Genomic DNA, 57,671 nt, shown 5'->3' with positions numbered 1-57,671 from the left:
GGACGCCATCGCTACCGCGATCCAGGTCAAAGAACTGGCGCTGGCCGGTTCCGAGCTGGTGCGGATCACGGTGAATACGCCCGAGGCGGCTCGTGAAGTGGTCGCCATCCGCGAACAGCTCGACCGCATGGGTGTGAACGTGCCGCTGGTGGGCGACTTCCACTACAACGGCCACAAGCTGCTGACGCAGTTTCCCGAATGCGCGCAGGCGCTGTCCAAGTACCGGATCAACCCCGGCAACATGGGCGGCGGCAAGCGTCGCGATGACAACTTCGCGCAGATGATCGAAGTGGCTTGCCGCTACGACAAGCCCGTGCGCATCGGCGTGAACTGGGGCAGCCTGGACCACGAGCTGATGGCGCGCAAGATGGACGAAAACAGCCGCCGCGCGCAGCCTTGGGAAGCCCAGGCCGTGATGCGCGATGCGCTGGTGGTATCGGCCATCACCAATGCGCAGCGGGCCGAAGAACTCGGCTTGCGGCGCGACGCCATCATCCTGTCGTGCAAAGTCAGCCACGTGCAGGACCTGATCGCCGTCTACCTCGACTTGTCCGCCCGTTGCGACTACCCGCTGCATCTGGGCCTGACCGAAGCCGGCATGGGCAGCAAAGGCATCGTGGCGTCCACCGCTGCGCTGGCCGTGTTGTTGCAGCAGGGCATCGGCGACACCATTCGTATTTCGTTGACGCCGGAACCCGGTGGCGACCGCAGCCGCGAAGCGGTCGTGGCGCAAGAAATCCTGCAGACCATGGGCCTGCGCGCATTCACCCCCATGGTGGTTGCGTGCCCCGGCTGTGGCCGCACCAGCAGCACATTCTTCCAGGAACTGGCGGATAGCATCCAGTCCTTCCTGCGTCGTCAGATGCCGGTCTGGAAGTCGCAGTATCCGGGCGTCGAAAGCATGAACGTCGCGGTCATGGGCTGTGTGGTCAATGGGCCGGGCGAAAGCCGCCATGCCGATATCGGAATCAGTCTGCCGGGAACGGGCGAAGTGCCCGCGGCGCCGGTATTCGTGGATGGCGAACGCACGGTGACGCTCAAAGGCGACCATATCGCCGAAGAGTTCCAGGCCATCGTCGAAGACTACGTGGCGCGCCGTTACGGCGTGCTCGCCTCTCATTAAAAGAAAGGGTGTAGCCGTGAAGCGCGCCGGCAGGCGCGTGATGCGGCATGATCAAGATGACTCAAGCTTTCCAGAAAGTCGCCGCCATACGCGGCATGAATGACGTGTTGCCCGGGCCGAGCGCCCGCTGGGAACAATTCGAGGAAATCGTGCGCGGCTGGCTGCGCGGCTACGGCTATCGCAATGTGCGTACGCCTGTGCTTGAGCATACGCGCCTGTTCACGCGCGGCATCGGTGAAGTCACCGACATCGTCGAAAAAGAGATGTACACGTTCACCGATGCGCTGAATGGCGAGTCGCTGACGATGCGTCCTGAAATGACGGCCGGCATCGTGCGTGCGTCTATCGAGCACAACATGCTCTATGACCGCCCGCAGCGCGTGTATTCGATCGGCCCCGTGTTCCGCCACGAGCGCCCGCAGCGCGGCCGCTATCGCCAGTTCCATCAGATCGACGTGGAAGCCCTGGGCTTCACCGGCCCCGATGTGGACGCTGAGCTGATCGTCATGCTGGCCCGCCTGTGGAAGCTGCTGGGCCTGAAGGACGTGCGTCTGGAATTGAATTCGCTGGGTCAGCCCGCCGAACGCGCCGCGCACCGCGCCGCGTTGATCGAGCACCTGGAAAAGCATCGCGACATCCTCGACGAAGATGGCCAGCGCCGCCTGTACACCAATCCGCTGCGTGTGCTGGACACGAAGAATCCCGCCATGCAGGAAATGGCCAACAGCGCGCCGCGCCTGTTCGATTTCCTGGGCGAGGAATCTCGTGCTCACTTTGATGGCGTGTGCCAGCGCCTGACCGAAGCCGGCATCGAATACAGCTTGAACCCGCGCCTGGTGCGCGGTCTGGACTATTACAACCTGACCGTATTCGAGTGGGTGACCGATCGCCTCGGTTCCCAAGGCACCGTGTGCGGCGGCGGCCGCTATGACGGCCTGATCGAACTGCTGGGCGGCAAGCCCGCGCCGGCCGTCGGGTTCGCAATCGGCATGGAACGCCTGCTGGACCTTTGGGAACAAAGTGTTGAGCTTGCGGCGCCCGCCGAGTGCGACGTTTACGTCGTGCACCAGGGTGAAGACGCACAGCGCCTGGCCGCCCGCGTTGGCGAAGACCTGCGCGATGCCGGCTTGTCGGTCATCGTGCATGCCGGTTCGGCGGGCTTCAAGTCCCAATTCAAGCGTGCCGACGCCAGCGGCGCTCGGGTTGCGGTTATTCTTGGCGCCGATGAAGTCGCGTCACAAACCGCCAGCGTCAAATATTTGCGTGCGGACGCCCAGGGCGACGCCGCGCAGCAGCAGGTTTCGTTGTCGGGCCTGGCTGCGGTACTGAACAACAAGGGTTAAGGCATGGCATACGATCTCGAAGAACAGGAAAAACTCGACGCTATCAAGGCGTGGTGGGCCCGTTACGGCACGCTTGTTGTGACGCTGTTTGCCGTGGTGGCGCTGGCCTGGGGCGGCTGGTGGGGCTGGAAGGCCTACGAATCGCACCGTGCCAATCAGGCCATGGGCTATTTTGAAGCGCTGGAAGATGCGGCCCGTCTGGGCGGCGCCGATTCGTCGGTGCGCATCAAGACCGCCGCCGCCACGCTGCGTGATCAATATCCGGCAACCGGCTACGCCGCCCGTGGCGCGCTGGTGGCAGCGCAAGCTCTGGCTGCCCAGAAGGACGAAGCCGGCGCCCGCGAACAGCTGGAATGGCTGGCCGGCCAAGGCAAGAACCCCGCCATGCAAGCCGTGGCGCGCCTGCGTCTGGCCGGCATGCTGCTGGATCAAAAGCAATATGATCCGGCGCTTGCACAACTGAACAACCCGCCGGCCGCTTTCGCCGCCTTGTTCGCTGACCGCCGCGGCGATATTCTCGCTGCGCAAGGCAAGCGCGACGAAGCGCGTGCGGCATGGCAAAGCGCCATTGATGGCCTGGGTACGGCAAACCCGCTGACCCAGGTTGTGCAATTGAAATTGGATGCCCTGAGCGGAGCGTGACTGTAATGCGTAAATTTGCACCTGGTCGTACGTGGCGTGGCGCCGTTTGCCTGGCAAGCTTGCTTGCCTTGGGCGGATGCGGCCTGTTTTCCCATGATGACGGCCGTTACGATCCCGCTCCCCTGACCGAGTACAAGGCTGGCATGTCCGTGCGCCAGGTCTGGTCCGCATCGGTTGGCAGCGGTTCCGGCCTGGGTTTTGCACCCACCGTGCTGGGCAGCGCCGTCTATGCCGCGACGCCGGATGGCTCGGTCGGCAAGTTTGATCTGCAAAGCGGCCGTCCCCTGTGGAAGGCCAAGACCGACGGCAAGCTGTCCGCCGGCGCCGGCAGCGACGGCACCACGACCGCCGTGGCTTCGCCCGACGGCGACGTGATCGCCTTTGACGACAACGGCAAGGTGAAGTGGAAGGTTCGCGCTACCAGCGACGTCACGATCCCGCCGGTGGTGGGCTACGGCATCGTCGTGGTCCGCAGCGGCGACTACCGCATCCAGGCGTTTGACGCCAACAGCGGCGAGCGTGTCTGGAACGTGCAGCGTCCCGGCCCCTCGCTCGCCCTGCGCAGCGTGTCGCAGATGGTGCTGGCCGAAGGGCTGGTCATCACCGGCCTGCCGGGCGGCAAGCTGATGGCGATTGCGTCCGACAGCGGCAACGTGCAATGGGAAGGCACCGTGGCGACCCCGCGCGGCGCCAGCGATCTCGAACGTCTGACGGACGTTGTCGGCGTGCCGCGCATTGCGGGTAACCTCCTTTGCGGGGTGGCCTACCAAGGGCGTATCGTCTGCTTTGACGTCACCGCTGGCGGCCGTCCCCTGTGGGCGAAAGACTTCTCCAGCGTCAGCGGTTTGACGCTGGACGATCGTTTCGCCTACTCGGCCGACCAGAACAGCGTCGTCAACGCGTTTGCACTGGATAATGGCGGCAATGTCTGGAAGCAGGCGGCGCTGAAGAACCGCCAGGTCACCGCACCGGCTATGCTCGGTGGTGCGCTTGCAGTCGGCGACCTGGAAGGCTATTTGCACTTCCTGTCGCGTAGTGATGGCAGCCTGATGGCGCGGCTGTCCGTGGGTGGAGGCGCCGTCGTTTCGCCGCCGCAAACCACCCCCCAAGGTGTGCTGGTCCAGACGGGCAATGGCAATCTCGTCATGATCGGCGCCAACTAAAACCTATAGAACAAAGCCTTACACCGTGTCTTTCAAGCCTGTCGTTGCCCTGGTCGGTCGCCCCAATGTGGGGAAGTCGACCCTTTTCAACCGCCTGACGCGATCGCGCGCCGCGTTGGTGGCCGATTTTTCCGGCCTGACCCGCGATCGCCATTACGGTGAGGGCAGGGTAGGCGATATCCCGTTCATCGCAATCGATACCGGCGGTTTCGAGCCGGTCGCGAAAGACGGCATCCTGCTCGAAATGGCCCGCCAAACGCGGCAGGCCATCGCCGAAGCCGATGTCGTGGTGTTCCTGGTGGACGCCCGCGCCGGCCTGAACGCGCATGACCACGAGATCGCCCAGTTGCTGCGCAAGTCTGGCCAGCAACGCGTGCTGCTGGCGGTGAACAAGGCAGAAGGCATGGGTCTTGGCCCCGCCATCTCCGAGTTCCACGAACTTGGTTTGGGTCAGCCCTATCCGATTTCGGCCGCGCACGGCGACGGTATTGTCGACCTGATCGAACTGGCCTTGAAAGATCTGGCCGAGCCGCCCGCCGAAGAAGAGCCGTTTGACGAAGATCACGCTGAAGGCGAACACGATCACCGCATCAAGCTGGCGATTGTGGGCCGCCCGAACGTCGGCAAGTCGACGCTCATCAACACGTTGATGGGCGAAGAGCGCGTGATTGCGTTCGACTTGCCCGGCACGACGCGCGACGCCATCGAAATCGATTTCGACCGCGATGGCCGCCGCTACACGCTGATCGACACCGCCGGCCTGCGCAAGCGCGGCAAGGTGTTTGAAGCCGTCGAGAAATTCTCCGTCATCAAGACCTTGCAGGCCATCGAGGCCAGTAACGTTGTGCTGCTGATGCTGGACGCGCACACCGAAATTTCCGAACAAGACGCCCACATCGCGGGCTTCGTGCTGGAAACGGGCCGTGCCGTGGTGGTCGCCATCAACAAATGGGACGGCCTGGACGGCGAAGCAAAGGAACGCATCGAACGCGAATTCCAGCGCAAGCTGCGCTTCCTGTCGTTCGCACGCATGCACACCATTTCGGCGCTGCGCGGGCAGGGCATCAAGCCGCTGTTGAAGTCGATCAATTCGGCGCACGCCGCGGCATTCGCCAAGCTGTCCACGCCGAAACTGACGCGCGAACTGCAAGCAGCCATCGAGCAGCAGCAGCCGCCGCGCAAGGGCATTTTCCGTCCCAAGATGCGCTATGCGCACCAAGGCGGGCAAAATCCGCCGCTGGTCGTCATTCACGGCAACGCGCTGGACGCCATCCCCGATTCGTATCGCCGTTATCTGGAAACGCGTTTCCGCAATGCGTTCGATCTGGCCGGCACGCCGTTGCGCATCGAATTCAAGTCTTCGCACAACCCCTACGCGCAGGAAAGCTGATCCATGAGCCGTTTCTGGAGTCCCGTGGTCGGGACGCTCAGTCCGTATGTGCCGGGCGAGCAGCCCAAGCTTCAGAACCTGGTCAAGCTGAACACCAACGAGCATCCTTACGGGCCGTCGCCCAAGGTGCTCGATGCGATCCGTGCAGCTTGCGACGATACGCTCAAGCTGTATCCCGATCCGTCGTCAGACCGTCTGCGCCAAGCGATTGCGTCGACGGTTGGCGTTGAGCCGGGCCAGGTGTTTGTGGGCAACGGTTCGGACGAGGTGCTGGCGCACGTCTTCCTGGCGTTGTTGAAGCACGATCGTGCGCTGCGATTCCCGGACATCACATACAGCTTCTATCCGGTCTACTGCGGCCTGTATGGCGTGCAGTACGAAACGCTGCCGCTGACCGCAGATTTCCGCATCAACGTTGATGATTACCTGCCGGGCGCAAACGGTGCCGCGGGCGCCATCATCTTCCCGAATCCCAATGCGCCCACCGGCCGCGCGCTGAGCTTGGCGGAAGTTGAGCGCATCGTCGCCGGCAACCCCGACGCAGTGGTCGTCGTGGACGAGGCCTATGTGGACTTCGGCGGCGAATCGGCGGTGGGCCTGGTCGCCCGTTACGACAATCTGCTGGTTGTGCAGACCTTGTCGAAGTCGCGCTCGCTGGCCGGGCTGCGCGTGGGTTTCGCGGTAGGCAGCGCTGAGCTCATTGATGGGCTCGAGCGGGTAAAGAACAGTTTCAACTCCTACCCCATTGATCGCCTGGCATCGGCCGGCGCAGTGGCGGCGCTGGAAGATACAGAGTACTTTGAGAAGACTCGCCAAGCCGTGATCGAAACCCGGTCGCGGATGACGGCAGGCTTGGAGTCGTTGGGGTTTGAGGTGTTGCCGTCGGCTGCGAATTTCGTGTTCGCGCGGCACCCCTCCGAAGACGCTGCAGGTTTGGCCGCCGCCTTGCGCGAGCGCAGCATCATCGTGCGCCATTTCCGTCATGCGCGCATCGATCAGTTTCTCCGCATTACCGTGGGCACGGATGAGCAGGTTGACCTGCTGTTGAAGGGGCTCGCGGAGGTCCTGCAAGGGTAAGCTTCAGGGGCTTTTCAGCTTGAAATCTCTGGTGTCACTTTTGCTTCCGGGTCAAGTAGCACGGCCCGGGAAAACCCTGTAGAGTACGTGTTTCGGTGTGCTCCACCAGTACAAAAAAGCACACCACCACTCAATAACAAACAAATGGAGCCTGGCCAATGAGCAATAAAGGGCAAACTCTGCAAGATCCGTTCCTGAACACGCTGCGCAAGGATCATGTGCCCGTGTCGATTTACTTGGTGAACGGTATCAAGCTTCAAGGGCAAATCGAATCTTTTGATCAGTACGTCGTGCTGTTGCGCAACACGGTCACGCAAATGGTTTACAAGCACGCCATTTCCACCGTCGTTCCCGCCCGCGCCGTTAACTTTCAGGTGGAAGTCCCTGCTGAGTAATCTCGCTCCAGATGTACCTTTTATTGCCCGCCAGACGGTAAACGTCGGCGGGCATTTTCGCTTTGGCTCCAATATGGTGCATGTATGCGCGCTCTGATTATCAGCGTTGATCTGGGTGATCCAGACTTCGCGGCCCATGCCGAAGAATTCGCCATGCTGGCCAAGGGCGCTGGCGCGGAAGTCGTCGGCACCCTGACTGCCCGTCGAGACCGTCCCGACGCCAAGTTCTTCATCGGCTCCGGCAAGGCAGACGAGGGCGTGGCAATGGCGCAAGCCTTGCTGGCCGACATCGTTCTGTTCGATCAACCCTTGTCGCCGGCCCAGCAACGCAACCTTGAACGCGTCTTCAATCTGCGTGTGGTGGATCGTGTCGCGCTCATTCTGGATATCTTCGCGCTGCGTGCAAAAAGCCATGAAGGCAAGTTGCAGGTCGAGCTGGCGCAATTGCAGCATCTGGCCACGCGTCTGACGCGCATGTGGAGTCACTTGGAGCGTCAGCGCGGCGGTATCGGCATGCGCGGCCCGGGTGAATCTCAGCTTGAAATGGACCGCCGCATGATCGGCGCCAAGGTCAAGACGCTGCGCGAGCGGCTGGATCGCGTCGAGCGCCAGCGCACGACCCAGCGCCGCGCGCGAGCGCGTGGTGGTGCGCTGTCGGTATCGCTGGTGGGTTACACCAACGCCGGCAAGTCAACGCTGTTCAATGCGCTGACCCGCGCGGACAGTTACGCCGCCGACCAGCTTTTCGCGACGCTGGACACGACCACTCGCCGCATCTGGATCGAAGGAGCCGGGTCCGTCGTGGTGTCGGATACGGTAGGATTCATCCGCGATCTGCCTCACGGCCTGATCGCCGCATTCCGGGCGACGCTGGAAGAAACCGTGCATGCGGATTTGCTGCTGCATGTGGTCGACGCGGCCAGCCCCCAACGCGACGAGCAGATTTTCGAAGTCAACAAGGTCCTCGCTGAAATCGGCGCCTCCGCGATTCCAACCATCCTGGTCTACAACAAGATTGACCGGGCTGGATTGGAACCCCGAGTGGAGCGCGATGCACATGGTACGATTGCGCGAGTATTTGTAAGCGCCACCGAGCGCGCCGGTTTGGACGCGTTGCGCGGGGCAATTGCGGAGACCGGACAGATTGTGGGAAACAATGCCGCGAATTATCAAACTCTTCAATCTGAATGACCCCGGCTGGGGTCGTGGGAATAACAATGGCTCCGAGCCGCCGCCGAAGCGGCCTCAAGGCAATGGTGACGGCCCACCTGACCTGGACGAAGTCTGGCGCGATTTCAATAATCGCATCGGATCGCTGTTCGGTCGCAAGGGCGGTGGCGGTGGCAATAACCGCCCCAACAACCGTGGCGGCATGACGCCGCCTTCGCCGCGTGGCGCGCGCATCGGTCTGGGCGTCATCGCTCTGGTCGCGGCGGGTGTCTGGCTGGCAAGCGGCTTCTATATCGTGCAAGAAGGCCAGGTCGCGGTTGTGACCCAATTCGGCAAATACAAGAGCACGTCGCAAGCCGGTTTCCAGTGGCGCTTGCCGTACCCCATTCAAAGCCAGGAAATCGTCAACGTGTCGCAACTGCGCACGTTTGAAGTCGGTTTCCGTGGCGGTTCGCGCAACAAGGTGCTGCCCGAGTCGCTGATGCTCACGACGGACGAGAACATCGTCGATATGCAGTTCGTCGTTCAGTATCGTCTGCGTGCCGATGGCGCGCCGGACTACCTATTCATGACGCGCGACCCGGACGAATCCGTCCGCCAGGCCTCTGAAACGGCAATGCGCGAAGTCGTGGGCAAGCAGTCGATGGACTTCGTGCTGTACGAAGGCCGTACGACGGTGGCCACCCAAGTGCAGGCGCTGATGCAGCAGATTCTGGACCGCTACCAAAGTGGCGTGCAGGTCAGCACCGTCGCCATCCAGAACGTGCAGCCGCCCGAACAGGTGCAAGCCGCGTTCGATGACGCCGTCAAGGCCGGTCAAGACCGCGAGCGCCAGATCAACGAAGGCCAGGCTTACGCCAACCAGGTTGTGCCGCTGGCCAGTGGTCAGGCTTCCCGCATGACCGAACAAGCTGAAGGTTACAAGGCCAAGGTTGTGGGTGACGCGCAAGGTAATACGTCGCGCTTCACCAGCATCCTGGGCGAATACGAAAAGGCGCCGCAAGTCATGCGCCAGCGTATGTACCTGGAAAGCATGCAGGACATCTTCACGCGCGCCAGCAAGGTCATGGTTGACACCAAGAGCAACAACAACATGTTGTACCTGCCCTTGGATAAGATCATGCATCTGGCCGCCCAAGACGCCAGCAAGTCCAATGTCGGCAACCCGGGTTCGCCTGCGTTGATCAGTCCGCCGGTTCAGCCGCCGTTGCGTGGCAATGCCGTTCCGGCGCCTCAGTCTTCCGGCAGCAGCAATAGCAACACGCTGCCTCGCGACCGTACGTCGCGCTAACCCGGAGGAGTCCTGATCATGCAACGTTTTATGCCCATCCTGGTCGGCCTGCTCATTGTGCTGGCTGCCCTGTCTTCCTGCGTCTTCGTCGTGCGCGAGCGCGACTACGCCCTGGTGTTCTCGCTGGGTGAAGTGCGCAAGACCATTAGTGAACCCGGCCTGTATTTCAAGGCCCCGCCGCCGTTCCAGAATGTCGTGACGCTCGACAAGCGCATTCTGACCATCGAAACCAACGAAGCCGAACGCATCCAGACTTCTGAAAAGAAGAACCTGCTGATCGATTCCTACGTGAAATGGCGTATTGCGGACCCCCGCCAATACTACGTTTCGACGGGCGGCAACGAGCGCGTGGCGCAAGAGCGCCTGCAAGCGCTGATCCGCGACGCGCTGAACGCCTCGGTCAACGTGCGTACCGTGCGTGACGTGGTCTCGACCGAACGCGACAAGATCATGGCCGAGATTCTCACCAACGTAGCCAAGCGCGCCGAGCCTCTGGGCGTGCAGATCGTTGATGTGCGTCTGCGCCGTATCGAGTTCGCGCCCGAGATTTCGGAATCGGTGTATCGCCGTATGGAAGCGGAGCGTACGCGCGTCGCTAACGAGCTGCGTTCCATCGGTGCCGCCGAAGGCGAAAAGATCCGCGCTGAAGCCGACCGCCAACGCGAAGTGATCGTGGCCCAGGCCTATGCCAAGGCCCAGGGCATCATGGGTGAGGGCGATGCCGCTGCGGCAGCAATCTACGCTCAGGCCTATGGCAAGAACCCGCAGTTCTACACGTACTACAAGAGCCTGGAAGCCTACCGTGCATCGTTCTCGAAGCCGGGTGACGTGCTGGTGGTCGACCCCAGCTCCAGCTTCTTCCAGTTCATGAAGGACCCGGCTGGCGATGCGCTGGCACCCGTTACCGTGCCGGCCAAGTAATTGCCGCGCGTGTAGCAGGACAAAAAGCCCCTTGGATATCCAAGGGGCTTTTTACTGGTGCGGCGACGGATGCGGTGCCCCTGTCAGGGCAACCAGGGACAGTTCTCCGCCACCATAATCCCGGCTGGCGCTGGCCGCTGACTCATGTACAATACCGCGTAAGCTAGAAAACATTCCGCAGCGGCTGAGCGGGCTTACGCCCCCTCAGCCGCTTTTTCGTTTGGGCGACGCCCACGCATCACTTGGCGTTATTCAGGTAAACATTCATGGGTAACTGGTTGCTGCCCGAGAGCCTTGCCGACGTACTTCCGGCAGAGGCCCGGCGCATCGAGGAATTGCGCCGCGAACTTCTCGATTTGTACCGTACTTACGGCTTCGAGCTGGTCGCGCCGCCCCTGGTCGAATACATCGATTCATTGCTGTCCGGCACCGGTAGCGATCTGGATCTGCGCACGTGCAAGCTGGTCGACCAGCTGACCGGCCGCACGCTTGGCGTGCGGGCGGACATGACTCCTCAGGTCACGCGCATTGATGCGCACTTGTTGAACCGCGCTGGCGTGACCCGCCTGTGCTATTGCGGCAACGTGCTGCACGCCCGCCCGGCGGACTTGCTGTCCAGCCGTGAGCTGTTGCAGATCGGTGCCGAGATTTACGGTCATGCCGGTTTTGAAGCCGATCTGGAAATCATCCAGCTCGTGCTGGAAACGGTGGCGATCGCTGGTGTTCGTAACCCCCGTCTGGACTTGTGCCATCCGGGTGTGGTTCGCGCCATCGTCGAATCCGACCCGGCGGCTGTAGCTCTGGCTGAAGACGTCATCCGCCTGTTGCGCGAGAAAGACGTGCCGGGGCTGGGTGAATTGGCCGCGCGTGCACCTGGCATGCGCGCAGAAACGCTGAAGGCGCTGCAGTTGCTGCCGAATTTGTATGGCGGCCCTGAAGTGCTGAAGAATGCTCGGCGCGACCTGCCGTTGCTGCCGGGTGTGGCGGCGGCGCTCGACGCCTTGCAGGTGGTGGTGGATGCGATGCCGAATGTCGCGTTCGGTGTCGATCTGGCCGACGTGGGTGGCTATGGCTACCATTCTGGCGTGAAGTTCGCGCTGTACGCGGAAGGCTGGCACGACGCCCTGGTCAGTGGCGGCCGCTATGACGACGTCAGCCGTGCATTCGGCCGGGCGCGTCCCGCCACCGGCTTCAGTCTGGATTTACGCAAACTGGCGGCAGGTTTGCCGCCAGCGGAACGGGCGCGTGCAGTTCGTGCGCCCTGGGGGCAGGCCCCCGCCTTGACCGAGGCGGTTCGCCGTCTGCGCCGGTCAGGGGAAATTGTCGTTCAGGTATTGCCCGGTCACGAGCAGGATCAGGACGAATTCGTTTGCGATCGCGAGCTGGCGCTGCAAGATGGCGCCTGGACGGTCAGAACGCTGTGACTAACTCCCTCTTGGAAACGAGAGGGCCGCGGGGAGATTTCCGGATTTCCCGAGAAACTCGATATTGATTCGTAACATGAGCAAGAACGTAGTCGTAATCGGCACCCAATGGGGTGACGAGGGCAAAGGCAAGATCGTCGACTGGCTGGCGGAATCCGTCCAGGGCGTGGTGCGCTTCCAAGGCGGTCACAATGCCGGCCATACGCTGTGGATCAATGGCAAGAAGACGATTCTTCGCCTGATCCCGTCGGGCATCATGCATCCCGGTGTCACCTGCTTTATCGGCAACGGCGTTGTGCTGTCCCCGGAAGCCCTGCTCAAGGAAATCGAAGAGCTGGAAGCTGCCGGTCTGGACGTGCGCTCGCGCCTGCAGATTTCTGAAATCTGCCCGCTGATCCTGCCTTACCACGTCGCCATCGACAARGCGCGCGAAGCTCGCAAGGGCGMCGRCAAGATCGGCACSACCGGYCGTGGYATCGGYCCGGCMTAYGAGGACAAGGTYGCYCGCCGCGCGCTGCGCGTGCAAGATCTGTTCAATCCCGAGCTGTTCGACGAGAAGCTCGCCGAAGTGCTGGATTACCACAACTTCGTGCTGACCCAGTATCTGGGCGCCGAAGCGGTTTCGGCCAACGAAGTGCGCGACCAGGCCATGGCCTTGGCTCCGGCTATCGCGCCGATGGTCAAGGACGTGTCGAGCAATCTGTACGCCATGCAGCAGGAAGGCAAACGCATCCTGTTCGAAGGTGCGCAGGGCGCTTTGCTGGACGTCGATCACGGCACGTACCCCTTCGTCACCAGCAGCAATTGCGTGGCTGGCGCGGCGTCGGCCGGTGCTGGCGTGGGTCCGCAGCAACTGGACTACGTCCTGGGTATCACCAAGGCCTACACGACTCGCGTCGGTTCGGGCCCGTTCCCGACCGAACTGGTCGACGAAATCGGTACCCGTCTGGCCACCATCGGCAAGGAATTCGGTTCGGTCACGGGCCGTCCGCGTCGTTGCGGCTGGTTTGATGGCGCTGCCCTGAAGCGTTCGGTTCGCCTGAACGGCATTTCCGGTCTGTGCATCACCAAGCTGGACGTGCTGGACGGTCTGGAAACCATCCAGTTGGGCGTTGGCTACCGTGTGAACGGTGAGTTCCGCGACGTGCTGCCTTACGGCGCCCACGCTGTGGCTCAGGCTCAGCCGGTGCTGGAAGAGCTGCCGGGCTGGTCGGAATCGACCGTTGGCATCACCGAGTACGACAAGCTGCCCGAAGCGGCTCGCCGTTACCTGGAGCGCGTGGCCGAAGTTTGCGGCGTGCCGATCGACTTGGTGTCGACTGGCCCTGACCGTAACGAAACCATTGTCCTGCGTCATCCCCTGAAGGGCTGATCGGGTTATTATTCCAAAGGCCGCCGCCGGTCTCATACCGGCGGCGGCCTTTTCGTATCTTTAAGCAGGAGATGCTTGCGTATGAGCACGCCGACCAATGATGACAGCCATCTGTGGGTGACGTGGGACGATTACAACCGCTTGATCGAACGCCTGACGTTGCAGGTGCATCAGTCGGGMTGGAAGTTCGACAAGATTCTGTGYCTGGCGCGCGGCGGTMTGCGCGTCGGCGATGTGATGTCCCGTATTTTTGATGTGCCGCTGGGTATCTTGGCCACGAGCAGCTATCGCGAAGCAGCCGGCACCAAGCAGGGCGACATGGATATCGCCCAGTTCATCACTATCACGCGCGGCACGTTGTCCGGGCGGGTGTTGCTGGTGGACGACATGGTCGACACCGGTAAAACCTTCAGCAAGGTCTATGACCACCTGAAGCGCCAGTTTGCCGACATCACGGAGCTGCGCAGCGCCGTGTTGTGGTGGAAGGGGCATTCCCAGGCAACGCCCGACTACTACGTCGAGAAGCTGCCCACGAATCCCTGGATTCACCAGCCGTTTGAAGACTACGACAGCCTGCGTCCGCATCAGCTGGAAGCCTGGATTCGCAAGGGCTCGCAGAGCTGAGTCCAGCGGATTAAGGGAGGGGCGTTTGGCCGCCTAGGCGCCAAGTGTCCCTCCCAGTAGTCAAACTATGCATGACCATGCTAGAATCGCTGGTTATCGCTAAACCGAACTTGGCTTGTTACTCTTTGGGTAGTCTTTGGGTAACGGAAACAGCCAGCGCAATTCGTTGCGCCGCCCAAGGTCCCCGTTCCGCGATCATCGCGGACCTGGGTCTAACCTAGCGCGGCGTTGCTGGTAAGCAAGCCAGGTTTGTCATCAACTTTTGTTACCCTACAAGCAGGCCAATCACTTTATGCCTATCGTTCGACTGAAGGAAAACGAACCGTTTGAAGCCGCTCTGCGTCGCTTCAAGCGCACCATCGAAAAGACCGGTTTGCTCACCGAGCTGCGTTCGCGCGAGTTCTATGAGAAGCCCACGGCTGAGCGCAAGCGCAAGCATGCTGCCGCTGTGAAGCGCCACTACAAGCGCATCCGTAGCCAACAACTGCCCCCGCGCCTGTATTGATTTTTGATTCCCGAATCTATTGATTCCAGAATCATTCATCCAGGATCTACTCGCCCGAGTCGACGTCGTCGACGTAGTCGGGCGATATGTGCAGTTGCGAAAGGGTGGGGCCAACTTGCTTGGCCTATGCCCCTTTCATAACGAAAAAAGTCCGTCATTTACTGTCAGCCCCACCAAGCAGTTCTATCACTGCTTCGGCTGTGGAGCACACGGCAGTGCCATCACTTTTCTGATGGAACATACGGGTACCAGTTTCCCCGAAGCCGTGCGTACGCTCGCGGCTTCGGCGGGAATGACGGTTCCCGAAGAAAATCGTAGTCCACGCCAGCAACAGGAATCCGCGCGCCGCAAGGCCGAGGAGTCTCGTCATACGCAGGTGTTGGATGCCGCTCAGGCGCATTACCTGAAGCAGTTGCGTGCGTCGCCCGCGGCGATCCGCTATCTGAAACAGCGTGGCCTGACTGGCGAAATTGCGGCGCATTTCGGCCTGGGTTGGTCGGGCACCGACCGCCACGGCTTGTCGCAAGTTTTCCCAAATTACGAAGACCCCACTTTGGTGGAGTCCGGCCTTGTCATTGAGTCCGAAGACGGGCGTCGTTACGACCGTTTCCGTGAGCGTGTCATGTTTCCGATCCGCAATGCGCGAGGAAGCCTGATCGGGTTCGGCGGACGCATCATCGGCAAGGGCGAGCCCAAGTACCTGAATTCCCCCGAAACGCCTCTGTTCTCCAAGGGCCACGAACTCTATGGTTTGTGGGAGGCCCGCCAGTCCATCCGGCAGGAAGGGCAGGTGATCGTGGTCGAAGGCTATATGGACGTCGTCGGGCTGGCGCAGCAAGGCATTGCTAATGCTGTCGCCACGCTGGGCACCGCCACCACCCCTGACCACGTGAAGAAGCTGCTTCGCACAAGCGACAAGGTGATCTTCAGTTTCGATGGGGACGGAGCCGGGCGGCGAGCGGCCTGGCGTGCCTTGCAGGCTTGCCTTCCCGTGTTGCGCGATGACATCGCGATCCGCTTCCTGTTTTTGCCTTCGGAACATGACCCGGATTCTTATGTTCGGGAGTTGGGCGCCGAAGCGTTCCGGGCCTGTCTGGGCGATGCGGTCGCGCTGTCGCGCTTCTTGCTGGATGAATTGGCGTCGCGGCACAACATGAACGAGGCCGAAGGGCGGGCAAGCTGTCTGCACGAAGCCAAACCCCTGTTGGCTGCCATTCCCGAGTGCGCGTTGCGCGTGCAGATCGAGCGGGAGATGGCCAAGCTGGTCCAACTGACGCCCGAAGAAATGTCGCAGATTTTGGCCCAACAACCGGCCAAGCCCTTTGCGCCGGCGCCTGCGGCCAAGCCTGCGCAGGGTGATGCGGCGCCCGCCACGGGTTCGGCAGGGTCGGATCATGACGGCGGTTACGCAGACATGGGCTACGACTTTGCCGGGCATGACTTCAGCGACATCCCTGCCGACGAGCCAGATTACGCCGACTATGGCCATTTCCCGTCTCAAGGCGGGCCATCTGCAGGCGCAGGCGGCGGTCAGCGCGCGGGTGGCAAGCCGGAATGGAAAGGCAAGAGCGATTGGAAGGGGAAAAGCGACTGGAAGGGCAGCAAGGGCAACTGGAAAGGACGCCGCGATAACGACGTTGGCGGTTTCGAAGGGCGCCGTACGATGCCGTCGTTGGCAAAGCGCTTGCTGGGATTGTTGCTGGCGCACCCGGAATTAGTGGATTCCATGGGGGATCAGCAGCTTGAAGTTATCGACCATGGCCCTCATCTAGGATTAGTAAGAGACTTGATCATGCTGGCGCAGTCCAGCGGTGCGCGCCATGTGGGCGCGTTGCTCGAGGCCGCGGAACCTGATTCGGACTTGGCCACGGTGCTGAAGGGCTTGCGGGCCGATATCCTGTCGCAGGAAGACTTGCCCGACCCCCAGACCGAGTGGGATGACGCCTTGCGGCGGATTGAGTTCGACTCAGCCAAGCTCGAAGTGGCGAAGCTGGCGGCAGAGGGATTGGCGACTGACGAGGCGCGCAAGCGCTACCTGGAACTTTCCAGCCGATTGGCCGTGCTGAAGGGTGCCGGGATACGTTAAATGCGCTAAAATCAAAGGTTGTCCGCTTGCCGGAAGCTGTAGGTTCTTGGCCCCCATTTGATTTTTTGACCGTCATTCGATTCATTTGCAGTTGATTTCAGCTTAATTTTTCCTGAATTTGCTGGTGATCCTGAATGATGGCAGCCCTGGTCTGGATGGACTGGGCCGGAACTTGCGGCTATTTCAGTAAAAGTGTGCGGGAAGCTGGAATCAATTCTGGCTGTTGGAATCTAAGAAAGACGGATTGAAGAAAGCGGATTGAAGAACGCCATTCGAAGGGCGGCGGGGGAAACCTATAGAAGGGAACCCCATAGGAACCCGTCGAAGTCAGCCTTTTGAAGTAAGACTTTTGAAGCAAGCCTTTCGAACGATCAGTGAAGACAAAATTTTAGGTTTAAGCGTTGGGATTTAAGTTGATGTTTAAGTTAAACACCAACGCTTAAACGTTACTTCGTTAATTATTATGCTGACAGCGTATGGCTGAAGGCTGAGCGGTGAATCAGGCAGTTCAGCGGCGAGCATTTTTGCGTAGCGTTAGTGGTCTGGGTGCTGTGTCTACATAAGCTGCTAGGGGCAACGACCCCATAAGCAAGCAAAGCCTATTTATAGGCAGACAGCCCCCCCGACGCCCGGAATCCGCCGCGGAATGAGGTCATGCACGTCAAGCGCCCAACAGGTATTGCACCTGAATGGCGCCAAGCGAGCTCGAAAGAGTTGGCGCTGCGAACAACGCAGCCGCGTGGCCTTGGCCGATTCACCAGTTTTACCCGTATTTGCGCCGCGCTGGGCCACCGTCCAGGGCGGCTTTATGCGGTGCAACATGCCCAAACGGGTTGCGACGACCACGGAAGCGACTATGACCAAATCCACCGGCAAATCCTCCTCTGCAATTGATGCGGCTGAACTCAAGGCCCCTGCGGCCAAGCGCGCCGTAAGCATGGCGGCGGAAAAAGCGCCCGCCAAGACGGCGGTGAAGGTCGCCAAGCCCGCTGCCAAGACGGCTGCCAAGAAGGCAACCAAGACGGCTGCGGCTGACAAGCCCGAAAAAGTGACGAAGGCACGCGCCAAGAAGGCTGAGGACAAGCTCGCCGACTTGGTGGGTGGCAGCGCACCGCGTTCGGGCCAGGTTCCGAGCGGCCGCCGCCCGGGCCGACCCGCCAAGAACGCCAATAACGATTCCGACGGTTTCGACGACACGATGGACGGCGAAGGCGAAGTCCTGCCCGATCTGAAGCCGCCCAAGCGCGGCGGCAAGCGTGGCAAGGCTGATCCCAAGGATCTGATCGCCCGCGGCCCCGTGACGCCGGAAGAATACGAAGCTCGCCGCAACCGCCTGAAGCAGCTGATCAAGCTGGGCAAGGACCGCGGCTACTTGACCTACGGCGAAATCAACGACCATCTGCCTGACGATCTGGTCGACGCCGAAGCCATCGACGGCATCATCAGCACGTTTAGCGACATGGGGATCGCGGTCTACGACCAAGCCCCCGACGCTGAAACGCTGCTGATGAGCGAAAACGCCCCGGTTGCGTCCAACGACGACGACGTTGAAGACGAAGCCGAAGCTGCATTGACCACGGTGGATTCCGACTTCGGCCGCACCACCGACCCCGTGCGTATGTACATGCGCGAAATGGGCTCGGTTGAGCTGCTGACGCGCGAAGGCGAAATCGAAATCGCCAAGCGCATCGAAGACGGCCTGAAGCACATGGTCATGGCCATCTCGGCCTGCCCGACCACGATCAACGAAATCCTGGCCCACATCCTGCGCGTGCGGGAAGGCCAGGCGCAGATCGACGAAGTGGTCGACGGCCTGGTTGATCCGGAAGACGGCGAAGAATACGCCGGCGCCGGTGTCACTGCCGACGAAGACGAAAGCGATGACGGCCCCGCGGGCGGCATGTCGAGCAAGCAGCTGGAAGACCTGCGCGTGAAGGCGCTGGCCAAGTTCGACGAAGTCAACAAGCAGTTCGACAAGATGCGCCTGTCGTACGAGAAGGACGGCTACAAGTCGGACATCTACGTGCGCGCCCAGGAATCCATCCAGAACGAGCTGATGGGCATCCGCTTCACAGCCAAGATGGTCGAGAAGCTGGCTGACACGTTGCGCAACCAGGTTGAAGAAGTGCGCCAGCTTGAGCGCGCCGTTCTGCACACGTGTGTGGACCGTGCCGGCATGTCGCGCACGCACTTCATCAAGGTCTTCCCGGGCAACGAAACCAACCTGCAGTGGGTGGTGGACGAAGTCGCGGCTGGTCATCCGTACGCTGAGACGCTCGAGCGCCAGATTCCCGCCGTGCAAGAACTCCAGCAAAAGCTGATCGACCTGCAAACGCGCGTCGTGCTGCCGCTGAAAGACTTGAAGGACGTCAACAAGCGCATGGCCACCGGCGAAGCCAAGGCTCGCAAGGCCAAGCGCGAAATGACCGAGGCCAACCTGCGTCTGGTGATCTCGATCGCCAAGAAGTACACGAACCGTGGCCTGCAATTCCTGGATCTGATTCAGGAAGGCAACATCGGCTTGATGAAGGCCGTGGACAAGTTCGAATACCGTCGCGGCTACAAGTTCTCGACGTACGCCACGTGGTGGATTCGTCAGGCCATCACGCGTTCGATCGCCGACCAGGCACGCACCATCCGTATCCCCGTTCACATGATCGAAACGATCAACAAGATGAACCGGATCAGCCGTCAGATTCTGCAGGAAACCGGCGCTGAGCCCGATCCCGCGACCCTGGCGCAGAAGATGGACATGCCCGAGGACAAGATCCGCAAGATCCTGAAGATCGCGAAAGAGCCGATCTCCATGGAAACGCCGATCGGTGACGACGATGATTCGCACTTGGGCGATTTCATCGAAGACACGTCGACCCTGGCGCCTTCGGATGCGGCTTTGCACGGTTCCATGCGTGATGTGGTCAAGGAAGTGCTAGACTCTCTCACCCCGCGTGAAGCCAAGGTTCTGCGTATGCGTTTCGGTATCGAAATGAGCACCGACCAGACCCTGGAAGAAGTGGGCAAGCAATTCGACGTGACTCGCGAGCGCATCCGCCAAATAGAGGCTAAAGCGCTGCGCAAGCTGCGTCACCCCAGCCGGGCCGATAAGCTGAAGAGCTTCCTGGAAGGGCAGTAATTTTTTCCTGGGCCTCTAGCTCATGCCTGGTTAGAGCAGCGGACTCATAATCCGTTGGTGCCGAGTTCGACTCTCGGGGGGCCTACCAAAGAAAGACGCGGGTCTCGGAGCAATCCGAGGCCCGTTTTCTTTTGCGTGGGGGATTTTTTGCCGATCTCTCACAATGCCAATTTGATCGACTCGGTTGCCAAGTGCGCATAGCGTCGGGTACTGGCGGCCGACTTGTGGCCAAGCACGGTGCCGACCGTCTAGAGGTTGTCCGATCCGATGCGTCAGTCGAACACATTCAACAGCACGTCTGCCACCACTGCGGTCGCTACGGCGACAAGAATAAGGTCGGTGCCTGCCACTTGCCACTCGTAGCCGGGGTAGACCGGCAGCCTCGCCAGCATGGGGGCGGGGACCATCTTCTTGGCTATCCCAGGGGGGAGAGGCTTTCCTCGGGCGAGGTTTTTCCGGATGCCGGGCGGAAGCGAGCTATAGCCAGATAACCCGTACTCGCGAGCGTAGCCTTGGGCGGTTGAGATGGTTATGCCGGCGTGCCGAAGCGTGACGCTCCCGCTGTCGCCATGACTATCTCCGCCTTTGCTCTTGGACGATTGGCCCTTGTCGCTCTTGCCCTTATTGTTGCCATTGCCATTGCCATTGCCATTGCCGTTGTTGCCTTGGCTCTGTCCCGCGTTGTCGGGCTTTCCTTTGCCTTCAGGCGGGGCTGCGGAAGTCGCGCTGGCCCAAGCCATACAGCATGTGGCGGCGATCACAAGGAGCTTGCGCGTTGGGCGATACATGAGAAGACCTCCAGAAGTGGCGCGAATGCGTTGTCGTGATTCTAAAACTGCCGATTCGGCGTATCGGGACTTCGTCTGAAAAAGATGTAAAGGTTGGGTACGCCTGGCACGTGAATTACCCGTCTTCGCTAGTCAAAGCTCGAATTGTTCAGACTCGGAAAACATACTTTGTCACGACGACATTAATGATGCTAATTGGTTGAGGCTCAAAGTTTCAGAATGACACTTTGGGTCCCGTCCGCGACCTCGCCACCACGCGTAACATCGTCCATGTTCACTAGTCTGAAAGGGTCTAGGGCTTGGAAGCAGCCCGTGCGACGATGGCCCATCACCGCGCTAAGTTCGTGCGGCCGAATGCGAGGTTTTCAATGAACGATACGCAGCAGGAAAATCCCAGCAAGAAGCCTGATCCCTCACAGAAAACGGACCCGCCTACCGATCCTGTCGACACGCCGAAAGAGAAGAGCGATGCGCCACGACGCATGCGCTGGCCCGCCGATTTTCCGGCCAAGCACTGATCGGTTTAGCGCGGTGGCGTCTCCTTGCTTCGCCACTTTCGGCGTATCCGTGATGCCAGGTTAATAGAACGCCAAGCGCAAAAGAGGGTGCAACCCGGCGCAACCCGGCGCAACCCGGCGCAATTGACGCATATTGATCGACTCAATTCGTACGCCCACGTTGACTCCTACTATTGCTGCCCAGTATTCGCGCAGCTTGCGTGATGTTTCACACCATCGCCGCATTTTTGAAGAAGTGATTTTTTGTGGTTTGAAAATATCACTATTGTGGTCGACTTCAACACCATCTGGATGGTATGGTGCGGACTCTCATTCACTTCTGAGGCCATTGCGGACACTGGACGCCTGGTGCTGGATTGACCCTGCATGAGTCAGGCAAGTGGGCGCAGTTGGCATACTTTCTTCGCATGGGGAGGTATGAACGATGTCTTATCTGGGTATCGACGTGTCCGAACTGAAACTGCGCTGCACCCTGCTGCTCGGACCGAAGAACGACAAGTGCAAGCGCAAGGTGGTGGCCAATAATCGGCAAGGCGTGTACGAGCTGATTCGATGGTGTGCCAAACACGGGCTGTCGTCGGATCAGGTGCATGGCGTGATGGACGGCACAGGGCTTTACCACGAGCAGTCGGCCACGACGCTGCACGACACAGGCGCGACGGTTTCGCTCGTCAACCCGGAAAATGTTCATGACTTTGGCCAAACGCGGGACATGCGATCTCGGACCGATGGGCTCGATAGTCTGACGCTCGCTCGCTACGGTGTCGCGGCGCAACCGCCGACTTGGCAGCCGTCTCCTGCCCACGTCCGTGCACTTCGTGACTTGGTGGCGCAATGGGAGGCGTTGTCCGAAGACCGGACGCGATCGCTGAATCGGCTAAAAAAAGCGGACGCGAGCGCAGCGCTGGCGTTGGTGGAAAGCTCGATCAGCAATTCGCTGTGTTTCTATGATGGCGAAATGGCACGGTTGGAAAGGGCGATTGATGATCACATTGACCACCATTCGGACCTGCAAGAAGACGCTGCCTTACTTGCAATGATTCCCGGGACGTGTCTGAACCGATCCCCGTCTCGTGAGAATTGTTGAACATTATCTCCGGTTTCATTTTGTAGTATCTCCACTGAAAGCAATTAGAAAGGTGGAGAAATGCCGGCTTGTAATGATTGCGAGGGCATTGTTCAGAATAAACGTGGCGCGCCCGGTCACGATCGGTTGATATGCCTGGAAGTCGTCAGAAGTTTGGCGTCGGTCACGCGCGGCGCCAGGCACGAAGCATTCATTTGCTCGGTCTGCAATACCGAGTGGGATCACCTGCACGACAAGAAAGACGCGAACGCTGGCTGGAGCCGGTGTTAGGCCGCCAGCCCAGCGCGCGGTTGACGCTAGTGACGCCGTTGTCACCGCGGCGCCATTCCCTTTCGTAGCCGGTTCGGCGCTTCCATCAGCGACGTCGTCATGTCGTCGCGTTCCTGCACACAGGGTTCATCGCGCAAGGCTTTCATGAAGTCGTCGTAGAGCTCGCCGGTCAGACCGGCGGGACGCTTGAAGTCACCCGACAGCTGATAGGCGCGCAGCAGGACGGACCTTAGCCGTTTGACCTCCCAGAGCAGGGAGATCACGTCGGGGTTCCAGGGCTGACGCTCGCGGATGGTGCGCAGGTCGGCGTGGGTAAGGGGGGATTTGAACGGCATAGCGGAAAATACTGTTTATATATCCAGTATAGTCCGCGATAAACGGGGTCATTTCATCGGCGTGGCAATCAATTTTTCGGCGGGGTAGGGAACGAGGAAGTCGCGGGTCCGGTCGCTGGACGACGTCAGCCAGTCACCGTAGGCGCCCTCCGGCAGGATGACGACCATGCGCTTTTCTTCGCCGGGCCGATGGTAGCGCTGGAACAGCGGGTCGTGGTCGGCGTTGATGGTCAGCATGGTGTAGCTCTCATTGAGCTGGCCGCTGGCATCGCGCCATCGGTCCCATAGGCCGGCGATCCCCAGCGGAGCCCCATCGGCTCGCGCAAAGCGCGTGGAAATGGCCGAACCCGATCGCCAATCCGGTTCGAATATCGCGTCCGCAGGAATGATGCAACGTTGCGCCCGGCGCCAGGCATTGCTGAACGTGAACGACTTGGCGGCGGTCTCGCTGCGTGCATTGAACGTAGAGAGTTTGCCCGCCTTGTCTTGCCCGTCGGCACGAGTTAACGCAGAGATCAAACCCCAGCGGCCGGTGACGGCTTCGCGCTCGGGAACGGCGTCGTCTCCGGCGTCGTGTTCCACCGGCCTGCGCACGAATACTCCCTGATATCGAGGCCACATGTCATAGGGGCCGGCAGCGGGTTTCGTGCGCACGCCGAACTTCTGTAGCAGCAGTTCGGCATCCTTCAGCGTCTGATAGTGCGAACACATGCATGCCTCGTCATTGGGAAGCGGCGAAATCAGTATACGGGTGTCTGTCAGCCTTCCGTTGGCATCCTGAGAGTACGATTTATTCCATGGAAAAACCTTCATCACAGCAGGCCCTGCTCTGGGTAGTCGCGGCCTGCTTTTTCATGCAGACGCTGGACACCACGATCGTCAACACCGCCTTGCCGTCGATTGCACGCAGCTTGGGCGAGGACGTGCTGGCGTTAAAGCCGGTGGTGGTCGCGTACACGCTGACCATGGCAATGTTCACGCCGGCATCCGGCTGGCTGGCGGATCGCTACGGCACGCGTCGCGTGTACTTGGCGGCCATTTTGATATTTGCCGTGGGCTCGGTGTTTTGCGCCGTGGCTCAGACGCTGACGCAGTTGACGATTGCGCGGGTGGTGCAGGGCGTGGGCGGCTCCATGCTGTTGCCGATCGGGCGCTTGGCGGTCCTGCGCACGGTGCCGGGTGACCAGTACATTTCGGCGTTGGCCTTCGTGTCGATCGCGGGTCAGATCGGTCCTATTTTTGGTCCGACCCTGGGCGGGTTGCTGGTGCAGGTGGCAAGCTGGCACTGGATTTTCATGATCAATGTCCCGATCGGAATCGCAGGCCTGTTTGCCGTGCGCCGCTACTTGCCTGAAGACGCATTGCCGGACGTGGCGCCGTTCGATGTGCTGGGTTGCGCCTTGTTGTCGTTGTGCATGGTGTCGTTTTCGCTTGGCCTGGACTTGCCGGCGGGTGCCGGCCGTATGGCGTGGTCGGCGGGCTTGTTCGCGCTTAGCGCCCTGACGGTGTTGTTATATGTGGTGCATGCGCGCCGGCGTCAGAATCCGCTTTTCCAATTGCGCTTGTTTAACGAGCCTAATTTCAGCGTCGGCTTGGTGGGCAATCTGGTTTGCCGGATCGGCAGTAGCGCGGTGCCGTTCCTGTTGCCGCTGTTGCTGCAATTGCAGTTGGGCTATAGCCCGCTGCAATCGGGGCTGATGATGCTGCCGGCTGCCATCGCGGGGACGATATCCAAACCGTGGATCGCCCCGCTCGTCCGGCGTTTCGGCTACGACACGTTCCTGTTGGTCAATACGCTGTTGGTCGGTGCGTCGATCGTGTCGTTTGCCGCGATTTCACCCGGGTGGCCACTCGCGTTGCAGGTGCTTCAGCTTGCCCTGTTCGGTGCGACCAACTCCATGCAATTTGCGGCGATGAACAGTGTGACGTTGAAAGGACTGAGCAAACAGGACGCCGCCAGCGGGAATAGTCTGTTTTCAATGATCCAGATGCTCGCCATCGGCCTGGGCGTGACCATCGGGGGCGGGTTGGTCGGCATGTTCTCGGGCGAGGCGAATGCCGCTTTGGGCCGCGCATTTACATTGAGCTTCGTGTGCGTGGGCGTCATTACCTTGTTATCTGCCTGGGTGTTCCGGCGGCTGGATATGACGCAATTGGGGCGTCCGGCGGGCAACCGGCCGGCCGCTGGTTAACTATTTCTGAGAGCCGGAAATGGAAGAGCGCCCCAGCTCTAGATGAGTCTGAGGCGCTCCTGCCCGGCTTCGCACGCGATGGGTGTCAGACAGCCCGGCAACTCAAATCTACTGCTCGGCAATCACGTCGACAATAGGGAAAACCCTGAAAAATTAGCGGCTTACATGATTTCGTAGCGACAGGGACATCGAGCCTGAATCACCCCTCGCCGCCGTTGGCGCGAGGGGTTTTTCTTTGTGCATCGCAATGGATTTTCGTTGAAAAAAGGGGCGTGATCAATTTGCCCACCTCGGTATCTGCGAATTGTGGCCCCTGCGCGTCAAGCCGACACTGCAGCCTACTTTCAAGGAACCGGAGAGCAGAGATGCAGGCAATACGTTTACGTCAGTTGGGCCAAGGTATGACCGAGTACATCGTGGTCGTGGCCTTGGTGGCCGTTGCGGCGATCGCCGTGTATCAGTACTTCGGGCAAGTGGTGCGCTCGCAGACGGCGGCCATGGCGCGCGAACTTGCAGGGGAAGACGGCGGCACGCAAACGCGCGCAGCGCAGCAGGCGGCGCAGAAGGCGGCGGCGCAAACCAAGGCGCGTTCGCTCAAGTCCTTTACCGGCAACGCCACGGATGCGAAGTGATCATCCATTGCCAACTGCCACCGCATCGACAGCACGGCCAAGCCTTGGTGCTGGGCATGTTGATCGTGTCCGTGGCTGCGGCTTCTCTGGTCTTGCTCTACAACCTGGGCCAGACGGTAGCAGGCCGCATTCGCCTGACGCACGCGGCGGATGCGGCCGCCTACAGCGGCGCGCTTGAGCAGGCACGCGTGCTTAACGCCATCGCGTATATCAATCGAACACAGATCGCGCATCAGGTAGCGATGGCGCATTTGGTCACGCTTGCCGCGTCGGCGCAGTATGGCCGCGCATTGCACGCGCAGCGCACTCGGGGGAATCCTCCGTCCAGCCTGATTGCCATGTTGTTCGGGCCAGAGATGGGGCTGGCGTACCGCGCCGGGCAAGCGTCGCCGATTGTTGACGCGCAGTTGGCAAGCGCATTCGCGCAGCATGACCGTGTCGTGCATCAAGTGTTGGAAACTGCCGCCAATTCGGCAATGACGGAGTTGACCAAAACGCGTGATCGCATCATGCAAAAAGTGCTTGCCGCCAATCTGGATGACCTGCCTTCAGCAGGGGATCAGCGTGCGGGGACTATTAGCGTGCGTCTGTTGTCGGACGCATGGCCGGGCTTTGTGGAACGCCATCGCGCCAACCGAAAAACGGGCTTGTGGCCAGCAGTCGATCTAGCGGCAGGCCGTTACGGCTTTCTGAAACCGCGGAATGCCACGCGGCGCAATCCTTGGCCGGTCAGCCATCGCTGCCCGTTGAAGCGTCATGAGCTGCGCCGCCGCGGTTCGACATGGCTTGGGCCGGACGGACGGTGGGGCGCATTGGATACGCAGTCGTTCCATGCTCTGCGATCGAACCGCTGGGTGGGCTGTTATTTTCGTGAATACGCCATGGGTTGGGGGACCACGCAAGGTCAGAAAAGCAAAGGGCCCGACGGTCTTGATTATGTGGATGAACCGCCTGCTGACTTCTCTCACGAGGATTTTTGGCGCTGGGTAGAGCAGTCGACATCGTGGGACATATTCAACGGTGTGACGAATCCCATGGCCAACTCCTACGCGATGGCATCCGCGCAGCGGTGGCCAGGCCGAGGCCTGCCGGCCTACCGGGAAGTCGCGTCGTCGCGCATCCACTTGCCCTTGCGCTTCGCAGTCAGCGTGCGCATGGCAGGCGCCTTGTTGAAGACGACGGATGCGGGTAGCGCAGTGGCCTTACCGATGGGCATTTTCCGCTATGCCGCTTTGGGGCGGTCAGGGGGAATAAGCGTGACCAGCGCCGCAGAAACGTACTTCCTGCGCCCGGAGTCGCGTGCTGACGGCCGTGACGAACTGGCCACGCTGTTTCGCCCTTACTGGCAGGCCCGTCTCTCTGCCGTTGCTTCTCAGGAACGGCAGCATGCCAGGGGAACACCATGATGAAGATCGCAAAGAGACCCGAGCCGTTCGGTCGACAAAGGGGGCAGGCTGTCGTCGAGGCAATGCTGATGATGCCTTTGATGGGCGTGCTGATCTGGTCGGTGTCGTGGGTGGGCGGGCTGCAGTTTTCCGCGCAGCAGATGTCTCAGGCCAGCCGCAAGGCTGCCATGGCAGGGGCAATGGGGCAACCGCTCAGCTCGCGTGATGCGATGAAGGCGATAGGCCTGAACCGGCGCGTCGAGGCCTTGACGGGAGTGGCTGCGCAGCGGGTGGCTTTGTTGCAGGACGAATGGTTTGGCGGAGGGCTACAGCTGTTGTCCGTGCACGCCCACGCAAACCCAAACCCAAACCCAAACCCAAACCCAAACCCAAACCCAAACCCAAACCCACGCGCACCCCATCTTGTCTCTGCGTTTGCGGCGCCGATCACTCGCTACACCCGGGTCGCGGTGGGGGCGGGCTATGCGCACGGGGATAAGGACGCTAGGCATCGCATCGCCAACGCGCCGACGGCATGGCGGCAGGCAGAACGCCTCTCGGTGGCGCAAGCGCGGCGATTTGAGTCGCTTGTCGCGCGCATGGACGGCCCTTGGGGCAGGCCATCGATACAGACGGATTGGCTTTCCGCATGGGCGGATGTGGTGCCGGGGGATCGGCTGAACCAGAAAAGAGGGCAAGCTAAATGAGCAGGTATTCGCAGGCTAAGTCTCGTCGAGACCAACGAGCCGTCGTTCGCCATGTCTGTTTGCCGATGCTGATGAGCGGGCTGGCCGGAATCGCCATGCCCGCTTTCGCAGGGCCCGCCGATCTTGCTGCACATGCGCTGCCGAATGGGGACCCGGGAAAAGCGATGTTGAGCCGACTGCGTTTCCCTCCAGGCTCCAGCCGCGTTCTGCTGGCCGATCAACTCTGGCTCCACGGCTATCCCGCGCAGGTGGTGGTGTTTGATACGCCAGCCACTGCTCCTGATTTGATCCGCATGCTCTCTGCGCAACAGCCGGCGCTGGCTGATTTGAATGTGCTGCCGGGGCAGTTGATTTTGTCCGGGCGTATCGGTGACGAGCAGTGGGTGGCGCAGATGCAGCGCACGCACGACGGGCGCACTGTCGGCAGCATCTCATCAATGCGTCTGGCGCCTGCCTCCAATCTGCCTGCGTCCTTGCCTACGCCATCATGGCTGCCGGCTGGGGCGCGGCTGCACCTTGATGTCGTGGTCATGGACGCAGGTGTCAGGGTGTCTGAACGTATTTGGCGGCATGCGTTGCCGCCTGCGCGATTGGCGCCGCTTGTCCAGGCGGGCTTGCTGCGCGACGGTTGGCGCCGGCAATCCGAAGAAGGCGCCGTTCAGTCGTGGGCAAGGCGAAATGATCGTATGCAGATATCGGTGATGCCGCTTGAAGCCGGCAGCGGTCTTCGCGTGATGGGATGGGCGTCATGAAGAAGTTGCTAATCCAAAGTGCAAAGCGATTGCGTCGAGTCGGCATATATGGACTTGCCTTGCTTGCCGGCTTGGTATCGGCGTGGGCCGTGCGCGAACACGTCCAGAAGCGGGTCGAGGCGCTAGAGGCCGAGGCGCGCACTCCCGTGGTCGAGCGCCTGGTCGCCGCTTATCCGCTTGCTGCCGGAACGATGTTGGAAGACGTTCATTTGGCCGTGCGCGAAATTCCAGAGCAGTGGGCGCCCAGCGCCAGCGTGGACCCGTTAGCAATGAGCAGCTTGCTGGGGGGCATGCTGGTTGCCGATGTGGGGCCCGGCGAACCGTTGCTGAAAACGCAACTGAGCTTCAATGCCCCCAAGCCCGCCCTGGCATCACGGTTGCAGACGGGGCAGCGGGCGTTGACGGTATCGGCGGCAGACTTGGGCGGTCTGGCTAGCCAGTTGCGGGCTGGCGATTTGATCGACATCTACGTGACGTTCCCTCATCGTCAGCGGGAGCTCACCGTGCCGTTATTGCAGAGCATGCGGGTATTGACCGTCGACGACGAGGCCGAAGGCGACAAAGGCGGGATGGGCGTGGGAACCATCACCCTGGCCGCCGACCCTGCTCAAGCCATGAAATTCGTTGCGGCCCGGCAGGCCGGCACGTTGACGGCAATGGCGCGGCATCGCGACGACGTGGCGGCGGTGGCGGCATCCAAGCAAACGGATCTTGCCTCGCTGATCGGGCTGGACCCCGACCCGTTGCCCGCCCCGGGCGTCTCCATTCTGTACGGGGACCGCGTGGACGCGCATTCCGTCATGCCGTCATCGAATGCGGCGTCGCGGTTTCGCCTGGAATCGGAGCAACCATGAAGCGACTCGCATGCGTTGTTGGCGTCATCGTCTTGAGTTTGCCGCTGCAGGCGGCTGCGTCTGCGTCGGTAGAACTCGAGTTGCAAGTGGGCGAGACGCGCGTTCTACTGCACCCCGGTGTGAAACGAGTGGCAATCGGCAACGGACAGGTGCTTAGCGCCGTTACCGCTGAGGGGCGCGATGTCGTGGTCTTCGCACGCGCCGAGGGCGTGTCCTCCGTGCATGTCTGGACGGCGGCGGGGCGCAGCAATGCGTATGAGTTTCGAGTGGTGCCTGCCGGCGCGCCTCGGTTGCGGGCCGAGGTTGAAGCGCTGCTTGCCCGCATCCCTGGCGCACGCAGCGCAAACGTGGGCGGGCGCATCCTGATTGAAGGCGACGATTTGTCAGATGACGATCGCGCACGTATCGCCGCGTTGGCTGAGCGCTATCCCGCCATTCTGGACTTCACGGGGCAGGTCGGCTGGGACCGCATGGTCTTGTTGGATGTGCAGGTTGTTGAGATCCCGACTTCCCGATTGCGTGAGTTCGGCGTGCGTTGGGACGGCATGACGCAAGGCGGGATGAATGCCGGTTTGGCGTGGGATGCGGGATCGCGGGGGCGCATGACCCGGCCAGGGGAATCGGTGATCGAAACCGCTGGGCCGGCCTCCGCCGCAGCGGGCTACTTCGGCATCAATGCGCTGTTGTCCGCGCGGATCGCCGCTCTGGCGCAAAGCGGCGAAGCCGTCATGCTGGCTCAGCCGCAATTGCTGGCGCGTAGCGGGTCAAGCGCGACGTTCCTGGCGGGCGGGGAAGTGCCTTATACGTCGACAGATTCGCGAGGCAATCCCACCACCTTGTTCAAGCCCTATGGCGTGTCGCTGAACATCACGCCGCGCATTGACCGCAACGGCGTCATTCGTTCTTTGATCGAAGTCGAGGCCAGCTCGGTGGACACGACGCTCAGCGTCGCAGGAGGCCCAGCCCTGCGAACACGGCGGGCATCGACCGAATTCAACGTGCGTTCGGGCAACACGCTGGTCATCGGTGGCTTTTTGTCGCGGGAGCAGGGGCAAGAGGTCAACGGCCTGCCATGGCTGCAGAACATCCCCATTTTGGGCGCGCTATTTTCGTCGCGCCGATATCAGCAGCGGGAAACGGAGCTGGCGATTTTCGTCACGCCGAAGATCGTGACGCAAAGCGAGCCTGCGATGTTGGATCGGGTGCGGCGCGGGCGCGACCTGCTGGACGCCTCGTTTCCCGAGCCGCCTCGGCTAGGCACGGCGACGCCCGCCGTCATCGACGGATGGAATCCGTATTCGGGCGAGGGTTCCCAATGGATTGGGCAAGGCAGGACTGCGCAGGACAGGATTGCACAAGACAGGACTGCACAAGACAGGACTGCGCAGGACAGCGCAACGCAAAAGCGATAACGGGGGAATTGACATGCTGGATATCGAGATGACGTTTGAAGACTCGGGCGTTCGCCGCCAGACTGCCCACGTGCCGGTGTTGATTGGCAGGGGCGCGCAATGCGACTTGCGTATCGTGAACTGGCGGGTGGGGCGTCAGCACGCCAGGTTGTCGCGCGAAGATACCGATATTGTGCTGGAGGATCTGGGCACGCTTGCCGGCACCCAGGTGAACGGCGTCAGGGTGGCGCGGCATGCGCCGGTGCTGCCTGACGATGACATCCTGATCGGCCCATGCCGCCTGAGGGTGCGATGGGCTGCGAACGGCGACGCCAATCAATTGAGCGCGCCGCCGCAAGGGCCATCCGATGCCGCCGACCCCCTTCCCGACGCGGCGCTGCCAACGGGCACGGTGGCAGCCATTACGCCAATGGCGCCGCAGCGGCTGCACGAACGGCGGCGTTTGCATGCGGCGTTGCTGGAAGCGCTGGATTTGCGCAGGCGCGATGTGGCTGGCATGAGCGATGACACGTTGCGTGCTGAAGCCGAGCGGCTGCTTACGCATATCGTCGCGACCGATATTGACGTGCCGGCGGAGGCGGACCGGGCGGCGTTGTGCCAAGAGGTGCTGGACGAGGCCGTCGGTTTGGGTCCCCTCGAACCTTTGCTGGCCGCGTCAGAAATTACCGAAATCATGGTCAACCGCTATGACGAGATCTATGTCGAGCGCGGCGGACGGCTGTGGCGGCATCCGGCGGCATTCACCAGCGAGCAATCAGTGCGCTGGGTGATCGAACGCATTGTCACGCCGTTGGGCCGCCGTATCGACGAAAGCTCGCCAATGGTGGATGCGCGCCTGCCAGATGGGTCGCGAGTGCACGCCATCATTCCGCCCGTGGCGATGAAAGGCGCCAGCCTGACGATACGAAAGTTCCCGCAGCGGCGTCCCAAAATGCCCGATCTGATTGCGGCGGCATCGCTGAGCAACGCGATGGCGCAGTTTCTCTCGTTGTGCGTGAAGATGCGCAAGAACCTCGTCGTGTCGGGCGGGACAGGCTCGGGCAAGACGACCTTGCTGAACATCTTGTCCAATGAAATCCCAGATGGCGAGCGCATTGTCACCATCGAAGATGCCGCCGAGTTGCGGTTGAATCACGATCATCTGGTGGCGCTGGAGGCGCGGCCGGCCAACCAAGAGGGCAGGGGGCATATCGATATCCGCGAACTGGTGCGCAACGCCTTGCGCATGCGGCCGGATCGGATTGTCGTCGGCGAATGCCGGGGAGCGGAAGCGTTCGATATGTTGACGGCGATGAACACTGGCCACGAAGGGTCATTGACGACCTTGCATGCGAATTCGCCGCGTGACGCGCTCGGCCGCCTGGAGTCGATGATCCTGATGGCGGGCCTGGATTTACCGCTGGGCGCAGTGCGTGAACACATTGCCGCCAGCGTGGATCTGGTCGTGCAGCAGGCCCGGCTGGCGGACGGGCGGCGCGTTGTGACGTCTATCGCGGAAGTCGCGGGCATGGAAAGCGGCCGCATTCAACTGCAGGATCTGTTTCGGTTTGACCGCCAGTCTGGCTTTATAGGTTGTGGTGCGTTGCCAGGCTTTGCGCAGACGTGGGCGGATGAGGGGGCCACGCTAGACCCCGGCTGGTTTACGGAAGTGGGTGGTCCGGTCAGTCCGATTGCCACGACTTTTTCACAAGGTTCGCCGTGATCTGGCTCGCGGCGTCGGCCGCGATGTGCTGTGTCGCGCTATTGGCTTGGCATGCCCAGGTGTGGTTCGCGCCTGCGTTGCGCAAGTATCGTGAACTCTACACGCAAGACGCTGGCGTCCGCTTAAGTGAAGTGTTTCTCTTTATTGACCCGGCCCAGCTATGGGTGGCGGCCGTTGCCTGCGCGGGCGTGACGGCCGCGCTGGTGTTTTCAGTGACGGCAAGCGCAGTGGCGGCGGCGCTGTCGGCCGGGGTAGCGTCAAGGGCGCCACGCATGATGGTCGATGTGCTGCGCCGCAGGCGGGCATGCCGTTTCGAACAGCAGTTGCCAATGGCGTTGCTGATGTTGGCGTCGGCATTGCGGGCGGGCGTCGCGTTGCCTACGGGTTTGCGTCATGTGGTGGAACAGAGCGGCGCGCCGCTGGCGCAGGAATTCGGGCTGATGCTGCGCGAGCAACGGCTGGGCGTGACCTGGGATGCCGCGCTGGAAAATCTGCAGCAGCGTATGCCGGCGGATTCAACCGCCTTGGTGGTTGCCGCCATGCGTATCGCCGCGCAAACGGGCGGCAATCTTGCCGAGGCGCTGGAGAGCATCGCGCAGACCTTGCGCGCCCGGCTGCAGTTGCAGGCGAAATTGCAGGCGCTGACGTCTCAAGGGCGATTACAGGCCTGGATCGTGGGGGCGTTGCCCTTGGTGTTATTGGCGGTGCTTGATCAACTTGAGCCCGAAGTCATGGGTTTGTTGTGGCACACCCCGATGGGGTGGGGCGTGCTGGCGATCATAGTGGTGCTTGAAACCGCTGGCGTACTGCTGATCCGGCGAATCATCCGGATTGATATCTGACGGGGGCAATGATGTGGCTGACTCTGGGAATGTTGACGGCAGCGGCAGGCGCCGGGGGGCTGACGTGGTTGGCGTTGCGGCCATTGCTGTGGAGTAAGCAGGGGGTATCTGCCGACTTGCCGTGGTGGTGGCGGGCTGCCTGGCCTTGGGTGTCGGCGGTGGCGCCGTTGGTGGGGCCGCTGTGTTCCTGGCGATTGCGCGTTCGCCTGACCCGGCTGATTGAGCAGGCGGCGTTGCCCGCCAGCGTAGGCTATGCGCATATCGCCGCGTTGTCCGCCAGTGTTGCGCTTGTCGCGGGCATGGCCGCGGCGGGGCTCTTGTTGCTCAACGATTATCCGGTGGGGTTGGCGTTGCCATGGACGACGATTCCGGTTTTGGCCGCGGGCATCGCACCAGGGTTATGGTTGCGTAGCCTGGCGGAAAAGCGCCGCCGCAGTATCGAACGCGATCTGCCTTTCGTGTTCGACATGATGACCCTGTGCGTGGAGGCCGGTTTAAGTGTGCAAGGCGCATTACAAACCGCCGCGCAGAGCGGACCGCCCGGCGCCTTGCGAGACGCCTTGGCCGATGCCCTGGCCGAGATGCGCGCAGGGGTGGCGCGCACCGCCGCGATCAAGGCGTTGGCGGAACGCAGCAACAGCCCGCTTGCCCGGACATGGGCTGCGGCGCTGGCACAGGCGGAAGCATTGGGCATCAGTCTGGGGCCGGTGCTGCGTGCCCAGGCTGCACAATGCCGCAGTGACCGGCACCTGCGCGCCGAGCAACTGGCCATGCAGGCGCCTGTGAAAATGCTGTTGCCGCTGATCGGATGCATCTTTCCATGCACTTTCATCGTGCTGGCGTTTCCGATTGCCATCCAACTGCTTCAAAGCGTGCAATGAGCCGTCATCCTCCTCTGGCCAGGGATCGGCTGCGGTTGCTGCGAGTAAACAGCTGGATGGGGCGGATGCGGGGGCTGCTGGGAAGAAGGCCGCCCGGTGGGCGGTCCGGCATCTTGTTGATGCCGTGCGCGGCAGTGCATACCTTTGGTATGCGTTACCCCATCGACGTGGCGTTTGTATCGCGCGAGTTAAGCGTGATGCGGGTATGCAGGGCGCTGCCGCCCTGCCGCATCGCCTTATGCCTGGGCGCTATTGCTGTTGTCGAGCTGCGAGCTGGCGTTATTGATGCCGAACACCGAGGTATAGGCCGGATAGAAGCTGCAATACAACACGCCACCCGCCGCGATGTTGAACGGGATCTGCAACGTGCCGGCGAATTGGGGCGACAGCCCCATCGACACCAGCAAACCCGCGCACAAATCGATGAACAGGAATATCAAGGCCCAGGTGGCGCCATAGACCAGGAACGGCCACTTGTTGCGCCAGCAGGCGATGCCAGAAAAGAACAGGGCCTGTACCAAGCGCAGGCCATGCCAGGCAACCAAGACCGGGGCATGCCAGAACAGCGCCGCAATGATCACATAGAGGATCGCGAAGATGGTCAGCGGCACGCGCATGGCCAGCAGGACGGGTTCCAATGTGCGCTCAACCGAGGCGATGCGGAACGCTTCGGCCATTGAGTCCATGAACGGCAGGAACGTCAGCAGGCCAGTCACCATGCTCAGCCCCGCGTACAACAACCCCATCAGAAAGAGTTTGCGGAATACGCCGGGCTGCTTGAGGGGCTTGCCCCACATCGATGGAAGCATGACGCGGTCGGCGTCCACGTGCTTGCACGCCGATAGCGTCATGAGGGTGATGATGGGCATGAGCGCCACGACCAGAATCGGTCCCACCGGCGGCGTCGCGCTGGCGAAGACCACCAAAAGGCTGATGAACATGGCCCAGGTGAACATGGCCAGAGGTTGTTTGCGGAACAGACGGAAGCCGTCTCGAACCCATTGCCAGCCGGATGTCGCGGGTAGGAATGCTGCTTGCATGGCTCTCTAAAGGGTGTGATCTCTCAAAAATTGGACGTGCTAGCCCCATTATGGGGGGCGTAACGGTTACGGCAATATTGGCAAGCCGGGGCGGTGGCGTGCTTGCAACACTCTTTCGAAGTGACGCGGGTCGTGTGGCTTCAGGGTTTGCGCCGGCCGGGGCAGGAAAAAGTCGTACAGGCGGGACACCCAGAAGCGCAGGGCGGCAGCGCGCAGCATCAACGGCCAGACTTCGCGTTCCGCATCGGTAAACGGGCGGACGCTGGCGTAGGCGGCGAGCCAGGATTGCACCAGTTCCGGAATGAACTCCCCCGTATCGCGGTCAATGCACCAGTCGTTGACGCTGACTGCCACGTCGAACAGCCAGGTGTCGCAGCCCGCGAAATAGAAGTCGATGATGCCGCCCATGAGCGGGTCTTCGAAGGTGCCGGCGAACAGCACGTTGTCACGGAAAAGGTCGCAGTGCGCCGGCCCGGTCTGCAGCGCTTGCCAGGCGGGCGTTGCGACGGCGGCCTGCTGAGCAGCCAGCTCGGCGCTCAGCAACTGGGCTTGCGCGGGTTCCAGGAACGGCATGACCTTGGGCGCCGTTTCCACCCACCAGGACAGGCCACGCAGATTGGGCTGGTGAATCGGGAAGTCCTGGGCGGCCAGATGGGCGCGGGCCAGGGTGGCGCCAGCCAGGGCGCAGTGCGCGGCCCCGGGGGCGGGTTCATAGCCGCCGGGCAGGCGCGAAACAATGGCGGTGGGCTTGCCATGCAGCGTGGTCAGCCGCGTGCCGTCGCGCAGGGTCTGGGGCTGCGGCACCGGGATGCCGCGCTCTGCCAGGTGATACATCAGTTCGATGTAGAAGGGCAGTTGGGCGTGCGTCAACACTTCGAACAGCGTCAGGACGTATTCGCCCCGCGTGGTGTAGAGGAAGTAGTTGGTGTTCTCGATACCCGCCGTAATCCCTCGAAGCGAGACAAACTCGCCCAGGTCGAATTGCGCCAGAAGGGCGCGCGCGTCGTCGTCGGATACGGGAGTGAATACGGCCATTGATATGCAAAGGTGATGGGTTAACGGACGCTCGGACATGCCTGTGCGGCGGCGGCGCAATTTTAGACCACATAGCGGGTGGGGTTGCGCAGAGCCCGAAGGCCCGGCCGCGCACGCACGCCGGACATAATGCCGCTAAGCCCGTAAAATACCGCATCCCCTTGTTTTGTAGAGTGATTCTTGGACTCCCCCGACTGGCGGCTGTGTGTCGCCCCGATGATTGACGTGACCGACCGCCATTGCCGCTATTTCCACCGGCTGCTGGCGCCCCGCGCACGCTTGTATACGGAAATGATCACGACGGGCGCGCTGCTGCACGGCAATGTCCCGCGTCATCTGGATTTCGACGAAGCCGAGCATCCGGTGGCGTTGCAGCTGGGCGGCAGCGAGCCTGACGCCTTGGCGCAAGCGGCCAAGCTGGGCCGCCAATGGGGCTATGACGAAATCAACCTGAATTGCGGCTGCCCGTCGGAGCGCGTGCAAAAGGGCGCATTCGGCGCCTGCCTGATGGCGGAGCCGGCGTTGGTGGCGGATTGCATGAAAGCCATGCAGGACGCCGTCGATATCCCCGTCACCGTCAAGCATCGCCTGGGCTTGGATTACGAAGAATCCTACGCATTCGTCCGAGACTTCGTTGGCAAAATCTACGACACGGGATGCCGGATTTTCATTGCCCACGCCCGGAACGCGGTGCTCAAGGGTCTGTCACCCAAGGACAACCGCGAAATTCCGCCGTTGCGCTATGACGTGGTCAAGCAACTGAAGCAAGACTTCCCCGACTGCACGTTCGTGCTGAATGGCGGGCTGGCTGATGCGGAGCAATCCGTCCAGGCTGCGGACGAGTTTGATGGCGTGATGCTGGGTCGCGCGGCCTGGCATACCCCGCGCGTGCTGTCGGAAGTGTCGTTGCGGCTGTGGCCGTCGGTGCGCCTGCCCAGCGATGCGCAGGTCGTGGACGCCATGACCGAATACGCCGCCCGGCAAGTCGCCAAGGGCGTGCCGCTGCGTGTGATGACGCGGCCGATGCTGGGGTTGGTGAATGGTCAGTCAGGCGCGCGCCGCTGGCGCCGCATGTTGTCGGACCCGGCGCTGCTGGCCGCCAACAACCCTGACCTGATCTACGACGCCTGGCGCAGCCAGCGGCAGGCGCCGGAAATGCGCGGCGCCGCATTTCAAGCGGCGCCGGCGGGGGTGTAGCAAGCAGGGGGTGGTAGCGAGCAGTGGGTGGGTAATTGCCAGCCGTTGCCGCCAGAAGACTGCGGGGGACCGCAGTCTGACCCCCTGGCAGTTATGACTTGGCCGGTTCGGCGGTTTCCGCGGGCCAATCGCGGATATACGCCTTTAGCATGTTGTTTTCGAACTGCTGGGCGGCAACGATGGCCTGCGCCATGTCATAGAACGAAATCACGCCCATCAGGGTCGGGCCGTCCATGACCGGGATGTAGCGCGCGTGCTTTTCCAGCATCAGGCGCTGCACTTCGTCGGCGCTGGTGTTGGGCGACACGCTCACCGGGGCGTCATCCATGATCGAGCGGATGGTGGTTTCACCGGCGCCGCCATGGGCATGCATGTGACGGATGATTTCGCGGAACGTCAGCATGCCGGTCAGCGTGCCGAATTCCATGATCACCAGCGAGCCTATGTCCTGCTCGCTCATGGTTTGCACGGCCTGGGACACAGGCATGTCGGGCGACGCCGTATAGAGCGTATCGCCCTTGACGCGCAAAATCTCGCTGACCTTCAACATCGGTTCCTCCTGGGCGGACTACGCCCGAATGCATTGCTATTTCTTATTCGCTTCCAATTGCAGCAAGGGAGCGATTCCATTTTCGGTATTCTGCGCTTCTCCGCACAGTTCTTCCAGCGTGGGCGTATTTTGCTGGGAAATTACGGCTGAAGCGACTCGCAATATCTCCGGATCGTCGCGGACCCTGGGCTGATTGCGGTCAAGCAGGAAATTGTCCACCACGGGCGCCATCGACGTTTCGCGTGCGTCGCACGTCAGCACCCAGTTGTCGTCGGGGGTGCGCGTGGCCAGCCCCATGGCATTCAGCGTTTCCAGCACCTCGTTCAGTTCGTCCTGGTGCAGGTGCAGCTCAGACGCCAGCACATTGGCCGGCATGCCGGGCGGGTTGGCGGACTGGACGCGGCGCAGCGCGCGCAACGCATCCAGCGCATCAACAAACTGCGCGCCCGGATAACGGTTGATTTCCCAGCGGCCCAGGCGGATCAGCGGGGCGCTCGAGGCCAGGGTGGCGCCCAGCAGCACTGCCAACCAGGACAAATAGATCCACAGCAGGAAGATCGGCAGCGTTGCGAACGCGCCATAAATGATGGTGTACGTGGGAAACCGGGTCAGGTAATACGCGAACCCCGACTTCATGACCTCAAGCACGATGGCCGTCACGCAGCCGCCCACCAGCGCGTCGCGCCACAGCACTTCGCGGTTGGGCACGACGACGAACAGGGCGGCGAAACCCAGCGCAGTCAGTATTAGAGGGATGAAGGAAATGGCGATGCTGATGACTTCGGGCACATCCGCCACCAGCCCCAACGATTCGCGCGCCACGAACGACGTGGCCCACAAACTGGCCCCCGCCAGCACCGGCCCCAGCGTGATGATGGCCCAATAGACCAGCGCCCGTTGCGGCAGGGGGCGCTGGCGCGTGACGTGCCAGATGTCGTTGAAAGCCTGGTCGATCGTCATGATCAGCAACAGGGAGGTCACCAGCAGGAACGCGCCGCCGATCGCGGTCAGGCGCGAGGCCTGCCGGGCGAACTGGTTCAGGTATTCCATGATGTTGTCCGAGACGGACGGCGGCATCAGGCTGTTGGTCAGGAAGTCTTCCAGGGCAACGCGGAATTCCTGGAACACCGGGAAGGCAGTGAATAACGACAGCACCACGGCCAGCATGGGCACGATGGCCAGCACCGTGGTGAACGTGAGGCTGGAGGCGACTTGAAGCAGCTTTTCTTCGTTCGCGCGTTGCGCGGTGAATCGGAAGACGCGTCCGGCCCTCGCGACCCATGAAGAGCGCGAAGTCGAGGGGTCGGTAGCCGCCGGGGTTGCGGCGTCGGGCTCGGCGGGGCGATTCATCAGGCGATAATAGCAGCATGAACCCTGAACTCAACCCCCGCTTGCGCCTCGTGGCCTCGGTTTCACTGTTCGCCCTGATCGTCTTGTGCGTCACCTGGGAAACCGTGGTGGCGCCGGTGCGGCCGGGCGGTTCCTGGATGCTGCTGAAGGCGCTGCCGCTGGCGTTTCCCTTGCGCGGCATCCTGCGCGGAAATCTCTATACCTATCAGTGGGCGTCGATGTTGTCGTTGCTGTATTTGATGGAAGGGGCCGTGCGCGCGATGTCCGATCCCGCTCCGCTTTCCGTGCTGATGGCATGGGGCGAGATCATCCTTTCGGCGACCTTCTTTCTTAGCGCCATTTTCTATGTGCGGCCCGCCAAACGGGCTGCCAGGAGCCAACGCGCATGAGCGTCCCTTCGAGCGTCCATTCCCTGTCAGATCTCCAGGCAGACAATTCATTCGCGGCGCTGCCCGCGGCGTTCTATACCCGTTTGACGCCCCAAGGGCTGAATAATCCACGCCTGCTGCATGCCAACGCGGATGCGGCGGCGCTGATCGGCCTGGACCCGTCGGCGTTTTCCACGCCTGAATTCCTGCAAGTATTTTCCGGTGCGCAGCCCTTGCCAGGCGGGGACACGCTAGCGGCCGTTTATAGCGGCCATCAGTTTGGGGTGTGGGCGGGGCAACTGGGGGATGGGCGCGCCCATCTGCTGGGTGAAATCAAGGGCCCGGCGGGCGGCTGGGAATTGCAATTGAAGGGCGCGGGCATGACGCCGTATTCCCGCATGGGGGATGGCCGCGCCGTCTTGCGGTCGTCGGTGCGCGAATATCTGGCCAGCGAAGCCATGCATGGGCTGGGCATTCCCACCACGCGCGCGCTGGCGCTGGTGGTGTCCGATGATCCGGTCATGCGTGAAACCGTCGAAACCGCCGCCATCGTGACGCGTATGTCGCCTAGTTTTGTGCGTTTCGGCTCGTTCGAGCATTGGTCGTCTCGCCGCCAGCCAGACATGCTCAAAACGCTGGCCGATTATGTCGTTGACCGCTTCTATCCGGAATGCCGCGAGGCGTCAGCGGGCGAGCCGCAGACTGATGCGGCCGTCTATATGAATCTGCTGCGCGCCGTCACGCGGCGTACCGCCTTGCTGATGGCCGATTGGCAGGCGGTGGGGTTTTGCCACGGGGTGATGAATACCGACAATATGTCGATCCTGGGCCTGACGCTGGACTACGGTCCGTATGGTTTCATGGATGGATTCCGTCTGGGCCATGTCTGCAACCATTCCGACACGGAAGGGCGCTATTCCTGGAACCGGCAGCCGTCAGTGGCGCTGTGGAACCTGTATCGCCTGGGCGGCAGCCTGCACACGCTCGTTCAAGACGTGGAAGGGCTGCGCGCGGTGTTGGACGAGTACGAAGCGGTGTTCACCCGTGCCTTCCATGACCGGATGGGCGCCAAGCTGGGCTTGGCGGCATGGCGGCCGGCTGACGAACCCTTGTTGGACGACCTGCTCAAGCTGATGGACGCCAACCAGGCGGATTTCACCTTGTCTTGGCGCAGGCTGGCGGATGCCGTGCTGGGGCAGCGCAGCGCGTTTGAGGATTTATTCATTGACCGAGCCTCGGCCGCAGCCTGGCTGGACCGGCTGCTGGCGCGCCATCAGGAAGATGGGCGGTCGGCGCAAGACGTGGCAGACGCCATGAACCGCGTCAACCCGCTCTATGTCTTGCGTAATCATTTGGCCGAAGAGGCCATTCGCGCGGCGAAGACGGGCGATGTCAGCGAGATCGATACGCTGATGACGCTGTTGCGCAATCCGTATGAAGCTCAAGCGGGCTATGAACGGTATGCCGGGCTGCCGCCGGATTGGGCGGGCAGTTTGGAAGTCAGTTGCTCGTCTTGACGCAAAATGCGTTCGTTTCCGAAAATAAACTAACCAATTCTTGTGCTTTTACGAGAAAAAGCGGTGATAGGCAGTGAAATATGGCGTTTTTTTTCACTGCAATCATTCGTTTCCATTGTAAATCTCGTAAGATTGTCGCCTGCGGGACACTCAGGATGGTATGCCGCATCCTTGGGGCATTTGTCGACAATTTTCAATATAAAGCACTCTGAATATGCCTGGCGCAGATGGTTTGCTATGTATCGGTCTGCTCGAGGATGATGCCGACTTCCGTGAGGAGTTGGCGTTAGGCTTGGGCGGATATGGTTTTCGGGTGGCATTTGCTTGCGACAATGCTGCGGCGTTTTATCGCCGATTGCAGGAGCAGCCGTGCGATATCGTCATTTTGGATGCTCACCTGCCCGGCGAAGACGGATTCTCCGTCGCCACCCGCCTGCGCGCGTTGAGTCCGGTTGGCATCGTCATGCTGACGGGGCGCAGTGCGCTTGAGGATCGCGTGCGGGGGCTGGAAGGCGGGGCGGACGTCTATATGACAAAGCCCGTGGATTTGCTGGAGCTTAGCTCGGTCATTCGCAGCCTGGCCCGACGCATGCGTCTGGCCAAAGCCCCGCGCCCCGCGGATACCGAAACGCGGGCCTCGGCAGACAGCACGTGGTCATTGCAGGACGGAGGCTGGATTCTGGTGGCCCCCGACGGTGCGTCGCTGCATCTGAGCGCGCAGGAGCGAACCTTCCTGATGGCCTTGATGGATGCCGCCGGCAGCGCGGTCAGCCGCCAGGTCTTGGCGGAACTATTCCTGCCGGACAGCCCCGGTGGTTTTGAACTGCGCCGCATCGACGTGCTGGTGAGCCGTCTGCGCGCCAAGGCGCAAAGCGCGGGGCTCAAATTGCCGGTGCTGTCTGTGCGCGGCCAGGGTTACGTGTTCGCGGCCTGAGCGTCTGGCGAATCTGACGAATCTGCTGCGCTGGCGGGATTTGCCGGATTTTCCGAGCTCGCTGCGTTTACCTGGTCTGGCGAGTTTGCCGAATTTGCCTTCACTGGCAGCGTAATCACAAACCGGGTCCCCACGCCGACCGTGCTCTGCATGGTCAGAGACCCACCTTGGTTCTGGCAAATGCGGCGCGCCAGATATAGCCCGATCCCCATGCCCTGCGTTTCCCGGTGCGCGGAGCGCCGGAAATGCGGCTCGAAAATCCGAGTTTGTTCTTCCTCGCCAATGCCCGGGCCGCGGTCAACCACGGCAATCCACGCCATCGGCACGTCGTTAACGCGAACCTGCCCGGCTTCGATCTTGACCGGCTCGTTGGCGGGCGAATATTTGATGGCGTTGTGGATCAGGTTGCGCACGACCACGCTGGTCAGCGGGCGGTCGCAATAAACAGGCAATTGATCATCGGCCTGTACCACGAGCGCGTGCGCGGTGTCGGGCTGCATGGCGGTCACGACGTCGCGGGCCAGTTCGGCCAGATCGGTGTATTCGCCACGCGGCGTCCAGGCCTGCTCTTCAAGTCGGTCCTGATTCAGCAGTTGGTCCATCAGCTCTGTCATGCGGGCAACCGAGCGATGAATGCGGCCCAAGCGATTGTCAACGGCTTCGCCACTGTCAGACAGAATCATGTCCAGCGATTGCGCCGCCGCGCTGATCGTCGCCAGCGGTGCGCGCAATTCGTGGGAGATCAACGCATTCATCTGCCGCTGGGTGTCCAGCGCGCCCGCCAACTCGGCCAGGCGCAGCTCACCTTGGGCGACATGTTCAGCATCGGCGTAATCGTGTGCTGGCTGTTCTGCGCTGAGGGGCGGGCGGCTCTGCCGCGCCAGGGCCACACTGAGCAAGGCGCCAAAAACCAATAGCAATCGGACCAGTTCGGCCACGGTGCCGGCGTTGTCGGCGCCATCGGACAACCATGCGTCATGCCCCAGCATCCACGCTGACGCTACATATACACCGGCCAAGACGAGCGACAGCAGGCGATCCGTCTTGCGCAGCAATGTGCGTGCGCCGAACCACAGGCAAAGCGGCACGCTGATGCCCGCACAGACGCCGGCGATCAAGGCGGGGATCAGGCCGTTCTCGGTTTCATAGACGAAGATCAGCGCCAGCGCAGCCACGCCCGCCAGCACGATGGCAAGTCCGCGGCAAGCGCTCGCCAGCAAGGAAGCTTGCGGGGTATCGGCAAACCGCGTGGCAAGCAGTGGCGCGGTCAGCGCCAGCAAGGCAGCAAAGGAACCGGCTTGCAATGCGCCGGGAGGCAAGAAGGCGGGCAGCGACCGGAACAGGCCTTCCAGCAGCATGAAGGCCAGTCCCGCGCCGAAGAGGGCGTCACGGGTGTAGCCCCACGCCACCACGCACGCCAGGCCGCAAGCCATCGCGACCCCGGCCGTCAGGCCAAGTTGCATGTCGTCGTAGGAGCCATTCAAGCCATACGCCCACACCACACCCGGCCAGAGCAACACGCACAGCAGCATGCCGAATCGCGACAGCGAGGCTTGCGATCCGGCGAGGGCACGATGCACACGTTGTTGGCGAAAACGCCAGCGGGTGCGAAGAAACAATCCTTCCGTCAACTAGGAACCCATTGGTGATCCGGCGCGAGGCCGCGCGTATGGGCGAAGTTTACGACAGCCCCGCGGATTGCGCGGACGCCAAGGTCTTCCAAAATCTCTTGGGTGGCTGAATCGGGCACATCTTCGGCGTAAACCGCCATGTCCAATGTCGTGGCTGTGGCCACGACCGTGGCGGCCAGATGTTGGCTGCCAGGGCTGTGAAGCAAGCCGGTAATAAAGCCGCCGCACAGTTTCAGATACGACGCCGGGTACTCATGCAGCCGTTCCATCGCACCGAATTGCTGTGACAGCCGCGACACCCCGACACGTGCGCCGGCGGCGGTGACGATGTCGCACAGCTGGCGCAGGTCGCTGCCTTGCTCGACGAGACCGGCGGCGTCCACTTCAATGATCAGGCGCGCCGTCAGCGCCGGCCGGTCTGCCAGCATGCGCTCCAATCGGGAAAGAAAGGAGGTCTGCGCGAGCGAGGCCAGTGACACGGGCACCGTCAGCGATTCGGAATGCGTGAACAGCCAATCCATGCCCAGGCGGATAGCCTGAATATCGCATTCGGCCGACAGGCCCAGCCGGACGGCAGGCGGCATGAAAATCGAAGCTGGAACGGGATCGCCGCCAGAGGTGTCGTGCAGGGTCAAGCTGGCTTCGTAGTGCAGCAGGGCGCCCGACACGTCATAGAGCGGCAATACTGATAGCGAAAAGCGGTGCTGCTCCAGCGCCGTCACCAAGGCGTCGTGCCAGCTGTATTCACCAATACGCGTGCTGTCGGCCGCTTGGCTGGCGGGCGCAATCTGGTCATCGTCGGCACTTTCCGCGCACATCAGCGCATGGTCCAGCCGCGCCAGCGTATCGCTCATGTTGTCGCCCGGCGCGAACGCCGTCATGGCCAGCGCCCAGCGGCACCACCCGTACTTATCCATCGGCACCCGCAGCGACCGCAGCTCACGGCGCACGCGTTCGGCCAGCAGGCTGGCTTGCGGCGCGGACGTGCGGGGCATGAGGAGAGCGAAGTCCGAACCGCTGATGCGTGCGATTTGCGCGTCCGGCCCGCCGAACTCGGCAATCAGCTTGCGTAGCCGGTCCGAGGATGAACGCAACCACTGGTCCGTAAACGCCCGCGACAAATGGCGATTGATCTGCGCCAGGTCACGCTGCCGGAACATCAGGATATGGCCTGCGGATTCAGACGACTTGTCAGCCAGCGCCGACCTGAACTGGTCAACGAAATATTTGCGGTTGTGCAGGCGGGTGATGGGGTCCCGATAGATCTCGCTTTGCAGGGACTCGATCTTTGCGTTCTGTTCTTCGACCGTCGCGGCCACGCGGCGCTGGGCGTCGACCAGCGCTTGGTCCACCCCCGCCAGCTCGCACGATCCGGCAGGCGCCGTACTGTTGCCGGGGGCCAATGCGCGGACGCGTTCGCAGATGTCGCGCGACGTTCGCGTCTCAATCCATCGCACCAGGTTCACGGCGAACAATGACCAGAAGACGCCCGCGGCCAACACCAAGCCCAGCACGCGCACGCCGCCTTGCCACAGCGTATCGCGCGCCAATCGCGTGTCGGCCTGTACCGTGACGGTGCCTCGGACACGGCCGTCCGCCGACACATACGGGCGTGATATCGCGGGTGCCTGCACGTTCAGCCACGCGTTGCGCCAGTCCCCGTCTCGCGTCGAAGCGCCAGGCTGCTTTTGCCGTTCGACGACCGGGGTGCCCCCTTCGTTCGTGATACGCACCAGCGCATACAAGCCCTGCCCAAACAGCTCATCCGCCAAGACGGCCCGGTCCCCAGCGCTGGACGGAGAGTGGGACAGCGCCCAGGTCAGGGCGCTGGCGCCGCCTTCACTTTGTTGCGTCAGCTGCGTATTCAGATAGCGGTGAGCAGCCAACATCCCCAGCGCCTGAGCGCCGAGCAGGATGAAGCCGATCAAGAGGGCAGTGCAAAGAAGTATCCGGCGTAATGTCGACATGGGTGTGGGATTCCCTTCGCGGGCAGTGAGCCAGTTCATCGCAACACTGGCGGGCCGCCGGTTAAAGGGGGCGTCGGGCTACGAGTGTGCCCGACGGAAAAAAACCTGGATAGGAAACGTGACACACGTTACTAATACCGCAGTGGCGCCTCGGACACTGTAATTCGGTATGTCACAGAACGTACAGAATATTACGAAAATCGCCACCATATCTGACAACCTGTGCAATTATTTCGATCGTGATAATTGCCCGATTGAGAACTATTGAGACAGGGCGTATTAATTTTTGGGCGTTGGCTGTCGTAGTAAGGGTAGGGCATGGATCTTTGGACCGGCCAGCACATGCTACCCAAGGACCACATGACCATCCACGAGCAACCTGAGAGCCTTAGGATTTCAAGGAAAAGAGGCGCGTTGCCTCTGAAGTGTGGCGTTTTTTTGCGAAAATAATGCATAATTTAAAAAATGTTACAGCCCTTGGGTTCTTTCTTGGACCGCAACGCCAGGGGTTTCTAGATAGGGGGCTCCGTGCGTGAGAGTTACCTGCTCGCACTGTGCCTGACGCTCGCGGGCGCACTTGCGGCGATAAGCGTGTTCTTTGTTCGCAGGGAACGCGCATTGCGTCACCGGCTGACGCGCGATGAATTGACCGGCGTCCTTAGCCAGCAGGAGCTGCATCGTCGCGCGCGTTTGTTGCTGGCCCAGAAAGAAGGGCCGGCGCGCCGGGGCGCCTTTTTCCTGGTCAGCTTTGAGCAATACGCCGAGATCAGCGCGATGCTGCGCGCCGGCGAAGAGCAGGCGCTGCTGGTGCAAGTGGCCAATCGGTTGGGTTTGCTGGCCCGCACGCTGGGGGGCTTGGTGGCGCGTACCGGTACCGACGCCTTCACGCTCTGTGTGCCCGAGGTGGATGAGCCCGGAGCGGCGCAGGTGTCGGCCAAACTGCTGGAAGATCTGAGCGTGCCCTATGAGCTGGGTGGCCGCCCGCTGATTGCGGTCTTCCGCATCGGAGCGGCGTTGTACCCCGAGCACGGCCGCACCGTGGAAGAGCTGCAACGCTGCGTCCAGGTAGCCATGGTTCCCTTGAAAGAGCGTGGCGGCCCGGGCTGGAATCTGTTTGATTTCAGGTTGTTAGCCCGCCATCGGGACGAGCAAGGCCTGGAAAACGACCTGCGTCTGGCGCTGACCACGCCCGCCATGGAACAGTTCGAATTGTTCTACCAGCCGGTCTGCGATAGCGGCACCGGAGTGGTGCAAGGGTGCGAGGCGCTGCTGCGTTGGCATCACCCCACGCTGGGCAGTGTGTCGCCCGCCGTCACCATCGAGCTGGCGGAACGCAGCGGCCTGATCGTGCCGCTGGGCGCGTGGATTCTGGAACGCGCCTGCTCGCAAGCCGCGCAGTGGCCGGCGGCCTGGCGCGTGCATGTGAATTTGTCGGTCAAGCAGATGAACGAGGACGGCCTGGTGCAACTCGTGTCGGATGTGCTGGCCGCTACGGAACTGTCACCCAGCAAGCTGGTGCTGGAGATCACGGAATCGATCTTCATCCTGCATTACGAGCGGCACGTGAAGATTCTGAACATCCTGCGCGCGCAAGGCATCGGCGTTGCGCTTGACGATTTTGGCTGCGGCTATTCCAGTCTGAATCATCTTCGCCACCTGCCCATCGATTGGGTGAAGATCGATCGCAGTTTCATCTCGGCGCTGGAATCCGATGCCGGCAGCCGCGAAGTCGTCTCTGCGCTGTTCGGCCTGTGCCAGGCGATGCGCCTGCCCGTCGTGGCCGAAGGCGTTGAAACCGAAGGTCAGCGCGAAATCCTGAAGTCCCTGGGTTGCCGCGTCATGCAGGGATTCCTGCTGGGACGGCCGGCGCCTGCCGCCGAAATCCAGGCTTTGGCCGCGGCGGTGTCATAATCTGGGTTGCTCGCAAACCCGACCTGTTGACCTCCTATGCCCGGCAATACCCTAGGTACCCTTTTTACCGTCACGAATTTCGGCGAATCCCACGGGCCGGCCATCGGTTGCGTCGTGGATGGCTGTCCTCCGGGGCTGAGCCTGGACGCCGCCGATATCCAGCTTGAATTGGATCGCCGCCGCCCTGGCACCTCGCGTCACGTGACGCAGCGCCAGGAAGCCGACCAAGTCGAAATACTGTCGGGTGTGTACGAAGGCGTGACCACGGGCACCCCCATTGGTCTGCTGATCCGCAACACGGATGCGCGCAGCAAAGACTATTCCAACATCGCCGACACGTTCCGCCCCGGCCATGCCGATTACGCCTACTGGCGCAAGTTCGGCGTGCGCGATCCGCGCGGCGGCGGCCGGTCGTCGGCCCGCCTGACGGCGCCCACGGTTGCCGCCGGCGCCATCGCCAAGAAATGGCTGGCCGAACAATACGGCGTGAAAGTGCGTGGCTACATGAGCCAGCTGGGTCCCATCGAGATTCCTTTCGTGACCTGGGACGAAGTTCCGAACAACGCGTTTTACGCACCCAATGCCGACGTCGTACCTGAGCTGGAAGCCTACATGGACCAGTTGCGCCGCGACGGCGATTCCATCGGCGCGCGCATTGAAGTCGTCGCCGAAAACCTGCCAGCGGGCTGGGGCGAACCCATTTACGACCGCCTGGACGCCGACATCGCTCACGTGATGATGGGCTTGAACGCCGTCAAGGGCGTGTCGATTGGCGCGGGCTTTGCCAGCATTGCGCAGCGCGGCTCCGAGCACGGCGACGAAATCACGCCAGACGGTTTCCTGACCAACCACGCGGGCGGCGTGCTGGGCGGTATCTCGACCGGCCAGCCGATCACCGTGTCGCTGGCCATCAAACCCACGTCCAGCATTCGTGTCGAGCGCCGTTCGGTCAATCGCGCCAATGAACCCACCGTCGTGCAGACGCTGGGCCGCCATGATCCGTGCGTGGGCATCCGCGCAACCCCGATTGCCGAAGCGATGCTTGCTCTGGTGCTGATCGACCACGCCCTGCGTCATCGCGGGCAGTGCGGCGACCCCATCTGATCTATCCCCGGCAGTCTTGCCCATCGTCTCCAGGAGGCCGATTTGAACCGTAAACGTCATCTGTTGCGCGGCACGGCCGTCGCGCTGGCGCTGACTGCGCTAGCCGGTTGCACCGGCATGAACACCACGCAGTCCGGCGCCATCGGCGTGAACCGCACGCAGTACATGTCCAGCCTGGTGCCCTCGCAGGCGCTGGAGCAAGAAGCCAGCCAGCAATACACCGACATCCTCAAGCAGGCCCAAGCCAAGGGGCTGCTGGATCGCGATGCGCAGCAGGTGGCACGCGTGCGCGCCATTTCCCAGCGGCTGATCGCGCAAGCGGGGGTGTTCCGCCCCGACGCCAGCGCCTGGAAGTGGGAAGTGCATGTGCTGTCCAGCGACGAGGTCAACGCCTGGTGCATGCCGGGCGGCAAAATCGCGGTCTATACCGGCCTGATTTCGAAGATCAAACCCACCGATGACGAGCTGGCCGCCGTGCTCGGCCACGAAATTGCCCATGCCTTGCGCGAGCACGCGCGCGAACGCGTATCGCAGCAGATGGCCACGAACCTGGGCTTGCAGGTCTTGTCGATTGCCACCGGTTCCAGTGCGGCAGGCGATCTGGGCGGGGAACTCACCAATGTGATGTTCACCTTGCCGAACAGCCGCACGCACGAGACCGAAGCGGATCGCATGGGCGTGGAACTGGCGGCCCGCGCGGGTTTTGACCCGCGCGCCGCCGTCACGCTGTGGCAGAAGATGGGCGCGGCGGACAGCGGCAATGCACCGCCCGAAATCCTGTCTACGCACCCGTCGGCGGCCTCGCGCATTACCGACTTGCAGGCCGCCGCGCAGCAGGTGATGCCGCTGTATCAGCAGGTCAAGAAGTAGCGCTTGGCGCTGGCGCTGGCTTGACGCCCGGCCCGCGCATGATGGTGATACCCAGGCTGGCCAGGATGCGCCGCGTTTCGGCATCCGGCACGTCTTCGGCATACACCGCAATGTTCAGCGTGCGGGCGGTCTCAAGCACCGAGGCCGTCAACTGCTGGCTGCCCGGGCTTTGCGACATGCCGCCCACAAAACCACCCCCCAGCTTCACGTAGGACAGCGGCAGCGTATGCAGTTGGGCCACTGCGCCAAACTGCTGCGCCAACCGGCGCACGCCGATATGGGCGCCGAATTCTGACGCCACGCGGGCGAGCGTCGCGATCTGTTCGTGGCATTCCACCAAACCGTGCGCATCGATTTCCAGGAACAGGCGATGCGCCAGCGGGCGGCGTTCCGTCAGCAGCAGCGCCAACTGGCGGAAGAACTTCTGGCCACGCAATGAGGGCAGGGCAACGCGCACCGCCAATTCGCCGTCGTGGCTTGCCAGCCAATCCAATCCCAAACGCACGGATTCCAGATCGCAATCGGCCACCAGGTCGAGCCGCACCGCGGGCGGAATGAACAGCGTGGCGGGAATCGCCTCCTGGTCGGGGGCCGTGCGCAACATCAGCATGGCTTCGGTGCGCACCGTGCCACCGTCGGCAGCCAGCAAAGGCTCCGTCGCCAGCTCGAAATGCTTGTCTTCCAGCGCGGTCAGAATCGCGTCCTTCCACGCCCGCTCGCCCGATTCCGACGGCGACTGCATGTCGGTCGCGCCCGCAATCACGACGTGATCGTTGTTGGCGCTTTCGGCGCGCATCAGCCCGAAGTCCAGGCGCGCCAGCACGGGGCCGGCCTGATTGCCCTGGCTGTAATCCGTCATGGCCGACGCCCAGCGGCAGAGATGGCCTTCGCCCACCGGGATGCGCGAGGCGTGCAGGTCCGCGCGCAGCCGTTCGGCAACCATCATCGCCTGGGGCGCTGCGCAATTAGGCAGCAGCAACGCAAAGTCAGATCCATTCAGACGAGCCAGCATGGGGGCGGCCACGTTCAAGGACTTCAGCGTGCCTTGAATGCGTTCGCACGCGGCGCGCAGCCACTGGTCGATGAATTCGCGCGGCATGTGTCGGTTCAGGTCGGCCAGATCACGTTGGCGGAACACCAGCACATGCCCGCCGCGCTTGGCGGCCGGATCTTCCAGCGCGCGCCGGAACTCGTTGACGAAGTACTTGCGGTTGGGCAGGCCGGTCACCGGGTCCTGGTTAAGCTCCAGCTCCAGCGATTCGATCTTGGCGTTTTGTTCCTCGACGCTGGCGTACACGCGTTCGCGCGTTTGATTCAGGGCCTGCACCACGCCCGACAGCTCGGGCACGCGCGCTTCAACTTGTTCGGGCGGCGAGTCCTGGCCAATGCTGCGCACGTGGTCGCTGATTTCCCGCAGCAGGCGGTTCTTGATCCAGCCCACCAGCACGAACGCGAACACGGCCCACAGCACGCCCGCGCCCACCACCAGCGCAATCATCTTCAAGCTGCTGCGCCACAGGGCTTCCCAGGCGTAGGCGTCGTTGGCGGTAAGCGTCACTTCACCAATCTGGCGCCAGCCGTCGCTGACCGCGTGGCTGGCCGATTGCGTGTCCAGCGGCGCCAGCTTCTGGAACCAGGCGGGCACCGCGTTCGGCGTGGCGGTGGACTTGCGTTCGATCAGCACCTTGCCATCGGGGTCCGTCAATCGCACCAGCGAAAAATGGCCGCCGTCATACAACGCGGACAGCAGCAGTTCCTGAAGCACCGGGTCGTTATTGGCGGGCTGCGACAAGGACAGCGCCAGCGATACCGCCGCGTCGGTGCTTTGCACCTGCAATTGGCCCGACAGGTATTCACGCGCCGAGTTCACGCTGAGCGCCAAGGTACCCAGCAAGATGACGCCAATCGCCAAGGTCACGCTGAGCAGTAGCTGTCGAAGTATGGACATAGTCTTGTTTCCGGCGATCAGGGGCGGATGCCTTCCCGATCCATGCGTTGAAGTAGATCACGCCAGCGGCTGAGCCGATCAACCGGCGCGGCGGGTTTGCCATCCACGTAGACCCCGTCGGCATTAAAGCTGAACACCGGCGTCAGATCGCGGCGCTGCGTGGCGGGCAGGATGGTTGAAATCAGGCTGTCCAGCACCAGCGGGACTGCATTCGGCGTTTCGTAATAGCCCAGCACCATGTGGGCGACCTGGCTGCTGCTGGCCGGTCCGCCGACGCGCGCGCGAACATAGATGAAGCGCAGCTTGTTGGCGGGTACGCCCATGGCCAGCAGCGTGAAGTACTTGCCGATGACATAGTCTTCGCAGTCACCCGCGCCTTTGCCCAGCGATTCCAGCGGCGTGGCCCAATAATCGGCCTGCCCCCAGATGGTCGCGTCTTCGCCAGACAGCAGCGCGCGATTCCAAAAATCATTCGCCGTCGTGAGACGGTCGCGTTCCAGCGCCGGCGGCGGGGCACGCAACAACTGTAGCCAGTTCCCGACCGACTTTGCACCCTTGGCGCCATAGCGGCTGGCGGCCAGGCTTTGCAGACGATCGGAATTTACCTCGAGCGCAAAGCTGCCGCCCCAGACGCAAGCCAGGCATAGCAGCACCAATCGGCACAGGGTCACCAAGCCGCGGAAACGGTGAGTCGAGGACATGAAACGGATTTTCACATTTTTCCGACTGTCGCAGACATGCCAGAGGAAAAAATGCTGGCGAACAAGGGGCGGGCCGCGGCCGGCCCGCCCCTTGCCACACCAAGGTATCGCCGTGGTGCTTAGCTGTGGTCGACGTTCAGCTTCCCCTTTTGCAGCAGGTCATTGATGATGGCCTGGTTGCTGAGCGCACCGTTGTTCGTCAGGTCCACGTTCTCCAGCACGATCTTCTGGTCAGCGCCTTGGGCAATCTGGCCCTTGGTGTTGATGTCGATGACCGTGTTGTTGCCTTCCTTGTGGATGTTCAGGTACTGCGTCAGCGTGCCGTCCTTCTCGCCAATCAGCAGATCCTTCAGATCCAGAACGTCGCCGCCATTGGCGATGGTGTCGGCGGAGAAGTCCTTGATCGTGTCGACCGACGGCGCGCCCACGGCGCCCTGATCGTTCAACTCCCACTTGAACGTGTCGCTGCCGGCGCCGCCGTACAACGTGTCGTCGCCCTTGCCGCCAATCAGCGTGTCAGTGCCCGACCCGCCATCCAGCACGTCGTTGCCCGCGCCACCATGCAGGTAGTCGTTGCCCGAGCCGCCGTAGAGGACGTCGTTGCCGTCATCGCCATACAGGGTGTCGTTGCCGCCCTGGCCGTAGATGATGTCGTCGCCCGTGCCGCCGTGGACGGTGTCGTCCCCGCCGCGCAGATCATCCGTCAGGTTGAACTGCGCGTGGTTGGCCTTCAGGTAGTCGTAGATTTCCGTGCTGGTCGCGGCATGGCCGTTCTGGTAGGCCAGGAAGTCCTGCAACGCCTTCAGGCCTTGGCCATCGTGCGATCCGGCGGCGACGGTGCCCCAGGCAAGGTGATCGGTATTGATCGTGTCGCCAAAGATGATGTCGTTGCCCGCGCCGCCGTTGATGACGTCGTTACCCACCACGGCCGGGTCCAGGCTGGAGCTGCCGCTTTGCAGCGCGGCGGCCAGGTCTTCACCCTTAAGCACGATGTCCACATCGCCGCCAGGGGCTGCGATGACGTTGCTGGCCGTGTAATTCGTACGCATGATGTCGTCGATATACACCGTAGCGTTGCCGCTGCCCGAGGTGTTGTCGGCCACATCGAACACAAAGCGATAGGTGCTGCCCGCGTACGTATTGGTGGTGATGGTGGTCCAGTTCGACATGGCGCTGGTGATGCTGCCCTTGTCGATGGTGATCCAGCTGCCGTCCGCCTTCTGCAACTGCAACGACCACGTGAACACGTCGCCCGTGTTGAAGCTGCCCGTGGCTGCCGAGAAGCTCATCTTGCCGTAGCCGGAGTAGTTGAACGTCGGCGTGATGGCGTTGGTGCTGGTGCCGCCAGCCGTATCAATGATGCGGATGTAGTCGCTGCTGACGCGGCTCACTGACCCGCCATTGCCCGTACCGGAAACCGTCCAGGTGCCAACGTTGCCCCAGCCCGAGCTCGAGTTGAAGTTGGCAATGGTGCTGGTGCTGGAACCGCTGCCGAAACTGGCATAGGTCGTCACCGCGCCGCCCGTGCTGCCCGTGTTGTCGAACAGGCGCAGGTAGTCTTCATTGACGCCGTTGCCGATGCCAATGCCGTGCACGGTGCTCATGTTGGACAGCGGCGTGAACGCATTCACGRATTCCTGCACCGTGGTCTGGTCGGTCGTACTGCCATCGCCACCCGTCGTGCCGTTGCTCTTGATGTAGTAGGTTGGGTCGCCGTCAGTCAGGAAGAACGTGACGTTTTCATACCCGTTCGCCACCGATTTGCCTGCCGCCGTCTGGCCGTTGAACCACGACACGGCGCTGTTGAAGGCCGCTTCGTAGTTCGTGCCGCCGGTTGCCGACAGATTATTGATGGCGTTCAGCAAGGTCTGGACGTTCGACGACGTCAGATTCTGCAGCGTAACCGGCGTACCCGCCGACGTCGCAAAACCAATCAGCGTGACGTTGACGATGCCGTCATGGCCCACCAATTGGTTGGCCAGGTTCGTCAGTGCGTCCTTGACGAGCGCAATGCGCGACTGGCCCGAACCCGAGGTCGAACCGTCCAGCTTGTACGCCATACTGCCCGACGTATCCACGACCAGGGCAATGTTGTAGTTCTTGCCCGGCTCTACGGTCACGACCGTGCCGCCCTTGTCGCCCAGGATGATGTCGTCGCCCGAACCGCCGTTCAGCACCGGCGTGGTGCCCGTGCCGCTGCCGACGTTTTCGCCCGTCACCACATTGTTGGTGTTCAAGACGAAGTTGTACGTGCCCGAGGTGTTCTGGCCGCCATGGTCGGTGCCACCGCCATCGCGCACCTGGAACCCGATCGAGGTATCCAGGCCATTGGCCGACGGCGTGAAGACCAGCTTGCCAGCCGCGATATCCGCCGCCGACACCGCCGTGTTCAGCGCGACGGGGCTGCCGTTCAGCGTCAACGTGCCATCGGTGGGCAGGCGCGAGATGATCACGCTTTGCAGGGCGTTGCTTTCGGCGCCGTCGCTGAAATTGAACTCGGCCACCGTGAAGACATGGCTGGTGCCGATTTCCACATTGGCAGAGTTATCCGCAGCAACCGGCGCGTCGTTCGTGCCCACAATCGACACCGAGATCGGTTGAACCGTCGTGCCGTCGCCCGCGACCACGTTGAACGACTCGGAAAGCGTGGCGCCAGCAGGCAGGTTCTGCACCGCCGGCAGGCTGTTGTTCAGCGTGTACGTCCAGTTCCCGTTGGCGTCGATCGAGAACGTGCCGTACTTGCCAACCACATTGGTCTGCGCCACCACGCCGCTCTGGCCCACGTCCGCATCCACTACGTTCAGCTTGCCGCTGGTGGACAGGGTGTAGTCCTCGGTCACCGTGCCGGACGTCTGGCCGGTGATCGCCGGCGCGTCGTTCGTGCCCGTGATGGTGACCGTGACCGGCAACTGCGCCGTGCCACCATGGCCGTCGTTGACGGTCACTGTGATGGTGTCCGTCACCTGCTGGCCTTCCTTCAGGCCTTGGACATTGGCGCTGGCGTTATTCAGCGTGTAGGTCCACTTGCCCGAGCTGTCGACCGTAAACGTGCCGTATGTACCGGCCCCGCTGTTGCTGACCGACCACGTGTGCGTATCGGTCGTATCGATGTCGGTCTTGGTCAGTTGGCCGGTGGTAGTCAACGTGCCATCTTCCTTCACCGCGCCCGTCGTCACGCCGGCCATGGTAGGCGCATCGTTGGACCCGGTGACGGTCACGGTGATGACCTGCGTGGCCGTGCCGCCGTGGCCGTCATTGATGGTCACGGTGATGGTGTCGGTCACCTTCTGGCCATCGGCCAGCGCCTGAACCTTGGCGTTGGCGTTGTCCAGCGTGTACGTCCACTTGCCGGCCGCATCCACCACGAAGGAACCGTACGTGCCCTTGCCGGCGTTGTTCAGCGTCCACGTGTGGGTGTCGGTGGTGTCGACATCCGCCTTGGTCAACTGGCCGCTGACCACTTGCGTGCCGTCTTCGGTCACGCCACCACTGACAACGCCGCCGATCGTCGGGGCATCGTTGGTGCCAGTGACGGTGATGGTGACGACTTGCTGCGCCGTACCGCCGTGGCCGTCGTCGACAGTGACGGTGATGGTGTCGGTCACTTGCTGGCCATCGGCCAGGGCTTGCACCTTGGCGTTGGCGTTATCCAGCGTGTAGGTCCACTTGCCGGTGCTGTCCACCGCCAGCGTGCCGTACGTGCCCTTGCCAGTATTGTTGACGGACCAGGTGTGCGTGTCGGTTGCGTCGACATCGGTCTTGGTCAACTGGCCGGTAATGACTTGCGTGCCATCTTCCTTCACCGCACCGGTCGTCACGCCGCCAATAGTCGGGGCATCGTTCGTGCCGGTAACGGTGATGGTGATGACCTGCTGCGCCGTCCCGCCATGGCCGTCGTCGACGGTCACGGTGATGGTGTCGGTCACTTGTTGGCCGGCAGCCAGGGCTTGCACCTTGGTGCTGGTGTTGTCCAGGTTGTAAGTCCACTTGCCGGTGGCATCGACGGCGAAGGTGCCGTACGTACCCTTGCCAGCGTTGTTGACGGACCAGGTGTGCGTGTCAGTGGCGTCAACATCGGTCTTGGACAACTGACCCGAGATGCTGCTCTGCGCGGCATCTTCCGTAACCGCTCCAGTCGATGCACCTGAGATGGTCGGGGCATCGTTGGAGCCGGTGACGGTGATGGTGATGACCTGCTGCGCAGTCCCGCCATGGCCGTCATCGACGGTCACGGTGATGGTGTCGGTCACTTGCTGGCCGGCAGCCAGGGCTTGCACCTTGGTGCTGGTGTTGTCCAGGTTGTAGGTCCACTTGCCGGTGGCATCGACCACGAAGGAACCGTACGTGCCCTTGCCGTCGCCCGGAACCGACCACGTATGGGTGTCGTTGGTATCGACGTCAACGGCAGTCAGTTGGCCATTGATCGTCTTGACGCCGTCTTCAACGACTGCGCCGGTCGATGCGCCCGTGATGGTGGGGGCGTCGTTGGCACCCGTGATGGTCACGGTGATGACCTGCGTAGCCGTGCCGCCATGGCCGTCGTTGACGGTCACGGTGATGGTGTCGGTTACTTGCTGACCGGCAGCCAGGGCTTGGACCTTGGTGCTGGCGTTGTCCAGGTTGTACGTCCACTTGCCGGTCGCATCGACCGAGAACGAACCGTACGCGGCCTTGCCGTCGCCCGGAACCGACCAGGTGTGGCTGTCGGTGGCGTCAACATCCACGGCAGTCAGTTGGCCCGAAGTCGTCTTGGTCAGGTCTTCGGTGACATTGCCCGTTGCCGCGCCCGTGACGGACGGCAGGTCGTTGGAGCCGGTGACGGTGATCGTAATGACCTGCGTAGCCGTGCCGCCATGGCCGTCGTTGACGGTCACGGTGATGGTGTCGGTCACTTGCTGACCGGCGGCCAGGGCTTGCACCTTGGTGCTGGTGTTGTCCAGGTTGTACGTCCACTTGCCGGTCGCGTCGACCGAGAAGTTGCCGTACGTACCGTTGCCGTCGTTGTTGACGGACCAAGTGTGCGTGTCGGTCGTGTCGACGTCGATGGCCTTCAGTTGGCCATTGATGGTCGTTGCGACGTCTTCAGTCACCGCACCCGTCGCCGCGCCGGAGATGGTCGGAATGTCGTTGGTGCCGACGATGGTGACCACGACTTGGCCGGTGGTGCCATCCGCCGTCGTAACGATGAACGTCTCCGTCAGGGTCTTGCCCGCGCCCAAGCCTTGAACGGCCGGGTCGTTATTGGTCAGGGTGTAGGCCCACTTGCCATTGGCGTCGATGGAGAAGGTGCCGTGCTGACCGGCAGCATTGGTCTGCGTTTGGAAGACCGCTTGACCAGCGTCGGGATCGGTGACTTCGAGCTTGCCGCCGGTCGTAAGCGTCACGTCTTCGGTGACCGAACCCTTGTCATCGCCGGGTTGAGCCGGATTGATGGTCGCGCCGTCGTCCGTGCCGTTGATGGTGACCGTGACTTGCTTGTCGACGATTCCGCCGTTGCCGTCGTTGACGGTCACGGTGAAGGTTTCGGTAAAG

Annotated in this window: 47 protein-coding genes, 1 tRNA gene and 1 pseudogene (1 of these 49 running past the window's edge); 37 read left to right on the top strand and 12 right to left on the bottom strand. The window is 62.1% G+C overall.

The window, feature by feature from the left end:
- From ispG to AC1DSJ_RS25420, 17 genes are all read left to right on the top strand, one after another.
- On the top strand, positions 1 to 1,123 hold the 3' portion of the coding sequence (ispG, locus tag AC1DSJ_RS25500; RefSeq protein ID WP_054427445.1) for a flavodoxin-dependent (E)-4-hydroxy-3-methylbut-2-enyl-diphosphate synthase. 164 nt of this gene lie to the left of the window's left edge; the window shows 1,123 of its 1,287 coding nt (coding positions 165-1,287); its start codon lies beyond the left edge, outside the window; its stop codon occupies positions 1,121 to 1,123.
- Positions 1,124 to 1,179: 56 nt separating this feature from the next.
- Positions 1,180 to 2,466: a histidine--tRNA ligase gene (gene hisS / locus AC1DSJ_RS25495; RefSeq protein ID WP_441372411.1), complete on the top strand. Its 1,287-nt coding sequence runs from the start codon at positions 1,180 to 1,182 to the stop codon at positions 2,464 to 2,466.
- Positions 2,467 to 2,469: 3 nt separating this feature from the next.
- Entirely contained in the window at positions 2,470 to 3,108 is a 639-nt protein-coding gene (locus tag AC1DSJ_RS25490) for a YfgM family protein (RefSeq protein WP_054427447.1), read from the top strand.
- A gap of 5 nt (positions 3,109 to 3,113) precedes the next feature.
- Positions 3,114 to 4,271: an outer membrane protein assembly factor BamB gene (gene bamB / locus AC1DSJ_RS25485; protein ID WP_054427448.1), complete on the top strand. Its 1,158-nt coding sequence runs from the start codon at positions 3,114 to 3,116 to the stop codon at positions 4,269 to 4,271.
- Positions 4,272 to 4,296: 25 nt separating this feature from the next.
- The gene (gene der, locus AC1DSJ_RS25480) at positions 4,297 to 5,661 is read left to right on the top strand and encodes a ribosome biogenesis GTPase Der (RefSeq protein WP_054427449.1); all 1,365 of its coding nucleotides are present in this window, start codon (positions 4,297 to 4,299) and stop codon (positions 5,659 to 5,661) included.
- Between the two features lie 3 nt (positions 5,662 to 5,664).
- A complete protein-coding gene (gene hisC / locus AC1DSJ_RS25475; RefSeq protein WP_441372389.1) occupies positions 5,665 to 6,738 on the top strand; it encodes a histidinol-phosphate transaminase in 1,074 nt (357 codons plus the stop codon).
- Positions 6,739 to 6,896: 158 nt separating this feature from the next.
- On the top strand, positions 6,897 to 7,133 hold the full coding sequence (gene hfq, locus AC1DSJ_RS25470) for an RNA chaperone Hfq (protein ID WP_006218585.1): 237 nt from the start codon (positions 6,897 to 6,899) through the stop codon (positions 7,131 to 7,133).
- An 84-nt stretch (positions 7,134 to 7,217) separates the two neighbouring features.
- On the top strand, positions 7,218 to 8,324 hold the full coding sequence (hflX, locus tag AC1DSJ_RS25465) for a GTPase HflX (protein WP_054427451.1): 1,107 nt from the start codon (positions 7,218 to 7,220) through the stop codon (positions 8,322 to 8,324).
- A complete protein-coding gene (hflK, locus tag AC1DSJ_RS25460) occupies positions 8,290 to 9,594 on the top strand; it encodes an FtsH protease activity modulator HflK (RefSeq protein WP_054427452.1) in 1,305 nt (434 codons plus the stop codon). The genes hflX and hflK overlap by 35 nt, the downstream gene beginning before the upstream one ends.
- Before the next feature lie 18 nt (positions 9,595 to 9,612).
- Positions 9,613 to 10,515, top strand: coding sequence for a protease modulator HflC (gene hflC / locus AC1DSJ_RS25455; protein ID WP_054427453.1), 903 nt, complete (start codon positions 9,613 to 9,615; stop codon positions 10,513 to 10,515).
- A 266-nt stretch (positions 10,516 to 10,781) separates the two neighbouring features.
- Positions 10,782 to 11,939: an ATP phosphoribosyltransferase regulatory subunit gene (locus AC1DSJ_RS25450; protein WP_054427454.1), complete on the top strand. Its 1,158-nt coding sequence runs from the start codon at positions 10,782 to 10,784 to the stop codon at positions 11,937 to 11,939.
- 76 nt (positions 11,940 to 12,015) lie between these two features.
- Positions 12,016 to 13,311, top strand: a complete 1,296-nt coding sequence (locus AC1DSJ_RS25445) for an adenylosuccinate synthase (RefSeq protein WP_476760412.1) — start codon at positions 12,016 to 12,018, stop codon at positions 13,309 to 13,311.
- Between the two features lie 81 nt (positions 13,312 to 13,392).
- Positions 13,393 to 13,935: a phosphoribosyltransferase gene (locus tag AC1DSJ_RS25440; RefSeq protein ID WP_476760411.1), complete on the top strand. Its 543-nt coding sequence runs from the start codon at positions 13,393 to 13,395 to the stop codon at positions 13,933 to 13,935.
- Positions 13,936 to 14,227: 292 nt separating this feature from the next.
- Positions 14,228 to 14,440 carry a 30S ribosomal protein S21 gene (gene rpsU / locus AC1DSJ_RS25435; RefSeq protein ID WP_006218592.1) on the top strand — a complete coding sequence of 71 codons (213 nt, stop codon included), beginning with the start codon at positions 14,228 to 14,230 and terminating at the stop codon, positions 14,438 to 14,440.
- Positions 14,441 to 14,459: 19 nt separating this feature from the next.
- Positions 14,460 to 16,526 (top strand): DNA primase, encoded by a 2,067-nt coding sequence (dnaG, locus tag AC1DSJ_RS25430; protein WP_342066892.1) that lies wholly within the window; start codon positions 14,460 to 14,462, stop codon positions 16,524 to 16,526.
- Positions 16,527 to 17,382: 856 nt separating this feature from the next.
- Positions 17,383 to 19,659 (top strand): RNA polymerase sigma factor RpoD, encoded by a 2,277-nt coding sequence (gene rpoD / locus AC1DSJ_RS25425; RefSeq protein WP_441372388.1) that lies wholly within the window; start codon positions 17,383 to 17,385, stop codon positions 19,657 to 19,659.
- Between the two features lie 9 nt (positions 19,660 to 19,668).
- Positions 19,669 to 19,747, top strand: a tRNA-Ile gene (locus AC1DSJ_RS25420).
- A gap of 184 nt (positions 19,748 to 19,931) precedes the next feature.
- Here the strand turns inward: AC1DSJ_RS25420 and AC1DSJ_RS25415 are convergent.
- On the bottom strand, positions 19,932 to 20,447 hold the full coding sequence (locus tag AC1DSJ_RS25415; RefSeq protein WP_441372387.1) for an anti-virulence regulator CigR family protein: 516 nt from the start codon (positions 20,445 to 20,447) through the stop codon (positions 19,932 to 19,934).
- 368 nt (positions 20,448 to 20,815) lie between these two features.
- On the opposite strand from AC1DSJ_RS25415, the gene AC1DSJ_RS25410 reads away from it, so the two are divergent.
- Together AC1DSJ_RS25410 and AC1DSJ_RS25405 are read left to right on the top strand one after the other, a co-directional pair.
- Positions 20,816 to 20,965, top strand: coding sequence for a hypothetical protein (locus tag AC1DSJ_RS25410; protein ID WP_156337015.1), 150 nt, complete (start codon positions 20,816 to 20,818; stop codon positions 20,963 to 20,965).
- 424 nt (positions 20,966 to 21,389) lie between these two features.
- On the top strand, positions 21,390 to 22,052 hold the full coding sequence (locus AC1DSJ_RS25405; protein ID WP_441372386.1) for an IS110 family transposase: 663 nt from the start codon (positions 21,390 to 21,392) through the stop codon (positions 22,050 to 22,052).
- A gap of 311 nt (positions 22,053 to 22,363) precedes the next feature.
- Here the strand turns inward: AC1DSJ_RS25405 and AC1DSJ_RS25400 are convergent, their stop codons facing one another.
- Positions 22,364 to 22,657 (bottom strand): hypothetical protein, encoded by a 294-nt coding sequence (locus AC1DSJ_RS25400; RefSeq protein ID WP_054427461.1) that lies wholly within the window; start codon positions 22,655 to 22,657, stop codon positions 22,364 to 22,366.
- Positions 22,658 to 22,705: 48 nt separating this feature from the next.
- The gene (locus AC1DSJ_RS25395) at positions 22,706 to 23,368 is read right to left on the bottom strand and encodes an SOS response-associated peptidase (RefSeq protein ID WP_054427462.1); all 663 of its coding nucleotides are present in this window, start codon (positions 23,366 to 23,368) and stop codon (positions 22,706 to 22,708) included.
- Between the two features lie 86 nt (positions 23,369 to 23,454).
- Here AC1DSJ_RS25395 and mdtD point away from each other — a divergent pair, with 86 nt between their 5' ends.
- From mdtD to AC1DSJ_RS25340, 11 genes and pseudogenes are all read left to right on the top strand, one after another.
- The gene (mdtD, locus tag AC1DSJ_RS25390; protein ID WP_054427463.1) at positions 23,455 to 24,849 is read left to right on the top strand and encodes a multidrug transporter subunit MdtD; all 1,395 of its coding nucleotides are present in this window, start codon (positions 23,455 to 23,457) and stop codon (positions 24,847 to 24,849) included.
- A gap of 365 nt (positions 24,850 to 25,214) precedes the next feature.
- Positions 25,215 to 25,481 carry a hypothetical protein gene (locus AC1DSJ_RS25385; RefSeq protein WP_054427464.1) on the top strand — a complete coding sequence of 89 codons (267 nt, stop codon included), beginning with the start codon at positions 25,215 to 25,217 and terminating at the stop codon, positions 25,479 to 25,481.
- A 188-nt stretch (positions 25,482 to 25,669) separates the two neighbouring features.
- A complete protein-coding gene (locus AC1DSJ_RS25380) occupies positions 25,670 to 26,887 on the top strand; it encodes a hypothetical protein (RefSeq protein ID WP_441372385.1) in 1,218 nt (405 codons plus the stop codon).
- Entirely contained in the window at positions 26,884 to 27,573 is a 690-nt protein-coding gene (locus AC1DSJ_RS25375) for a pilus assembly protein (RefSeq protein WP_441372384.1), read from the top strand. Before AC1DSJ_RS25380 ends, AC1DSJ_RS25375 begins: the two co-directional genes overlap by 4 nt.
- Positions 27,574 to 27,644: 71 nt before the next feature.
- Entirely contained in the window at positions 27,645 to 28,325 is a 681-nt protein-coding gene (locus AC1DSJ_RS25370) for a hypothetical protein (protein ID WP_441372383.1), read from the top strand.
- Complete coding sequence (gene cpaB / locus AC1DSJ_RS25365; protein WP_441372382.1) at positions 28,313 to 29,179, top strand: Flp pilus assembly protein CpaB; 867 nt, start codon at positions 28,313 to 28,315, stop codon at positions 29,177 to 29,179. The genes AC1DSJ_RS25370 and cpaB overlap by 13 nt, the downstream gene beginning before the upstream one ends.
- Entirely contained in the window at positions 29,176 to 30,591 is a 1,416-nt protein-coding gene (locus tag AC1DSJ_RS25360; protein WP_441372381.1) for a type II and III secretion system protein family protein, read from the top strand. The genes cpaB and AC1DSJ_RS25360 overlap by 4 nt, the downstream gene beginning before the upstream one ends.
- Positions 30,592 to 30,604: 13 nt before the next feature.
- The gene (locus tag AC1DSJ_RS25355) at positions 30,605 to 32,293 is read left to right on the top strand and encodes a TadA family conjugal transfer-associated ATPase (protein WP_441372380.1); all 1,689 of its coding nucleotides are present in this window, start codon (positions 30,605 to 30,607) and stop codon (positions 32,291 to 32,293) included.
- A complete protein-coding gene (locus AC1DSJ_RS25350; protein ID WP_441372379.1) occupies positions 32,290 to 33,135 on the top strand; it encodes a type II secretion system F family protein in 846 nt (281 codons plus the stop codon). The genes AC1DSJ_RS25355 and AC1DSJ_RS25350 overlap by 4 nt, the downstream gene beginning before the upstream one ends.
- Before the next feature lie 8 nt (positions 33,136 to 33,143).
- Complete coding sequence (locus AC1DSJ_RS25345; RefSeq protein WP_346552670.1) at positions 33,144 to 34,016, top strand: type II secretion system F family protein; 873 nt, start codon at positions 33,144 to 33,146, stop codon at positions 34,014 to 34,016.
- A pseudogene (locus tag AC1DSJ_RS25340) lies at positions 33,944 to 34,246 on the top strand (DUF192 domain-containing protein); the annotation flags it as partial. The gene AC1DSJ_RS25345 and the pseudogene AC1DSJ_RS25340, both read left to right, overlap by 73 nt.
- 6 nt (positions 34,247 to 34,252) lie before the next feature.
- Here AC1DSJ_RS25340 and AC1DSJ_RS25335 read toward each other — a convergent pair.
- Entirely contained in the window at positions 34,253 to 35,056 is an 804-nt protein-coding gene (locus AC1DSJ_RS25335; RefSeq protein ID WP_054427471.1) for a BPSS1780 family membrane protein, read from the bottom strand.
- A 66-nt stretch (positions 35,057 to 35,122) separates the two neighbouring features.
- A complete protein-coding gene (locus AC1DSJ_RS25330) occupies positions 35,123 to 36,091 on the bottom strand; it encodes a homoserine kinase (protein WP_054427472.1) in 969 nt (322 codons plus the stop codon).
- 180 nt (positions 36,092 to 36,271) lie between these two features.
- On the opposite strand from AC1DSJ_RS25330, the gene dusA reads away from it, so the two are divergent.
- Positions 36,272 to 37,288, top strand: a complete 1,017-nt coding sequence (gene dusA / locus AC1DSJ_RS25325) for a tRNA dihydrouridine(20/20a) synthase DusA (protein WP_082387277.1) — start codon at positions 36,272 to 36,274, stop codon at positions 37,286 to 37,288.
- Positions 37,289 to 37,379: 91 nt separating this feature from the next.
- Here dusA and AC1DSJ_RS25320 read toward each other — a convergent pair whose 3' ends face one another.
- Together AC1DSJ_RS25320 and AC1DSJ_RS25315 are read right to left on the bottom strand one after the other, a co-directional pair.
- Positions 37,380 to 37,838 carry a CBS domain-containing protein gene (locus AC1DSJ_RS25320; protein WP_006218678.1) on the bottom strand — a complete coding sequence of 153 codons (459 nt, stop codon included), beginning with the start codon at positions 37,836 to 37,838 and terminating at the stop codon, positions 37,380 to 37,382.
- 36 nt (positions 37,839 to 37,874) lie between these two features.
- Entirely contained in the window at positions 37,875 to 39,188 is a 1,314-nt protein-coding gene (locus AC1DSJ_RS25315; RefSeq protein WP_054427474.1) for a YihY family inner membrane protein, read from the bottom strand.
- 17 nt (positions 39,189 to 39,205) lie between these two features.
- Here AC1DSJ_RS25315 and AC1DSJ_RS25310 point away from each other — a divergent pair, with 17 nt between their 5' ends.
- The 3 genes from AC1DSJ_RS25310 to AC1DSJ_RS25300 all read left to right on the top strand — a co-directional run bounded on the left by AC1DSJ_RS25310 (position 39,206) and on the right by AC1DSJ_RS25300 (position 42,007).
- On the top strand, positions 39,206 to 39,577 hold the full coding sequence (locus AC1DSJ_RS25310) for a DUF2069 domain-containing protein (protein ID WP_054427475.1): 372 nt from the start codon (positions 39,206 to 39,208) through the stop codon (positions 39,575 to 39,577).
- On the top strand, positions 39,574 to 41,073 hold the full coding sequence (locus AC1DSJ_RS25305; RefSeq protein ID WP_441372378.1) for a protein adenylyltransferase SelO: 1,500 nt from the start codon (positions 39,574 to 39,576) through the stop codon (positions 41,071 to 41,073). Before AC1DSJ_RS25310 ends, AC1DSJ_RS25305 begins: the two co-directional genes overlap by 4 nt.
- A gap of 214 nt (positions 41,074 to 41,287) precedes the next feature.
- On the top strand, positions 41,288 to 42,007 hold the full coding sequence (locus AC1DSJ_RS25300) for a response regulator transcription factor (protein WP_054427477.1): 720 nt from the start codon (positions 41,288 to 41,290) through the stop codon (positions 42,005 to 42,007).
- On the opposite strand, the gene AC1DSJ_RS25295 is transcribed toward AC1DSJ_RS25300, so the two are convergent.
- On the bottom strand, positions 41,989 to 43,587 hold the full coding sequence (locus AC1DSJ_RS25295) for a sensor histidine kinase (RefSeq protein ID WP_441372377.1): 1,599 nt from the start codon (positions 43,585 to 43,587) through the stop codon (positions 41,989 to 41,991). The genes AC1DSJ_RS25300 and AC1DSJ_RS25295 overlap by 19 nt on opposite strands.
- A gap of 47 nt (positions 43,588 to 43,634) precedes the next feature.
- The gene (locus tag AC1DSJ_RS25290; RefSeq protein ID WP_476760410.1) at positions 43,635 to 45,605 is read right to left on the bottom strand and encodes a bifunctional diguanylate cyclase/phosphodiesterase; all 1,971 of its coding nucleotides are present in this window, start codon (positions 45,603 to 45,605) and stop codon (positions 43,635 to 43,637) included.
- A 528-nt stretch (positions 45,606 to 46,133) separates the two neighbouring features.
- Between AC1DSJ_RS25290 and AC1DSJ_RS25285 the strand changes: the two genes are divergently transcribed.
- The 3 genes from AC1DSJ_RS25285 to AC1DSJ_RS25275 are packed head-to-tail and all read left to right on the top strand — an operon-like array spanning position 46,134 to position 49,490.
- The gene (locus AC1DSJ_RS25285) at positions 46,134 to 47,516 is read left to right on the top strand and encodes a putative bifunctional diguanylate cyclase/phosphodiesterase (protein WP_441372375.1); all 1,383 of its coding nucleotides are present in this window, start codon (positions 46,134 to 46,136) and stop codon (positions 47,514 to 47,516) included.
- Between the two features lie 36 nt (positions 47,517 to 47,552).
- The gene (aroC, locus tag AC1DSJ_RS25280) at positions 47,553 to 48,620 is read left to right on the top strand and encodes a chorismate synthase (RefSeq protein ID WP_054427479.1); all 1,068 of its coding nucleotides are present in this window, start codon (positions 47,553 to 47,555) and stop codon (positions 48,618 to 48,620) included.
- Between the two features lie 42 nt (positions 48,621 to 48,662).
- A complete protein-coding gene (locus AC1DSJ_RS25275) occupies positions 48,663 to 49,490 on the top strand; it encodes a M48 family metallopeptidase (RefSeq protein WP_175169819.1) in 828 nt (275 codons plus the stop codon).
- Here AC1DSJ_RS25275 and AC1DSJ_RS25270 read toward each other — a convergent pair.
- From AC1DSJ_RS25270 to AC1DSJ_RS25260, 3 genes are all read right to left on the bottom strand, one after another.
- Positions 49,480 to 51,438, bottom strand: coding sequence for a bifunctional diguanylate cyclase/phosphodiesterase (locus AC1DSJ_RS25270; RefSeq protein WP_441372374.1), 1,959 nt, complete (start codon positions 51,436 to 51,438; stop codon positions 49,480 to 49,482). The two genes, AC1DSJ_RS25275 and AC1DSJ_RS25270, sit on opposite strands and share 11 nt — an antisense overlap.
- A 17-nt stretch (positions 51,439 to 51,455) precedes the next feature.
- Positions 51,456 to 52,139, bottom strand: coding sequence for a transglutaminase-like cysteine peptidase (locus AC1DSJ_RS25265; RefSeq protein ID WP_054427494.1), 684 nt, complete (start codon positions 52,137 to 52,139; stop codon positions 51,456 to 51,458).
- Positions 52,140 to 52,258: 119 nt separating this feature from the next.
- The coding region (locus tag AC1DSJ_RS25260) for a VCBS domain-containing protein (protein WP_476760409.1) at positions 52,259 to 57,671 on the bottom strand (5,413 nt) is incomplete at its 5' end.

This window comes from Achromobacter sp. 01N37 (assembly GCF_056399725.1).
The sequence above is the reverse complement of the archived record's forward strand: the minus strand, read 5'-3'. Positions and strand labels throughout refer to the sequence as shown.

Bases quoted from the DNA above. Each gene is read 5' to 3' on its own strand.
- AC1DSJ_RS25415 (WP_441372387.1), bottom strand. From the start codon at position 20,447: ATGTATCGCCCAACGCGCAAGCTCCTTGTGATCGCCGCCACATGCTGT.
- hflC (WP_054427453.1), top strand. From the start codon at position 9,613: ATGCAACGTTTTATGCCCATCCTGGTCGGCCTGCTCATTGTGCTGGCT.
- hflK (WP_054427452.1), top strand. From the start codon at position 8,290: ATGCCGCGAATTATCAAACTCTTCAATCTGAATGACCCCGGCTGGGGT.
- AC1DSJ_RS25405 (WP_441372386.1), top strand. From the start codon at position 21,390: ATGTCTTATCTGGGTATCGACGTGTCCGAACTGAAACTGCGCTGCACC.
- AC1DSJ_RS25265 (WP_054427494.1), bottom strand. From the start codon at position 52,139: ATGTCCTCGACTCACCGTTTCCGCGGCTTGGTGACCCTGTGCCGATTG.
- bamB (WP_054427448.1), top strand. From the start codon at position 3,114: ATGCGTAAATTTGCACCTGGTCGTACGTGGCGTGGCGCCGTTTGCCTG.
- hfq (WP_006218585.1), top strand. From the start codon at position 6,897: ATGAGCAATAAAGGGCAAACTCTGCAAGATCCGTTCCTGAACACGCTG.
- AC1DSJ_RS25395 (WP_054427462.1), bottom strand. From the start codon at position 23,368: ATGTGTTCGCACTATCAGACGCTGAAGGATGCCGAACTGCTGCTACAG.
- AC1DSJ_RS25450 (WP_054427454.1), top strand. From the start codon at position 10,782: ATGGGTAACTGGTTGCTGCCCGAGAGCCTTGCCGACGTACTTCCGGCA.
- AC1DSJ_RS25385 (WP_054427464.1), top strand. From the start codon at position 25,215: ATGCAGGCAATACGTTTACGTCAGTTGGGCCAAGGTATGACCGAGTAC.
- hisS (WP_441372411.1), top strand. From the start codon at position 1,180: ATGACTCAAGCTTTCCAGAAAGTCGCCGCCATACGCGGCATGAATGAC.
- rpoD (WP_441372388.1), top strand. From the start codon at position 17,383: ATGACCAAATCCACCGGCAAATCCTCCTCTGCAATTGATGCGGCTGAA.
- AC1DSJ_RS25290 (WP_476760410.1), bottom strand. From the start codon at position 45,605: ATGTCGACATTACGCCGGATACTTCTTTGCACTGCCCTCTTGATCGGC.
- hflX (WP_054427451.1), top strand. From the start codon at position 7,218: ATGCGCGCTCTGATTATCAGCGTTGATCTGGGTGATCCAGACTTCGCG.
- AC1DSJ_RS25335 (WP_054427471.1), bottom strand. From the start codon at position 35,056: ATGCAAGCAGCATTCCTACCCGCGACATCCGGCTGGCAATGGGTTCGA.
- AC1DSJ_RS25345 (WP_346552670.1), top strand. From the start codon at position 33,144: ATGATGTGGCTGACTCTGGGAATGTTGACGGCAGCGGCAGGCGCCGGG.
- hisC (WP_441372389.1), top strand. From the start codon at position 5,665: ATGAGCCGTTTCTGGAGTCCCGTGGTCGGGACGCTCAGTCCGTATGTG.
- AC1DSJ_RS25355 (WP_441372380.1), top strand. From the start codon at position 30,605: ATGCTGGATATCGAGATGACGTTTGAAGACTCGGGCGTTCGCCGCCAG.
- AC1DSJ_RS25375 (WP_441372384.1), top strand. From the start codon at position 26,884: ATGATGAAGATCGCAAAGAGACCCGAGCCGTTCGGTCGACAAAGGGGG.
- AC1DSJ_RS25330 (WP_054427472.1), bottom strand. From the start codon at position 36,091: ATGGCCGTATTCACTCCCGTATCCGACGACGACGCGCGCGCCCTTCTG.
- AC1DSJ_RS25305 (WP_441372378.1), top strand. From the start codon at position 39,574: ATGAGCGTCCCTTCGAGCGTCCATTCCCTGTCAGATCTCCAGGCAGAC.
- AC1DSJ_RS25315 (WP_054427474.1), bottom strand. From the start codon at position 39,188: ATGAATCGCCCCGCCGAGCCCGACGCCGCAACCCCGGCGGCTACCGAC.
- rpsU (WP_006218592.1), top strand. From the start codon at position 14,228: ATGCCTATCGTTCGACTGAAGGAAAACGAACCGTTTGAAGCCGCTCTG.
- AC1DSJ_RS25490 (WP_054427447.1), top strand. From the start codon at position 2,470: ATGGCATACGATCTCGAAGAACAGGAAAAACTCGACGCTATCAAGGCG.
- AC1DSJ_RS25300 (WP_054427477.1), top strand. From the start codon at position 41,288: ATGCCTGGCGCAGATGGTTTGCTATGTATCGGTCTGCTCGAGGATGAT.
- AC1DSJ_RS25310 (WP_054427475.1), top strand. From the start codon at position 39,206: ATGAACCCTGAACTCAACCCCCGCTTGCGCCTCGTGGCCTCGGTTTCA.
- cpaB (WP_441372382.1), top strand. From the start codon at position 28,313: ATGGGCGTCATGAAGAAGTTGCTAATCCAAAGTGCAAAGCGATTGCGT.
- AC1DSJ_RS25360 (WP_441372381.1), top strand. From the start codon at position 29,176: ATGAAGCGACTCGCATGCGTTGTTGGCGTCATCGTCTTGAGTTTGCCG.
- AC1DSJ_RS25400 (WP_054427461.1), bottom strand. From the start codon at position 22,657: ATGCCGTTCAAATCCCCCCTTACCCACGCCGACCTGCGCACCATCCGC.
- AC1DSJ_RS25320 (WP_006218678.1), bottom strand. From the start codon at position 37,838: ATGTTGAAGGTCAGCGAGATTTTGCGCGTCAAGGGCGATACGCTCTAT.
- aroC (WP_054427479.1), top strand. From the start codon at position 47,553: ATGCCCGGCAATACCCTAGGTACCCTTTTTACCGTCACGAATTTCGGC.
- AC1DSJ_RS25370 (WP_441372383.1), top strand. From the start codon at position 27,645: ATGAGCGGGCTGGCCGGAATCGCCATGCCCGCTTTCGCAGGGCCCGCC.
- AC1DSJ_RS25410 (WP_156337015.1), top strand. From the start codon at position 20,816: ATGAACGATACGCAGCAGGAAAATCCCAGCAAGAAGCCTGATCCCTCA.
- mdtD (WP_054427463.1), top strand. From the start codon at position 23,455: ATGGAAAAACCTTCATCACAGCAGGCCCTGCTCTGGGTAGTCGCGGCC.
- AC1DSJ_RS25270 (WP_441372374.1), bottom strand. From the start codon at position 51,438: ATGTCCATACTTCGACAGCTACTGCTCAGCGTGACCTTGGCGATTGGC.